Here is a 53,516-nt window from a genome sequence, read left to right on the forward strand (position 1 = left end):
GCGGGCCAGTTCAGGCCCTGGCGCACCAGCAGCGCCCCCACGCCTTTGGGTCCATGAAACTTGTGGGCAGACAGGGATACCAGGTCTGCACCGGACTTGGCAAAGTCAAAGGGCAGCTTGCCGATCAGCTGGGTGGCATCCACGTGCAGCAGGGCGCCTTGTTCATGCGCGAGGCGGGCCAGCTCGCCAATGGGCATCAACACGCCCGTCTCGTTGTTGGCCGCCATCACCGATACCAGGGACACCTGGGGCGTGATGAGCTGGCGGGCTTGTTCGATGTCGAGCGTGCCGTCCGGCATGAGGCCGATCCAGTCGACCGCGACCTGCTGGCGTTGTTCCAGATGGCGGGCCAGCTTTTGCACGCCCGCATGCTCGCCTGCGCTCAAGACCAGGCGCTGGCGGCCATTGAAACCCACCGCACCGCGCAAGGCGATGTGGTTGGCCTCGGTGGCACCGCTGGTGAACACGACTTCGGCTGGCTTGCAGTTCAGGAAGCGGGCCACCTGTCCGCGTGCCATGGCCAATGCCTGCTTGGCTTCCTGGCCCATGGCGTGGGAAGACGAGGCATTGGCCCAGGTCTGGCTCAGTGCCAGTGCGATGGCCCCGACCACGCCGGTAGACGGTGCCGTGGTCGCGTTGTTGTCCAGGTAGATCCAGTCTGGGTTCATGATTCACTCGTGATGGACAGGGCTTGCAATCAAGGCCAGAACACCCGCATGGGGTCCACGCAGATTTCGTCGAGCAGGGGCTGCAGGTGCCGGGACTCGTCATGCAACACCCAGCGGTCGTGCACGTGGTCCTTGAAGTACAGGGCCCAAGCGTCTTCCACTGGCTCCACCCAGGCAATGTCGATCACGCCGCCATTGGGATCGATGTTGCGCGAGCAGCAGGGGCTGGTGATGACCCAGCCACCCCACTCGGATCGCTCGATCTGGGGCTGCACATAGCGGTAGCGCACACGGTGACGCAGGGCACGCTCGATGCGCACGCGGTCCATGTCGTGAATGCGGGCCGCTTGCCTGGCCTGGGGGATGGGCATGGTGTTCACGGCTGGGCCCTCCAACGTTGTGGCTCAGGCAGTGGCCGTGTCCGGGCTGCTGTCGCTCAGCAAGCTCAGCTGACCACTTGTTTGCCCCCGTGCATCGGCGAGCATCTGGTCCAGCTCCATGCACAGCAGGATCTCTTCTTCCAGGCAACCGATGACCAGGCCTCCTTCGAACTCGACCATGTAGACGGGCTGGTTGAGTTCATCGTGGCGGCCCACCTGCACGATTTCGCCTTCGCTGCCGGTCTCCACCAGCACCTCATCGGGCGCGCGATCGGGGTAGGTGCCGTCATTGACCAGGTCAACCAGGGCCACGACTTGCTGGCCCCACTGGTATTGGGGTTCACGGGGTTCGATCATCATGGTGGGTCCTTATCAAAGTTCTTTGAGCGCGCCGGCGCGTTCGCCCAGCTGTGCCAGGACGTCGTCGGGCAGGTTGTCCAGGGTCATCAGCTCCTTGGCCCGCATGCCCACGCGGTAGCCGTATTCGGTGAACTCGACCGCGTAGATGTAGAACTGCTGCAAGAAGGTGCCGATCGACACCACGTAGCCGATGTCGCCCTTCTTGACCAAGACATCGCCGATGTCCTTGCCGTTGAAGGTGCCGTCGTTGCGGATGGTGGTGCGGCTGACCACGCGTTCGCCAAACACGAAGCGCGGTGGCTCGGCCACCTCGATCACATCGTCATCTCGGTTGATGTCAGCCATGAGGGATTCCGGTGTCGTTGAGGCGTTGCAGCACGGCGGCGCGGACTTCGCTGTCCTCGTCGTGGCGCATGCGCTGGAGCAGGTCGGGCAGGGCACGCTGGACGGTTTCCCAACGCACGATGAGGTCGTCGTCAAAGGCCAGCCGCTCAAGCAGGCCGACGGGCAGGCGTTGTGCGACGATGCGGCGCACCTCCGGCGCGGGGTCGTCGATCAGGCGCATCAGGGCGGGCATCTCGATGCGCTGGGCCACTTCCTGGCGCACCACGGATTCGGGGTCGCTGGCCAGCACGGCCAGCAGCGCGGTGGGCAAGCGGCGCGCCACCCATTGGCGCACGCCATAGTCCTCGTCGTGAACCATGGCGGGCAGCTTGTCCGTGTCCAGGCGCTGGGCCACACGGATGCGCACTTCGCGGTGCGGGTCCTGGATCAGCTTTTGCAGCGCACGTTGCGGCAGGCGCAGGGCCAGTTGCAGGCGCACGGTTTCATCGGGGTCCGCCAGCATGCCGGGCAGGTGGAAAACATCGGCATAACGGGCCGAGATGGCACGCACCTCGAAGTAGGGGTGGTGCAACTGCTCTTTGGCCAGCTCGGGGTGCCAGCGGAAGAAACGGTCGATGCGGCGCGCGTAGCCGTCCTGCATGCAGGCGTGGCCGATCTCGCAGCCGCCCTGGGCCTTCAGCGCCTGATACGGGCAGGTGCTGCAATCGATGGGCTGGCCATGCCAGTCCATGGCGACGATGTCGCCGGCAGGGGCGCGTGTGGCGGCCATCATGCGCTCCCCCAGCCGCGGTGGGGCAGGCGGCCTTGCGAGCGGGCGCGGGCGTCGTAGTCCTCTTCGGCGTCATCACCAGGATCGTCGCCGTATTCAGATTGACCACGTTCGGCGCGGGCCAGCACCACGGCGAGCACGGCACCTCCCACGCGGTCTTGCGGATCGAGCTGGCGCAACTCTCCCAGTGCGGCACGGCCGACCTCGATGTCACCCAGGCGCAGGTTCAGGTAGGCAAAGCCTTTGAGCGTGAACAGGTAAAAGCGCACAGCGGCATCAAAGCGGGCCTGCTCGTCCGAGATGGGCGGCAGGTCCGCGGCGACCGGGTCCGGATGGCCTGCGGGCAGCAAGGCCGCACGGGCAATGCCCAGTGACTCGCGCGCCACCTCACGGGCCTCGCGCAGGCGGTGCCCGTAGAAGTGGAAGCGGTACAGCGCGATCAGGGTGGCCGGGTGCGTGGGGGCCAGCGCCCGGGCCTTGAGCAGCAGGGGCTCGGCCTGGGCGCGGTCCTGCCTGACCAGGCCGGCTGCGGCGATCAGGGCTTCAACCTCGGTGGGCAGGCCTCGGCCCAGCACCGCGCTGTCGAAGCCCTGCTCGTCCATGAGCGTGACGCCGGGGCCAGTGTCGGGGGCGGCGGTCGCGTTCATGTGGGCCTGCCGGTCTGGATCAAGCCAGTGGCCGTGTGGCCGGGCTCAGCTTGATCGAGCCAATGTCGATCTTGGACACCGAGGGCGGCGCCGAGCTGGCCGCGTCACCGCTGCTGCTGCACGCGCAAGGTGCCGCACCCGGGTTGACGAAGGTCAGGCCCGACTTGGTCGGGGTGTCGGCGAAGTCCACGATCACGCCATCCAGCAAGGTGCAGGTGTCTGCAGGCATGAAGACCTGGATCCCGTTCACTTCGGCGATGGTGTCCCCCGCAGCGGGCTGGGCCTCCACCGTGAACTCCGAGTTGTAGCCGGAGCATCCACCAGGCGTCACGGTGAGGCGAAAGCCTGCCGTTTCTGGCAGACCTGAAAACTTCACCATGCGCCGAATGAATTTTTCGGCAGCGGGAGACACGGTCCAATTCACCGATGTGATGGGTAGCATGATCGTGTCCTTCCTCAGACCTTGACGATGCAACCGTCAACCGGGCACACGGCCAGGCATTGGGGCGAATCGAACTGGCCTTCGCACTCCGTGCACTTGGCCGGGTCGATGATGAAGGTGCCGCCCTTTTCACGGATGGCAACGTTGGGGCACTCGGGTTCACAAGCGGAGCAGCCGGTGCAGGTGGAGGCGATGATCTTCAGGGACATGGTGGTTCTCCTTCAAGGGCTGTAGGGCAGGGGGCGACGCCGTGAGGCGTCTGGGGGATTCAAGCGGCTTCAGCGGTGTAGGCACCCTGGCGGATCGAGGCATCGCCGCGAGGCTGATGGGTGATCTCGCCGCGGGCGATGCGGCCGGTGTAGTCGGCAAACCAGCTCAGTGCGGCCTTCTCGATGAACTCGTGGGCAAAGGCGTCTACTGGTTCGATGCCGGCGGCCTTGAGCTCGTCACGCGGGCAGGCACCGATCTTGGCCACCAGCACGGCGTGGCAGTCGTTGATGGCCTTGACGATGGAGGGCAGTTGCTCGTCTTCGCCATAACCGCCCTGGCAGTACAGGTCCACACGGCGGTGGCCGACGAACAGGGCTTCGGCAGCCGAGACCTCGAAGATCTGGAACTCGGTGGCGTGCCCGAAGTGCAGGTTGACGCGACCGTGGCCTTCGGTGGCCACCGCCACGAGCACCTTCATGTCGGGGGCCACTTCACCCATCTGGGCCTTGGCGCTTTCCAGGGCTTCGATCTTGGCGGCGTGCTGCGACTGGCGCTCTTCTTCGACCTTGTCCTGGTAGCTCTTGCGCTTGTCCAGGTCGTAGACGATTTCCATCTCTTCGATCTTGTCGAGCGTGAACTCTTCAGAGCGGTCTTCACCCAGCAGGCCCACCGCGTCCGCGCGGCATTGCCTGCAATGGCGCATCAGATTCGCGCCGCCCATGCAGGCGTCCTGCACGGCCTTGAGCTCCTGCGCGGTCGGGCCACGCTGGCCGGTCAGGCCGAACACGGTGCCGTGCTCGGCTTCCGAGATCAGCGGCATGATGTTGTGCAGGAAGGCCCCGCGCTTCTTGACTTCGCGGTTCACCTCGATCAGGTGCTCGTCGTTGATGCCGGGGATCAGCACCGAGTTGATCTTGGTGAGCACGCCGCGTGCGGTCAGCATTTCCAGGCCAAGCATCTGGCGCTCGTGCAGGATCCGGGCGGCTTCGTAGCCCGTCACGCGCTTGTGGTCCCAGAAGATCCAGGGGTAGATCTTCTCGCCCACGGCCGGGTCCACCATGTTGATGGTGATGGTGACGTGGTCGATGTTGTACTTGCAGATCTCGTCGACCAGGTCGGGCAGGGCCAGGCCATTGGTGGAGATGCACAGCTTGATGTCCGGGGCCGATTCCTGCAGCATGCGGAAGGTGTCGAAGGTCTTCTTGGGGTTGGCCAGGGAGTCGCCAGGGCCTGCCACGCCCAACACCGTCATCTGCGGGATCTCGCTGGCCACGGCCAGCACCTTCTTGACGGCCTGCTCGGGCGTGAGCTTTTGCGAGACCACACCGGGGCGCGACTCGTTGGAGCAGTCGTACTTGCGGTTGCAGTAGTTGCACTGGATGTTGCAGGCCGGGGCCACGGCCACGTGCATGCGGGCATAGTGGTGGTGGGCCTCTTCGGAGTAGCAGGGATGGTTCTTGACCTTGTCCCAGATCTCTTGTGGCATGTCATCGGGCCCGCCCGACGAGCCGCAACTGGCCTTGCCTTCGCCGCCGGTGGTGCCGCAGCCTCCTCCGGATGAAACTGGTTCGACTGGTGCGCCCAGGGGGCGGATTTGACCGATGCCGATGAAGGCCGTTGAGGCCAGTGATGACGATGCGTCCATTTGGTTTCCCCGTCAATGGGCCGAGGGCCCGGAATGAAGGGCCTTTTGCCATTTCCGTGCCACCTTTCTCAGCACGGAAAATCAAGCACTTAGCGGGCTTTTGACGTCAATGGATGGGATGCGTGAATGCTTTGGTACATGCCTTGTCGCAAGGCGCTGTCATGCTTCTGACAAAGCTGACATGGCTGGCATGACGCTTTGTTGTGCATCGGGCTCGGCACGTGTCTTGCACGTTCTTCAGGTGTCTTACAGCCGCACGCACGGCCGGGAGTTGCACATGGGCGCGATCAGCATTCCACTCAGTCAGTTAGAACCCCGCTTGACGCTGCCCGCACAGGCGCGGGAGCCGCTTTCACAGCCGGTCTTGAGCTGGCAAGCCGATGCAGGCGGCCAGCACGACGATGAAATCGAAGACCTGGTGGCGCTGCTGATGGAGCACGCCACGTACCCGGGTGTGTTGTCGCGCCATCTGGCGCGGGCCCTGGCCGAGGCGAGCATGGGCTCCAATCACCTGTGGGAAGACCTGGGCCTGGTCAACCGCGTGCAGCTCAATGAGCTGATGCAGGAGCACTTCACTTCCCTGAGGGTGCTAAACGTGAACAACATGCGCTGGAAAAAGTTCTTCTACCGCATGCTATGCGAGCGCGCGGACATCCTGATCTGCAAGTCACCACACTGTGAGCAGTGCGAGGACCAGCCACAGTGTTTTGAGTGAGTCCTTGAATGAACTACTGGGTGATGATTGGGTGATCAATTGGGTTTGCGCAAGGCCGCGTCCAGCTGGTCTACGACCTCGGCCCAGTCGGCATCCTCAAGCAGTTCTTCCCTCAGGAGGGCAGCCTGTGAAGGCGACCAAAAGGGGGCATCGGCCAGCGTCACAGTGGGCGCCAGCCGCGCGTGCGTGTTCAGAAAGCGCGCGATGCCGAGCTCGTCGTTGGGCAGGCCCAGTTGGGCAAACAGCTCTGAAAGTCGGTGAAACGAAGGGGTCATGGCAACACCTCTTTTCTCTCGTGGATGGGCGAGCGGCGGGCCGCATGGGCCCAGATCCCCATCATCATTGAAACGGGCGGGCTTGTCAGCCTTTGTGGGGCTTCACCCTCCTGACGTCGAAGCAGGGCGCACGGCAAGGCGGGCCAGGCGCATTGAATGCACAATGACCTGCTTCGACACAGGAGAGTCTCAACATGGATGCACGCCTGACCTTGAGCGGCCACGTCAGCGACCTGGGTGGCGGTTTTGTGGTGCGACGCCTTTTGCCTGCTGCGCGGCGTCAGGCGGTGGGCCCCTTCATCTTCTTTGATCATTTTGGGCCGCTGGTTCAGCAGCCTGACGCGCAAACAGACGTTCGGCCGCACCCGCACATCGGCCTGGCCACCGTGACCTACCTGTTCGAGGGCGCCATGATGCACCGCGACAGCCTGGGCTCGGTGCAGCGCATCGAACCCGGCGCCATCAACTGGATGACGGCGGGCAGCGGCATCGTGCATTCCGAGCGCACACCCGATGATCTGCGCCACGTGACGCGTGCCATGCATGGCCTGCAGCTGTGGGTGGCCCTGCCTCAGGCGCTGGAGGAGGTCTCACCCAGCTTCGCGCATACACCGGCCGACGCGATTCCCGAGGTCACGCTGGCTGGCTGCCGCATTCGCTTGCTGGTGGGCCAGGGCTGGCAGGTGAGCTCGCCGGTCAAGGCCGCATCCCCCACCTTGTACCTGGACGTGCAACTGGAGGCCGGTTGCAGCCTGGATCTGCCGGCACTGGCCCCGGAGATGGCGGTCTATACCGTGGCACAGCCCCTGACGCTGGACGGCGAGGCTCTGCCGGCGCAAACCATGGCGATGCTGACAGGTGCCACCCGCATCACCAATGACAGCGATGCCCCGGCGCGCTTTGTGGTGATTGGCGGTGAGCCGCTCGACGGCCCGCGCTTCATCTGGTGGAACTTCGTGTCCAGCGACAAGGCGCGCATCACCCGGGCCGCGCAAGACTGGGCCGACGGGCGCTTTGCCAATGTGCCGGGCGAAACCGAGCGCATCGAGTTGCCGGCTAAGCGGCCTTGGTGAACAGCTGGTCGAGGTCGGCCCGCACCGTTTGCAGCATACCGGCCCAGTCACCGGGCTTGCCTTGCCGGTAGAGCTTGAGGCTGGGGTACCAGGGGTTGTCCTGGCGGTCTTGCAGCCAGCGCCAGTCGGCGCTGTGGGCCAGCAGCATCCAGGTCGGTTTGCCCATGGTGGCGGCCAGGTGCGCCAGGCTGGTGTCCACGGCGATGATCAGGTCCAGCAATTCGCAGATGGCGGCTGCGTCGGTGAACACCTTTTGGTCGGCACCAAAATGCCGGATGGCCGGGTGTGAGGCCAGCACAGCCTGGTCGGACGCCCGCACGTCCTTGTGCAGGCTGATCCATTCGATGTCATCGCCCAGGATCTGCGCAAAGTCCTGCAAGGGGATGCTGCGCTTGTAGTCGTCCACGTGCGAGGGATTGCCGCTCCAGACCAGGCCGACGCGGGGCTTGCGTTTCTCGCCCAGCAGGGCCTGCCAGGTGGCTCGTTGGGTGGGCTCGACACGGATCACGTCGGGCGGCGGGGGCATGTTGCTCAGATCGGTCTTGACCAACATGGGCAGGCTCATCAGCGGGCAGTGGAAGTCGTGTGCGGGTGGCTCGCTGCCTTGGGCGATCAGCTCGACCGAGGGCAGGTGCTGGAGCAGGTCCATCAGCGCAGGCTGGACTTCAAACACCACGCGCGCGCCCATGTCGGCCAGCAAGGGGGCGTAGCGGCAGAACTGGATGGTGTCGCCCAGGCCTTGCTCGCTGCACACCAGCACGGTCTTGCCCGTCAGCGGCTCGGCGCCGGTCCACATGGGAGCCGCATAGCTGTCCTTCAGGCCCAGGGCCTGGGGGCGCTTGAGCCGCCATTCGCTTTCCAGCCAGCCTTGTTCGAATTCACCCAGACGCAGCAGCAGCATGCCCAAGTTCCAGTGCGCGTCCACCGATTCGGGGTTGAGCTCGATGGCGCGGTTCAGGCTGGCACGGGCTTCTTCATAGCGCAGCAGGTCACTCAGCACGGTGGCGCGGTTGTTGTAGGCCGCGAAGTAGACCGGGTCCAACTCGATGGCCTTGTCGAAGTCCTGCAGGGCTTCGTCCAGGCGGTTGAGCTTGCCCAGCGTGTTGCCCCGGTTGTTGTAAGACTTGGGGGCCTTCGGGTCCAGTGAAATCGCCTTGTTGTAGTTCAGCAAGGCCAGGTCGTACTGGCGCAGCTCCATGTAGGCGGCGCCGCGGTTGTTGAGCGCACTGACGCTGTCGCGGTCGATCTTGAGGGCCCGGGTGATCAGGTCAACGGCCTTGTCGGCATGGCCCAGTTGCAAGGAGATCACGCCGGCCAGGTGCAGGGCGTCGAAGTGCTTGGGTTGGGCCTGGATGACCTGCTCGTACAGCTGCAAGGCCTGCGCAAGCTGGCCACCCTGATGCAGCGCCCAGGCTTGCTGGAAACGCGCTTGCGCCTGCACGGCGGCTGGTTGCGCGAACATGCCGGATGGCTTCAGGGAAAAGGGCTGGTTGGCTTTCATCGTGGGCCTACTTTAACCGAGGCCCACCCCACGCCCTCCCAGCAAATCCCCCGGTCTGCGGGTCAGAACTTGCGCACTTCGATGTCGTATTTTTGCAGGGCATAACCCATCTGGCGGGGGGTGATGTTGAGCAGGCGGGCTGCCTTGGCCTGCACCCAGCCACACTTCTCCATGGCCCAGATCAGGCGGTCGCGCTCGCCTTCTGGCTTGTCGTCGGAGGCGACGGCCACACCACCATCCTGAGGCTGCCCGTACTCCGACGCGCCGTAGGCCGAAGCGGGATCGCGGGGCGGGGCTTCGGTGATCGGGATGGAGATCGGGCGCCCAGGCTTGACCGCATCCTCGCGGTCGATGTAGTGCAGCACCTGGGTCAGGCAGCGGTTGTCGTGGCAGGGGAAGCTCAGGTCCGTCAGGTCCTCGTTCAATGCCATGGTGGCCGTGCGTTCGACGCAGTTTTCCAGCTCGCGCACATTGCCGGGCCAGTAGCAACTGGTCAGCACCTTCAGCGCACGCGGCGTGACCTTGACCTTGCGGCTGTTCTCGCGATTGAAGCGCGACAGGAAGTGCTCCACCATCAGCGGGATGTCTTCACGGCGCTCGCGCAGTGGCGGCAGGAAGATGCTGACCACGTTGATGCGGTAATACAGATCAGCCCGGAATTCGCCCGCGGCCACCATTTTTTCCAGATTGCGGTTGGTGGCCATCACCAGGCGCACGTCCACCTTGATGGGGTTGCTGCCGCCCACGCGTTCGAATTCCTTCTCCTGCAAGACACGCAGCAACTTGGCCTGGAAGGAGGGCGAGATGTCGCCGATTTCGTCCAGGAAGAGGGTGCCGCCGTGGGCCATCTCGAAACGGCCCTTGCGCGAGCCGACCGCGCCGGTGAACGCGCCTTTTTCATGCCCGAACAATTCGGATTCCAGCAAGGATTCGGTCAGCGCGGCGCAGTTCACGCGCACGAACGCTTCGTCTTTGCGGGGCGAGAGGTTGTGCACCGCGCGCGCGATCACCTCCTTGCCGGTGCCACTTTCGCCACGCAGCAAGACGGTGGTCTTGGTGGGGGCCACCTGGTGCACTTCGGCAAACACTTCCTGCATGCGCGGCGAGCTGCCAATGGCCATGTCCAGCTGCAACACAGGCTTGAGGGCCTTGGACAGGCGGCGGGCCTCTTCGTACAGGCGGCCTTGTTCGGCACTCACACCACGGTGCAGCAGCAGGTTCTGGCCCATGAGGCTGGCCACCATGGACAGCAGGCGCAGATCTTCATCGAACACGCCGGAGCGGGTGGTGACGGTGCGGTCGATCGCCAGCACGCCAAGGGTGTGGCGGTTGGCCTTGATCGGGGTGGCGATGTAGGCGATGGTTTCCTCGGGTGACTGATCGGCCGCGCCCGTGCGATTGAGAAACATCGGCTCGGCCGAGATATCGGGCACCACCATGGGCACGCCCGAGCTGAACACCCGCCCGACGATGCCTTCACCCACCGAAAAAGTCAGCTTGGCGGATTCTTCGCGCGACAAGCCGACCGAGCACATGCCGCACAGCGGGCCTTCTTCTGTTTGCAGGATCACGGATGCCCGGCGCCAGCCCATCGTGGACACCAGCACATTGAGGGCTTCACGGAAGGTTTTGTGAACGTCGAGCGACGAGCCCAGGATCTTGCTGACCTGGTAGACCGTCAACAATTCGATACTTGCGCGTTCGTGGTGCATGCTGACCATGGTTGTTCTTCCTCGCAGTGTGGTGGTGCAGACCCGCTGACGCATTCACCGACTTGGGTCGACTTTTGATCGACAAACGGGAACACAACCCTGCATGGGGCCATACGCTGGCAGGATCTGCAAAAAGCAGGCCTGATAAAGTGGCTGGCATGCCTGCAGCACAGTTTCAACCCATGGTCTTTGTCGACCTGGAAACCACCGGATCCACGGGCACCGTAGACCGCATCACCGAAATCGGCATCGTCGAGCTCCATGAAGACGGCGAAGCCCGCGAGTGGTCCAGTCTGGTCAACCCCCAGACGACCATCCCCAGTTTCATCCAGTCCCTCACCGGCATCACCAACGAGATGGTGGCAGGTGCCCCCACGTTTGCCGAGCTGGCCGACGAGGTGCTCTCACGCCTGCATGGGCGGCTGTTCGTGGCCCATAACGCACGGTTTGACTATGGCTTTCTGAAAAGCGAGTTCAAGCGCCTGGGCCTGGACTTCAAGGCGCCGGTGCTGTGCACGGTCAAGCTGTCACGCAAGCTGTTTCCGCAATACAGCAAACACAATCTGGATGCCCTGGTTGACCGGCATGGCCTGCACATGCCGGCACGCCACCGCGCGCTGGCCGACGCCGACGTGCTGCGCCAGTTCTGGCAGGTGTTGCAGACGCAGATGCCCGCCGAGGCCTTGCAAGAAGCCGTTGACGGCCTGACCGGCCGCAGCAGCTGGCCCACGCACTTGGACCCAGCCTTGTTGGACGCGTTGCCTGAGCGCCATGGCGTCTACCTGTTTTATGGCGACAACGACTTGCCGCTGTACATTGGCAAAGCCAACAACCTGCGCCAGCGGGTGCTGTCGCATTTCAGCGCGGACCACCGCATCGCCAAGGAAATGAGCCTGTCACAACAGGTGCGGCGTGTGGACTGGATCGAGACCACCGGCGAGATGGGCGCCTTGCTGAAAGAAGCGCAGCTCATCAAGCAATGGCAGCCTACGCACAACCGGCGCTTGCGCCGCACCAACGAGTTGTGCACCTGGAAGCTGGCGCCCTTGTCTGAAGCCGAAGAAGATGGGCCCGTGAAACCTGAGCTGGCCTGGGCGCGCGATCTGGACTGGGGCCAACAAGATCAGGTCTACGGCCTGTTTGGCAGCCACAAGGACGCGCTCAAGACCCTGCGCGAGATCGCCGAATCAGCCCAGCTGTGCCTGGTAACGCTGGGGCTGGAGAAGGTGCCGGCTGGCCGCCCTTGCTTTGGTTACCAACTGCACCAGTGCAGCGGCGTGTGCATTGGCCAAGAGAGCCTGGCTGATCACAGCAAGCGGCTGCGCAATGTGATGGCTGACTGGCGGGTGCAGACCTGGCCCTATGGCGGGCCGGTCGCGGTGCAGGAAGGGCAGGGCTGGCATGTGCTGGACGCGTGGTGCTACCTGGGCACGGCCACCAGCGAGGCTGAGGTGAAGACACTACTGAGCCAGGGGCGCCCGACCTTTGACAAGGACACCTACAAGATCCTGGTCAGCTGGTTGCCCAGGTTGCGGGTCGAGCCCCTCAGTGGCACACGGCGTGATCCGTCGTGAGGAAGGCAGTCTGATTGCCATCGCGCGCCTGCGCCGAGGCGCAGCGGATGTTGCGCCCTTCGATGACGTTCTGGTCGTTCATGCGACAAGCGTCTGTCTGCAGGCACTGGCGGTTGGTCTGGGTGTCGTACCAGTCATTGCGCCAGCTCAGGCGCAGGGATTCGACCGGGCGGCGCGCGCCGCCGGTGTCACTGCAGCGGCCGTCCGTGATCCAGGTCTCGGTGCGCGAATCGCTGTATGCCACGTAAAACTCGTTGCTGTAGCGCAGGTGCAGGCAAAAAGGCTTGCCCGTCACGCCCTGGGCCAGGTCTGGCGCAAGGGTGACACTGTCGATCATCAGCTCTTCGCTGCTGGCGGGCGGCCGCAAGGTGCACGCGGTGAAAGACAGCAAGGCCGGGATGGCCAGTGCACACATCACAAGGGCAGGACGGAGCTTCATGCGCGACATGCTGCCATGTTGCCGCCTTGAGCGATAGGTTTTGATGCGCCTGCGACCAGCCCTTGTTTGCGGGATCATGGGGGGCCGGCCGCACGGGGCCAGCCCTGCTTTCAATCGGGCAGCAAAAACGCACGCACGTGCTGCGCGGCCATGTCCGGCTGCTCTTGCATGAAACAGTGGCCGCCAGGCACCTGCAAGGCTTGCACCGCATCGTTCATGGCCTGCCACCGCGCGACTGACTCGGTGACGAAAGGGAAGGTTTTTTCAGCGTACAACACCATCGTGGGCGTGCGCACCTTGCCCAGCAAGCCCCACAGCCTGTCTGGTGCCGAGCTGAAAATGTCGGCTTCGCGGCTGGGGCGGCATTTGAGTTCCACCCCGCCGTCTGCCGAATCCTTGAGTGCGTGCGTCACGAAGGCCTGCAAGGCATCGTCCGCCCAACCTTTGTAGACCCCTCTGCTGTGCAGCAGCGTGAAGGCCTCTTCACGGCTGGACCAGTGCTTGCGGCGGGCGCGGGCTTGTCGGGCCAGGGGCGTGTGCCTGGTGACCCCGGTCAATTCACCGACCGACATGCCCATGATCATGGCGGGCGTGAAGATCACAGGGTCCAGCAGCACGGCCCGCATGAAACGCTGGCGTTGCTCGCCCAGGATCAGGGCCGTCAGCACGCCACCAAAGCTGTGGCCGGCCGCGTAGTGCGGCACGCCGGCAAACGCAGCCCCCTGGGCATCCAGGGCCTCCATGGCCAGTGCGGCATTGCGGTTCCAACCCAGAAAGCGACCGCCGTGGTCACTGTCGCCATGGCCTTGCACGTCGCACAGCCACAGGTCGAAGTCATTGCTCAGCTGGCGCAGCATGGGCTCGTACATGCGTCCGCAAAACCCATTGCCATGGAGAAAGTGCAGCAGGGGTTTGCCGCTGGGCGGCGTGTGCCAGCCTCGGAGGGTGAAGCCTTCGCGCGTGGCGTGGCACCAGGGTAACAACTGCATGAGAGAAGGGGCGCTTGAGCGCGCATCTGTTGACATTAGGGGGTGTGCCGTCAAAAGCCATTGTGCCAACATCAATTCATCAGATGTCAAGGTCACGGAGGAGGCCTGTATGCCAAGAAGCAAGAACCCCATTGTCATTGTCCATGGTTGGTCAGATACGTCCGACTCCTTCAAGCCTTTGGCCCAGTGGCTGAAGGGGCAGGGGTTCAAGACCGTCAACCTGTTTCTGGGGGACTATCGTTCGATGGACGACGACGTCACCATCGATGATGCCGCCAGGGCCATGGAGGCCGCGGTGAGGGCGCAGATCAAGGCCGGCAAGCTCACCCTGCCGTTTGACTTGATCGTGCATTCAACGGGCGGGCTGGTTTGCCGGACATGGTTGTCTGCCTATTACACCGGTGTCCAGCCCGCTGGCATGCCGGTTCAGCGCCTGGTGATGCTGGCGCCGGCCAACTTCGGCTCGGTGCTGGCCACAGCGGGCCAGACCGTCTTGGGTCGCGTGGTCAAAGGCTGGGGGCATGGCTTTCACACCGGCAAGCAGATGCTGAATGGCCTGGAGCTGGGCTCGCCATTTCAGTGGGACCTGGCCTTGCGCGACCTGTTCCAGCTTGAGCACGCAGGCACGGGCACGATCTACGGGCAGGATCTGGTGTGGCCATTCGTGCTGGTGGGCTCCATGCCGTATCAGCATGGCCTGCGGCAAATGGTCAACGAGCACGGCAGCGATGGCACGGTGCGCGTAGCGGCGGCCAACCTGAACGCGTATGGCGCCACGCTGAACTTCACCAACCCCGCTTCGCCCACTGTGCTGGGCATGACGCTGGCCAACAACCAGGCTGCGGTGCACACAGGTGCGTTCACGCCATGGCTGCGCCGGTATGACGAGGCCATGGCCTTCCCGCTGGGCGTGATGAACCGACGTGACCACGCCAGCATCACCGACCCCTCCGTCAAAGGCGATGAAGAGTCAGATGCCGAGCAAAAGCTTTTTCAGGACTATCTGCTGCAAGCGCTGAGCTGCCCCAGCTACGCCGACTACCAGGCCATGGAGCAGGCCTGGCGCGCACACTCCGATGAGGTCCAGGAGCATGCAGCGGCCGACGACGACCATCACATGCACCTGCAACTCAACGTCTTCGTGGTGGACGAGTACCAGAAGCCGGTGACGGACTACCTCATCGAGTTCCTGGCACCCAATTACAAGCAGACGACCGACCTCACGGGCATCTTTCATGACAAGGTGATCCAGGACGTTCACCCCTGCACGCAAAACGCCGCCTTGAAGACCATCTTCATCAACCGGCAGCACCTGTTTGACCTGTTTTATGAGCGGATTCCCGATGGGCAACCCAAGGAGTTGCGTCTGAGCATCAGTGCCTCGGCTCCCGGTGACAACGTGCATTACTTCAGTGAGGCCTATGGGGCTGAAGGCGAGTTCGTCGTGCACTCGGTGGACGAGGCCTCGCGTTGGTTGCGGCGTAATGCAACCCATTTTCTGAAGATCGTCATTCCTCGTCAGCCGGCGAGCAAAGTGTTCACACTCAAACCCGCCTGAGGTGTAAAAACCGCCCCCTCCCTGAAAGTGGTGCCCGGCTTCTGGTAGAAACCGGGCAGTGCTTTTAATGCACCTGGTTGATACACACAGACAGGAGGGGCGTCATGCCCGCAAGGATCGTTCGTCAAGGTCGCTGGCTCGCGCTGGCGGTGGTTGCGCTGGCAAGCGCAGGCTGGCTGCATTCCCGGGCTGATGGTGGCAAAGGCAAGCCTGTCATGGTGGCGGCGGCAGAGCCTGTGTCCTCCGCGGCCAAGGCGGCCTTGAGTGTCCAGATCGTGCGCCCGCAGACCGGGCAATGGCCCATGGCGCTGACGGCCAATGGCGCGATCGCCCCCTGGCAGGAGGCGGTCATTGGCGCCGAGTTGTCCGGGCTGCGCCTGTCGACCGTGGCGGCCAATGTGGGCGACAAGGTGTCGCGCGGGCAAGTGCTGGCCACCCTGCAGGCCGATTCCGTTTCAGCGGATGCGAACAACGCACGTGCCGCCTTGCAGGAGGCCGAGGCCTTGATGACCGAGGCGCGCGCCAATGCCGATCGTGCCCGCACCCTGCATGGCAGTGGCGCATTGAGCCTGCAGGATTCGCAGCGCGCCCTGACCGCCGAGCAGACGGGCAAGGCCCGTGTGGACGCCGCCAAGGCCATGCTGGCCACCCAGGCGTTGCGCCTGCGCCAGACCCGCATCGTGGCGTCTGATGACGGGGTGATTTCGGCCAGGCTGGCCACGGTGGGCGCTGTGGTGCAACCGGGGCAGGAACTGTTTCGCCTGATCCGCCAGAGCCGTCTGGAATGGCGCGCAGAAGTGCCTTCGGCTGACCTGCAGCGCATCAAGCCCGGCATGGTGGCCGTGGCCACGCCGCCCGGTGGCGCCGCCGTGCAAGGCCGCGTGCGCATGGTCGCCCCGACGGTGGACGCCACCACGCGCAATGGCCTGGTCTATGTGGACCTGCCCGCCTCGGCCTTGGGCGCCGGTGTGCGCGCCGGCATGTTCGCGTCAGGCCGCATCGAGCTGGGTCAGTCGCAAGGCCTGACCTTGCCCCAGACCGCCGTGTTGTTGCGCGATGGCTTCAGCTACGTCTTCAAGGTCAGCCCGCAAGGCGTGGTCTCGCAGGTCAAGGTGAGCGTGGGCCGCCGCGTGGGTGACCGCGTCGAGATCCTGCAGGGGCTGGACGCCCAGGCCGATGTCGTGGCTTCTGGCGTGGGCTTCCTCACCGATGGCGACAGCGTGCGCATCGTGAAGGGCCAGTCATGAACGTCTCGGCCTGGTCGATCAAGAACCCGATCCCTGCCGTCCTGCTGTTCATCATGCTCACGCTGTGGGGCCTGATGGGCTTTGGCGGGATGAAGATCCAGAACTTCCCGGACATCGATCTGCCCACGGTGACGGTCACGGCCAGCCTGCCAGGGGCATCGCCCGCGCAGCTGGAGACCGAGGTCGCGCGCAAGCTGGAGAACTCGATCGCCACCTTGCAGGGCATCAAGCACATCTACACCAAGGTGCAGGATGGCAGCGTGCTCGTGTCGGTGGAGTTCCGCCTGGAAAAGCCGACACAAGAGGCCGTGGACGATGTGCGCGATGCCGTATCCCGCGTGCGGGCCGATCTGCCCGGGGACCTGCGTGATCCGGTCATCTCCAAGATGAACCTGTCCGGGGCGCCCATCCTCACGTACACGGTGGCGTCCAAACGCATGGACGACGAGGCCTTGTCCTGGTTCGTGGACAATGCCGTCACCAAGACCATGCTGGCCGTCAAGGGCGTGGGGGCGGTGGCGCGTGTCGGCGGGGTGAGCCGCGAGGTGCGCATCGAGCTGGACCCGGCGCGCCTGCTGGCGCTCAATGCGTCCGCCGCCGATGTGTCGCGCCAGCTGCGCAGCCTGCAGCAAGAGGCTTCGGGCGGGCGCATGGACCTGGGCGGTGGTGAGCAGTCGGTGCGCACGGTGGCCACGGTCAAGTCGGCCGAGGAGCTGGCGGCCATGGACGTGACCTTGTCGGATGGCCGCCATGTGCGGCTGGACCAGATCGCGCATGTGAGCGACACGGTGGCCGAGCGCCGCAGCGCGGCCTTGCTCAATGGCCAGCCGGTGGTGGGCTTCGAGATCACGCGCTCGCGTGGGGCCGGTGAGGTCGAAGTGGCCCAGGGCGTGCGCGCCAAGCTGGCAGAACTCAAGGCGAAGCACCCGGACATCGAGATCACCGAGGCCTTCAATTTCGTGGACCCGGTGGAGGAGAACTACCACGGCTCCATGTACCTGCTGTATGAAGGTGCCATCCTCGCGGTGATCGTGGTGTTCTTCTTCCTGCGCGACTGGCGTGCCACGCTGGTGTCGGCGGCGGCCCTGCCTTTGTCGGTGATCCCGGCCTTCGGCTTCATGCACCTGCTGGGCTTTTCAGTCAATGTGGTGACGCTGCTGTCCCTGTCCCTCGTGGTGGGCATCCTGGTGGACGACGCCATCGTGGAGATCGAGAACATCATGCGCCACCTGGCCATGGGCAAGACGCCCATGCAGGCGGCCATGGAGGCCGCCGACGAGATCGGGCTGGCCGTGATCGCCACCACCTTCACGCTGATTGCGGTGTTCCTGCCCACGGCCTTCATGGGCGGGGTGCCGGGCAAGTTCTTCGTGCAGTTCGGCTGGACGGCGGCCATTGCCGTGTTCTTCTCGCTGGTCGTGGCCCGCATGTTGACGCCCATGATGGCGGCCTACATCCTCAAGCCACCCAAGGGCGAGCATGGCGAGCCGGGCTGGATGCGGGTCTACCTGGGCTGGGCGCGCTGGTGTCTCAAGCACCGGGTCTGGACTTTGCTCATCGTGCTGCTGTTTCTGATCGGCTCCTTTTTCCTGTTGTTCCGGTTGCCCACGGGCTTCATTCCACCCGATGACCTGTCGCAGACACAGGTGTCCCTGTCCTTGCCGCCTGGCAGCACCTTGCAGCAGACCTACAAGATCGCCGAGCAGGCGCGCGAGCTGGTGCAGCGCAACCCGCATGTGAAGCTGGTCTACACGGCCATTGGCGGTGGTGCAGCGGGCAGCGACCCGTTCATGCCGCAAGGCTCGGCGGAGGTCCGCAAGGCCACGCTGACCATCAACATGACGCATCGCAATGACCGCCCTGGCATCAGCAAGCAGGCCATCGAAGGCCAGTTGCGCCAGGCCCTGGAGGTGCTGCCCGGTGTGCGCGTGAACGTGGGCTTTGGCGGTTCTGCCGAGAAGTACATCCTGGTGCTCTCCAGTGAAGACGGTCAGGCCTTGTCGGCCCATGCCGAGGTGGTGGCGCGCGAGTTGCGCAGCATCCCCGGTATTGGCAATGTCGTGTCCACATCCAGCCTGGTGCGGCCCGAGTTGATCATCCGCCCTGACACGGCCCGTGCGGCCGACCTGGGGGTCAACACGGCCACCATTGCCGACACGCTGCGCATTGCCACCGTGGGTGACTACGAGCAAGGCCTGCCCAAGCTGAACCTGTCGCAACGCCAGGTGCCGGTGGTGGTGCGCCTGCCCGATGCGGCGCGCACGGACCTGGATCTGCTGGCACGCTTGCCCGTGCCCGGCGCCCGTGGATCGGTGCCGCTGGGCAACGTGGCCTCACTCTCGCTGGACAGCGGCCCGGCGCAGATCGACCGTTACGACCGCCAGCGCAACATCAACTTCGAGATCGAGTTGAACCAGCAACCGCTGGGTGAAGTGCAGAAGCAGGCCCTGGCGCTGCCCAGCCTGCGCAACCTGCCTCCGGGCATTGCGCAGTCGACGGTGGGTGATGCCGAGGCCATGGGCGAGCTGTTTGCCAGTTTTGGCCTGGCCATGCTGACGGGTGTGCTGTGCATCTACATCGTGCTGGTGCTGCTGTTCAAGGGCTTTGTGCAGCCGATGACGATCCTGGTGGCCCTGGTGTTGTCCATCCCGGGGGCGTTCGTGGCCTTGTATGTGACGCAGACGGCCTTGTCCATGCCGTCGATGATCGGCCTGATCATGCTGATGGGCATTGCCACCAAGAACTCGATCCTGCTGGTGGACTATGTGCTGATCGCGCGCAACGAGCATGGCTTGCCGCGCTGGGAGGCCGTGGTGGACGGTTGCCGCAAGCGGGCGAGGCCCATCATCATGACGACGATTGCGATGGGGGCGGGCATGATGCCGATTGCCCTGGGCATTGGCGTGGACCCGAGTTTCCGGGCACCGATGGCGATCGTGGTGATCGGTGGGTTGATCACGTCGACCTTCCTGAGCTTGCTGGTGATCCCGGTGGTGTTCACGTTTGTGGATGACCTGATCCAGTGGACGGGGCGCTTGGTGAGGCGCCAGCCTCCTGTGGTGGTGGATGAGGGGCTGGAGGCTTGATGCTTGAGGCGCGCCTTGTCGGTGCACCGCAGGGCGGGGCTGAGTCGGTAACCGGTTGGGCTCATATGTTGGCGGTCCCGCTGTGCGGGACTGCACTGCGGTACTCGCGGCAAGCTTGCGCTGGAAAACTCCCTGCGCGGCCTGCAGCCGCTACGGTCAAACAGTTCCAGCGGGTCAGTTAAGGAAGCGTGCTGCGCACGCCAAGCTTGCCGCTGCGTTCCTCGTCGCCAACAAAATCGCCCAGCCGGCCACCGAGTCAGCCTTGTCCCACCCTGCTCGATGCATGCCATCGCCGAGTCCTGGTGTGCCTCGGGCTTTGCGCATTGGGCGGTAGGTAAGGTCGCGCTATCGTGAGTGCCAGTGCCAGTGCCAGTGCCAGTGCCAATCGAAAGCGATCCTCCCTGTGCACGGCAGCGCGATGCCGTCGAAGTACGGCGAGCGGGGCGGATAAGGGATGTGGCGGTGGCGGCTGGGCGATTTTGGTGGCGTCGCAGGCGCGCAGGGAGGCTCAGGTTTGCCCCTTGTCGCAGACAAGGGGATGGCGAGGATGTTTGAGCTGCCGAAGGCAGCGAGTTCCGCAGCCACCTGAGCCGGACGAGCACCGTAGAGCAGTCCCGCGTAGCGGGACCGTTACCATATGAGCCCAGCGGCCGCCGCCACGTCCCCCGCCTCGCGGTGTACCGGGAAAGCGCTCACATCATCAAACGCCAAGTACAGCCCATGAAAAAAGGGCCCCATCACTGGAGCCCCTTCGTCATCACCGGCCCAAGCCGGCTGTGCTGAAGATCAAGCGATCAAACGCGCTCGATGACCATGGCAATACCCTGACCGCCACCAATACACATCGTGATCAGGGCATAACGGCCACCCGTGCGTTGCAGCTCATAGATGGCCTTGGTCACCAGGATGGCGCCCGTGCCGCCCACAGGGTGGCCCAGCGAAATACCCGAACCATTGGGGTTGACCTTCTCGTTGTCCAGCCCCAGCTCCTTGGCCACGGCGCAGGCTTGTGCCGCAAACGCTTCGTTGGCTTCGATCAGGTCCATGTCGGCCACCGTCAGGCCAGCCTTGGCCAGCGCATTGCGCGAAGCAGGCACAGGGCCGATGCCCATGTACTCGGGCTCCACGCCAGCATGGCCGTAAGACACCAGGCGGGCCAGCGGCTTCAGGCCCAGGGCCTTGGCCTTTTCAGCCGAGGCCATCACCACGGCACCGGCGCCGTCGTTCAGGGTCGAGGCATTGCCAGCGGTGACCGTGCCCTCTTCCTTCTTGAAAGCCGGCTTCATCTTGGACAGGGCGTCGACCGTGGTGTCAGCCTTCACGCCTTCGTCGGTGTCAAACAGCACCACGCCCTTGCGCGTCTTGATCTCCACAGGGACGATCTGGTCCTTGAAGATGCCGGCGGCGATGGCCTTGGCAGCGCGCTGTTGCGACTGCACGGCGTAAGCATCTTGCTGGGCGCGGGTGATGTCGTAGCGGTTGGCCACGTTCTCGGCCGTGATGCCCATGTGGATGTTCAGGCGCGGGTCGTGCAGGGCACCCAGCATGAAGTCCAGCATCTTGACGTCACCCATGCGGGCACCCCAGCGGTTGCTGGTGACCAGGTAAGCACCACGGCTCATGGACTCGGCACCGGCACCCACGGCGACTTCGCAGTCTCCCAGCAGGATGGACTGGGCAGCCGACACGATGGCCTGCAGGCCCGAACCGCACAGGCGGTTCACGTTGAAGGCGGGGGTTTCTTGCGGCACGCCGGCGTTCAGGGCAGCCACGCGGCTGATGTAGGCGTCTTGCGGCACGGAGGGGATCACGTTACCCAGCACCACATGGCCCACTTCCTTGGGCGCGACACCAGCGCGCTCCAGGGCGGTTTTGATCACAAGTGCGCCCAGATCGGCAGGGGGAATGTCCTTGAGCGAGCCACCGAAGCTGCCGATGGCGGTACGGGCGGCGCCCACGAAGACGACTTCACGAGTCATGTTGTGTTCCTTCCAGGGGGGATGGGGGTAAACGAATCTGATAGGTCCGAATCTGACGGGTTCAATTGTCAGATTATGCGCCAACGGCGCCAATCCGAGGTCAATCCATCATGATGCGCTCATTTTGGCCGATCAGCCGTCACCCGGCTGTCGCTCATCTGTCGTTCAGCCATTGCCCAGGGCCAGCAGGCGGTCAACCCGCTCGCGGCTGACACCCAGCACGGCCGGCCCGATGCTGCGCCATTGTTCGTAGGCTGGCTGCTGACCCAGGCGGGCGAAGTCCTGCACAAAGCTTTGCGCCCACTGCCCATCTACCGGTGCCTGATTCTGGTTCAACGTGTCGCTGATGGTGGTCAGTGCCCGGGCCACGCTGCTTTGCGACTGTTTGACGACTTGCTGGGCCTGCACCACGTTTTGCAGCGTCTGGCGCAGCTCGTTGCTGTCTCCGACGCGCCATGAATCGGGGCGCAAGGCGGCCTGTTCGGGCTCCAGTTTCACGCGGTGGAACTGGCTGGCGGGGAAGCGGATGCCGCCACCGCGAACGCCGAAGCCACTTTCGGTCGATGACCAGTTGGCCTCCGGGACGGACAAGGTCGGCTCGCCCTGGGCATCCAGGCTGACACGGATGCCGGCCACGCCCAGGGTCTGGTCGAGCTTGTGGATGCGGGCCTGGAGCGGCTGGTCGGCTTCCAGCACGGCGGTCACGATGCGCCGGTCGGGCTGGTCGGCGCCGGTGGTGAAGGACAGGGTCTCTTTTTCATGGCGCTGCAGCGTGGCGGCGTCCAGGCCCCTGACTTTGAAGGTCTGTCGGCTTTGTCCGTCGGCCTGGAAGCGCAACTGGCTGTCGAGGCTGCCGCTGCTGGCCTGCGGGCGCTGTTGCCACAGGCGGTTGAAGTCGGCGAGCTTGTTGTTGAGCTGGCTGAGCTGTTGGGCGGCGGGGGCCTCAGGCGCAGCTTGGCTCAAGGTGGCGCTGAGCTCGCGCTTGAGGGACTCCAACTGGGTCTGAAGCTGGCCGAGGTAACTCAGCGCCTGCTGGCTTCGGCCGACTTGCTGGTTGAGCTGGGGGGCGAGCGCGCGCAGGCCTGACTGCGTGCTACCGGGCAGGGCGCGCAGTGGCGCGGTGGCATTGGGCCCCGAGGGCGTGGCGGTGTCCAGCCCCCTCACGCCCTGGCCAGGCGCGAGCGGCTCCGGGCGGCCTTGGGTGCCGTCCATCTGGCCGAGGCTGCCAAGACTGCTATTGCTGCCCATACTGCCCAGAGGCAGCGTCGTGATCTGCATGTTCGGGTGTCAGCCTGTGGTCACAACACGTTGAAGAGCGACAATGCACTCACCTTGCTGTAGGCCTTTTGCGTGGCCTGTACCGCGGTGGTGTAGCCGTTGAGCTTGACCGCCGCGTCACCGTAGTCGAGCTGGCCCAGCGACAGGTAAGCCTGCTTGTTGGACAGGCTGACATTGGCATGGTTGGTGTCGAGCGTGTCCAGGATGTTCTGGGCGCCGCCCAGTCGGGCGACCTTGCTGCTGATGGCGCCCATGGTCGTGTCGATCATGGTCAGCGTGGTGGCCAGCTGGGTGTGCACCGCCGGCGCGCTCACATTCACACCGGGTGTCTGCAAGGTGGCAATGGTGCTGTCGAGCTGGTTGAGCATGCCCGCCATTTCCTGCAAGGTGACGTTGGCCACCTGGGTGACGCCGTTGCCCACCACGACCTTCTGGTCTGCAAGGTTGCCGTTGAAGCTGTAGCGCGAGCCGGGCACCGCAGCGGCGTTGAAACCGACGGTGGCAGTGGACGTGAGCGTGCCAGAGAACAAATAGCGGCCTTCCTGGTCCTGGCTGTTGGCGGCGAAGTAGAGGCTGTCGCGCAGGGCTTCCAGCGAGCTGGCCATGGCGGCCACGTCGGCCGAGTTGTTGCCCCCGTCGGCGGCCCAGACCATGAGGTCGCGTGCCTGCTGCATGTCGCCATTCATGCTGGTCAGCAGGGATTCGTTTTGCTGCAGCCGGCTCTTGAGCGCGCCGATGTTGTCGCGGAACTGGCTCAAGGCGGCGTCCTCACGGGTCAGGCGGGACAGGCGCACGCTGGTGATCGGGTCGTCCGAGGGTTTGAGCAGCTTTTGCCCGGAGGCAATCTGCTGCATCACGTCTTCCAGCTTGGACGATGCGTTCTGCATCGCCGTGTTCATGGTCGAGTGGTACTGGGTGCTGGCAATGCGCATGGCTTAGCCTCCGCTCATCATGGACAGGGTGCTGTTGAACAGGTCATTGGCGACCGAGATCACCTTCATATTGGCCTGGTACATCTGCTGGTACTGCATGATGTTCATGGCCTCTTCGTCGGTGTTCACGCCGCTGGTGGACTTCCAGCTGGCCTCGGACTGGTCCCGCACCGTCTGGGCCGTGCTCAGGGCCGCCTGGTTTTGCTGGCTTTGCATGGCCAGGCCGCTGGTCAGCTGGGTGTAGACATCGCCCATCAGCACATTGCCCAACGAGGTCACGGTCACCGGCTGCTTTTTGAGGTCGATCAGGGCGAGCAGGTTGTCGTTGTTGCCGGGCAGGGTGGGGTCTGATGAGAAGGCCAGGTCCTGCGAGACGACGCCGGGGCGCACCGCCAACATATTGGTCGAGCTGGTGGCGTCGAACACGAACAAGGGCGTGCCGGGGGTGCCATCCAGGGCGTAGCCGCTGCCCAGCTGGTTGTTGACCTTGGTGGCAATCGCGTTGGCCGTGTCGGTGATGGATTGCATCAAGGGGCTCAGGACGCGGTGCTCGAAGTCATCAAGGCCACCGAGCTGCCCCCCCAGGTTCTGGCTGATCAGCGCAAACGATTCCTTGGCGAAGTTCAGCTTGAGCGTCTGCGAGCCATCGGGGTTGCTCTGGATGCTCATGTTCGAGGCCACGCCGCCCACCACCAATGGCTGGCCGCTGCGCAAGGAGACGCTGCGCGTGCCATCGGCCTGGTCCACCACGCCCACGCCCACCAGGCCGGCCAGGGTGTCGATCTTCTGGTCGCGCTCGTCGATCAGGCCGGAAGCGTTGATGCCGGTGGCCTGTGTGGCCGCGATCTTCTGGTTGAGCGTGGCAATGCTGCCGGCCAGGCCATTGATCTGGGAGACGGCCGCTGTGCGTTGCTGGTAGACGGCCTGACGCTGGTTGGACAGCACGGTGTTGAGGCTGTTGAAGCGCTGGGACAAGGCCTCTGCCGAAGTCAGCACCTGCTGGCGAAGGGGGCTGGAGGTGGGCTCCACGCTGGCGGCATTGAGCGCGCCGAAGAAGGCGTCCAGGCCGTTGTTGATGCTGGAGGCGTCGTCCCCCATCACCTGTTCGAGCTGGGTGAGGTAGGGCTGGGCGGTGCTGCGCTGCCCCAGGGTGGAGGCCGACTGCCACATCTGCAGGCTCTTGTAGCTGTCGCTGAAGCGGATCAGGGCGGGGACCGTGACCCCGGCACCGGCCGACAGGCTGCCACTTTGTTGCGGTTGCACCGTGGCGATCACCACGCCCTGGCGGGTGTAGCCGGGTGTCATCACGTTGGCGATGTTCTGGCTGGCCGTGCTCAAGGCGGCCTGGGCGGCCAGGGCACCGGACAAGGCATTCTGGATGACGGTCATGGCGGTGTGGATCCTGGCGGTGGTGTTGTTGTTGGTTCAAGGCGACCGTTTCAGCATGAACATGAAATGCCATGCCGCCGCTGGTGTGAAGGATTCAACGCTTTTCGATCGCCTTGGTGCCTGATGCCGCATCGGGCAGCAGCTGTTTGAGGATGGCATCGGCCACGCCAAAGGCGCGTTGCCCGGCCAGGGCGTCGGCCACGGCCGTGTCGGCGATGTCCAGCATGTCGCTGTTGACCTTGTTCTTGAAGACGCTGTCTTCGTCGGCCAGCTCGTTGGTGGTGCGCCGCATCTGCTTGAGCACCTCGCCAATGAACATGCTTTCGAACTTCACGGCGGCCTTTTCGACCTTGCTGCGGTCGGCGGCGCTCATGGCGGGTGCGACAGGGGCGTCCTGGTCAGCCTTGTCGGGTGTGAGGGCGGGCAGGCGAGGGTCGAGGGTGGTCATGGTGGCGTCCTCAGATCACGATCAGTTCGCCGTCGATGGCGCCAGCCTGGTCCAGCGCCTGCAGGATGGACATGATGTCGTCCGGCGTGGCGCCCGTGCTGTTGATGGTGTCGATGATGGTCTGCAAGTCGACCCCACCCGGCCACTTGAACATGTGAGCGGCACCCTGGTCGACCGACACGCTGGACTGCGGCGTGGCCATGGTCTGGCCGCGGCTGAAGGGGGCAGGCTGGCTGACGTTCTGGCTTTCCGAGATCACCACCTTGAGTGAGCCGTGCGTGATGGCCGCAGGCCGCACGGTCACGCCTTGGGCGATCACCACGGTGCCGGTGCGCGAGTTGAAGATGACCTTGGGGATCTCTTCACCCACGTTGATGCGCAGGGCTTCGAGTTGCGCCACGAAGGCCACGCGCTGGGTGCGGTTCTCGGGGGCGACCACCTCGACGCTGGTGGCGTCATCCGTGGTGGCGATGGGGCCGAAGCGGCGGTTCACGGCCTCCACGATGTTGGTGGCCGTCTGGAAGTTGGGGCGCTTGAGGCTCAGGCGCACGGTGGGGCGCGTGCTGAAATCGGTCTCGATTTCGCGCTCGATGGTGGCGCCATTGGGGATGCGGCCGGATGTGGGTGTGTTGACCGTCACGCTGGAGCCGCTGTTGCCTTGCGCGGCCAGGCCGCCGACCACCAGGTTGCCCTGGGCCAGCGCGTAGATTTCCCCGTCAGCGGCCTTCAGGGGGGTGAGCAACAGCGTGCCGCCGCGCAGGCTCTTGGCATCGCCCAGCGAGGACACGGTGATGTCGATGGTCTGGCCCTTGCGGTAGCCGGGCGGGAAGCTGGCGCTGATCATGACGGCGGCCACGTTCTTCATCTTGGCCTCGTTGCGCTCGGGCAACTTGACGCCAAATTCCTTGAGCAGGTTGGTGACCGACTGGCCCGAGTACTTGGCCTGGCTGCTGTCACCCGTGCCTTGCAGGCCCACGATGAGGCCGTAGCCGATCAACTGGTTCTCGCGCACGCCTTCGATGCTCACCAGTTGCTTGAGGCTGTGCGCGCCGCCGCTGCCGGGCATGGCCATGGCGGTGCGCGCACCAGCGGCTGCAGCGGGTGCGGCTTGCGCGCTGAGGCCGTGCAGGGCGAGGCTGCAACCCAGGGTCAGGGCCGCCAAACGTGTCGATACAGAGAAGGTGATCATGATCAGGCCAAGCTCCCGTCAGAAGGGCATCCAGGGGCTGTTGAAAAAGCGCGTGAGCCAGCCCGCGGTGTTGGCGTCGGCCAGCGAGCCCTTGCCGGTGTAGGCGATGCGGGCGTTGGCGATGCGCTGCGAGGACAGGCGGTTGTCGGTGTCCACGTCGGCAGCGCGCACATAGCCACTGAGCCGGATGATTTCTTCACCCTGGTTCAGCGTCAGGCTCTTGTCACCGCGGATCTGCAGCAGGCCGTTGGGCAGCACATCCTGCACGACCACGGTGATGGCGCCTTGCAGCGCGTTCTGCTGTGTGCTGGTGGCGCTGCCGTTGAAGTCGCGCTGTGCAGACACGCCCACATTGGTCTTGAAGGTGTTGTTGCCGATGGTGGTGGGGGCGATGTCCGCGCTGCTGCTCTTGCCGAACTTGGTGTCGGCCTTCTTGCTGGCCTGCGTGGTCTCTTCCAGCAGGATGGTCAGCACATCACCAGGGCGGAAGGGGCGGTGGTCGGCGGTGAGCGAGCCGGCCATCTCCGGCACGAACACGCCGCCGGACTTGCCTTTGCGCATCGGGGCCGTGTTCGTGGGTGGAGGCTCGTCGGGTGTGGGCTCGGGGGGCAGGGGCATGCTGCCGCAACCCACCAGCAGCGACAGCAACACAGCCCCGAGGGCAGCCAGCAGCGGGTGTGTCATCGTGAGGCTTGCGACAGGTATTGCAGCATGTTGTCCGCGGCGGACAGCACCTTGGTGTTCATCTCGTAGGTGCGCTGCGCGGCGATCATGTCCACCATCTCTTCAACCACCTGCACATTGGAGCCTTCCAGCGCGCCTTGCTTGAGCTTGCCCAGGGCATCGGTGCCGGGGTCGCCTTCAGTGGGGGCGCCGCTGGCAGCGGTCTCTTGATAGAGGTTGTCGCCCATGGCGCGCAGGCCGGCTGGGTTGAGAAAGCCCGCCAGCTTGATCTGACCCAGCTCCTGTGGAGCGCTGGCACCGGCCACCGTGGCCGACACGACGCCGTTGTCACCGATGGTCACGGCGGTGGCGTTGGCTGGCACGGTGATCTCGGGCTTGATGGCCAGGCCCTGGGCGTTGACCAGCTTGCCGTCCGCATTGAGCTGCAGCTGGCCGGCGCGGGTGTAGGCCACGTCACCGCTGGGCATGCTCACCTGCAGGAAGCCGTTGCCGACGATGGCCAGGTCCAGCGACTGGCCGGTGCTTTGCAGGCTGCCGGTGGTGAACACCTTCTGCGTGCCCAGCAGGCGGGTGCCGTTGCCCAACTGGATGCCGGAGGGGGCAACGGTGTTGTCGTCGCGCTGGGTGCCGGGCTGCTGTTCGATCTGGTAGAACAGGTCGCTGAAGACGGCACGGTCACGCTTGAAGCCGACGGTGTTGACGTTGGCCAGGTTGTTGGCGATGGCTTGCAGCTTGGCGTCTTGGGCTTGCACGCCGGTCTTGCTGATCCACATGGCTGGGTTCATGAGCTGCTCCTGGTGAGAGGTCTGGGTATGTTCGGTGAAGTACGGCTTGAACGTGAACGAACTTATTCACGGATCAGGCGATTGCCTGTGTCGGCCATGGAGTCCGCGGCCTTGTAGAGCTTCATTTGCAGCTCGAAGTCACGGTTGAGCGTCATGGTGGCGACCATCTCGTCAATGGCCGACACGTTGCTGCCTTCCAGGTGGCCGCTTTGCACGCGCACGGACTCGTTGCTGGGCAGCGGGTCACCACTGCGCGAGACGATGAGGCCCGCTTCGTTCTTGGTCAGCGAGCCCGGCGGGGCGGTGACGAGCTTGAGCTTGTCTACCGGCTGCATGGTCTCCTGGCCGGGGGGCTGGATGGAGATGGTGCCGTCTTGCGAGATGGCCACGCGGGTGAAAGGAGGCAGGGTGATGGGGCCGCCATCGCCCATGACCGGGTGGCCATTGGCCAGCAGGCCACCTTCGGCATCCAGCGAGAACGCACCGGCGCGGGTGTAGGCCTCGCCTTGCTGCCATTGCACGGCAAAGAAGCCGGGGCCGGTGATGGCCACGTCCAGTTCACGGCCGGTTTCGCGGTTGGCGCCTTCGCGCGAGGTCACGGCGTTGGTCTGCATGCCGCTCACATGGCGGGCATCGAAGCCATAGCCGGGCACGGCCTGGCTGCTGGCCAGCTCCAGGTCGGCGCGAAAGCCGCCGGTTTCCAGGTTGGCCAGGTTGTTGGCGTGCACCTGCTGGGCCCGCATGGCGCGCTCGGCGCCACTCATCACGGTGTAGATCAGTGCGTCCATGGGCGGGTCCTTACACGGCTTGCATCAGTGCCTTGACCAGGTCGTTCTCGGTAGAGATGACTTTGGTGTTGGCCTGGTAGTTGCGTTGGGCAGACATGAGGTTGACCAGCTGGGCGGTCATGTCCACATTGGATTGCTCCAACGCGCCGGTGGTGAGCTTGCCGGCCATGCCGCTGCCGGGCGTGAAGTACAGCGGCGCGCCGGAGTCCACCGAGGTGGTCCAGCTCGTGTCGCTCACCGAGACCAGGGCGTTCTCGTTGGGGAAGGTGGCCAGGGCGATCTTGCCCACGCTTTGCTTCTGGCCGTTGCTGTACTGGGCCATGACGGAGCCGTCTTCCGACAACTGCACGCCGATCATGGTGCCGGAGGCATAGCCATCGGTGGCGTTGACCGAGGTGGTGGCTTCGCCAGCGAACTGCGTGGTGCCGGTGTAGTTCAGGTCGATGGACAGGGCCGCTGCGCCTGCCGGGGTGCCCAGTGCGATGGTGGCCGGGCCCGTGGGCGAGGTCAGCTGCCCGTTGGTGCCGAAGTCCAGCACGGTGGTGCTGGGCAGGTCGGTGCCGTCGAAGGTGTAGTGCGTGGTGACCTGGTTGCTGGCGGTCTTGACGAAGTACTGCGTGACGCTGTGCTGCGAGCCCAGCGAGTCATACACCACCGAGACCATGGAGCCATTGAAGCTCAGCGGGTCGGCCTTGTTGAAGGGGGTGACGCTGGGCGTGGTCCAGTCGGCCGAGAGGTTGCCCACGTATTGCAGCTTGGTGCTGGCTTGCGCGGCCACCTGGCCGGTGGGCACCGTCAGGTCGTTCATGCCGCCCAGCGCGGTGCTGCCGGGGATGGTGGGGTAGCCCTGCACCTTGCGGCCAAAGCTGTCGATGATGTTGCCACTCTTGTCGCTGGAGAAGATGCCCACGCGGCTGTAGAGCATGGCCCCCGACGTGTCCTTGGTGACGAAGAAGCCGCGCCCCTGGATGGAGGCGTCCATGCCCCGGCCGGTGGTGAGCACGCCACCACCGATGTCGATGCTCTGCGTCATCGAGCCGACCTCGGCGCCCGTGGGCTGCGTGCCGGCATACATGGAGGCGAAGTTGGCACGGGTGGACTTGAAGCCGTAGGTGCTGGAGTTGGCGATGTTGTTGCTGATCTGGTTCAGCTCGGCGTTGATGGCGTTGATGCCGGAGAGGGCGATTTCAAAGCTCATGGTGGCTCCTATTGAAGGGTCAGGTGGCCGAGCGGCCGTTGAAACGGGTGATGGCAGCGGGTGCCACTTCACCGATGTGGGACACGTCCAGCACGACGCCGCCGGAGGCCGACAGCTTCACGCTTTGCAGGGTGCCGGCCACTTCGATGGCGGCAGATTCGCCCGAGGCGCTGTCAACCGCCAGGGTGTAGCGGCCTTGCGGCAGGCCCAGCTTGACGGGGTCGATGGCAAAGGTGGTTTCGCCAGCCGGGCGTGCGCCCAGGTTGACGCGGTAGTTGGCGCCCGAGGCATCGGTGAGCACGACGGCGGTGTTAGCGGAGGGGCTGCTCAAGTTGAAGGCGCCGTTGACCACGTCCTGGCCCAACTGCACTTCGCTGGCCTTGACCATGACCTGCGAGCCGACCTGCGCACCCATGCCCAAGGCCTGCAGGCTCTCCAGCATGGCGACATTGGTGCTGCTCTGGCTGGACAGGTTCTGCAGCGACTCCATCTGGCTCAGTTGTGTGAGCTGGTTGACGAAGGCGCTGGGGTCGGTGGGCTCCAGCGGGTTCTGGTTCTTGATCTGGGCCACCAGCAAGGTGGTGAACAGGTCCTTGGGTGAGCCACCGCCCGTTGCTGCCGTGATGGCAGAGCTGTTGCTCTTGGCCGCCTGGCCATCGGTGAAAAAGCTGGTCTGCATGATCAGGCATCTCCCAGTTTCAGCAGCGACTGCTGCATGGATTTAACCCGCCCCAGCACCTCGACATTGGTCTCGAAGGCGCGGGAGGCGGACATCATGTCGGTCATCTCGGCCACCGAGTTGACGTTGGGGTAGAAAACCTCGCCCTGTTCGTTGGCCAGGGGGTTGTCTGGCTCGTAGACCTTGCGCAGAGGCTCGGTGCTCTGCACCACGTCCAGCACGCGAACCTGCGCGCCGTGGCCGTCGCCAGCCCGAAAGCCGCCCTGGTCCATGACAGAGGCAAACACCGGCTTGCGTGCGTGGTAGGTGCCGTCTTCCGTGCTGGAGGCGGACTGCGCGTTGGCCAGGTTGCTGGCCACGGTGTTGAGCCGCACGGTCTGTGCGGTCATGGCCGAGCCGGCGATGGCGGCGATGTCTCGAAATGACATGGTTCGGTGCTCCTTGCTGGCGCTGCTTACTGACCGGCGATGGCTTTGGCCAGGCCTTTGAGCTTCATGTTAAGGAAGGTGAGGCTGGTCTGGAAATCAGATGCGTTCTGCGAGAACGTGGCCTGCTCGACACCCAGCTCCACCGTGTTGCCGTCCTGGCTGGGGTGGTTGGGGACGCGGTACTTGGCGTCCACATCGTCGGTGCTCAGGTGCAGGCCGCCGCCCGAATCAGACAGGGACGATTGCAGACTTGCGCTAAAGTCAATGTCGCGCGCCTGGTAGCCGGGCGTGTTTTCATTGGCGATGTTGGACGCCAGAATCTTCGTGCGCTCGGCACGCAATTTGAGGGCCTCCGGATGCACGTCCATGGCCTTGTCGAAGTGGATACCCATGAGACTCCTTTGGTCGTTGACGGTGATCGTGGTGAGTGGCGTGGCCTGCCTGCCTGCGATGGCGGGGCCAGCCTCCAGGGAAGTGACAGCCCAGGTGGAGGCCGCAGCGGGCGCATACCTGGACGATGTGGCTGCCAAAGCGAACTGGCTGGAGCCACAGTGGACCTTGTCCGTGCTGGACAGCACGCCCATGCGGCGAGGTGAAGCGCCAGCCAGTTGCAGCAAGCCCCTGGCCGTGGAAGCCGTGGACACGCGGCATGTGTCGCGCATGCGCTTTGCCGTGCGCTGCCCGGCCGATGAGGGCTGGAAGCGCGATGTGGTGGTGCGGGCCCAGGTGTCGGCCAAGGTGGTGGTCATGGCCGGTGACGTGGCAGCCGGGCAGGCCATCAAGGACGACGACCTGACGCTGGAGCGGCGCGATGTGACGCTGGTGCCCGATGCCATCTCCGACACGCAGGTGGCGGTGGGCTTCACCGGCAGCCGGTCGCTGCGGGCCGGGCAGGTGTTATCCAAACGTGCCTTGCTGACACCCTTGCTGGTCTTGCGGGGGCACAGCGTCAGCATCGTGGCGCGCAACCAGGGCATTGCCGTGACGGTGGCCGGCGAGGCGATGGATTCCGGGCGAGAGGGCGAGGTCGTGCGGGTGCGCAACATCGCCTCCGGCAAGGTCATCCGTGCCCGGGTGATCGAAGCTGGCAAGGTGGAGCCTGAGGCCATACCGGTGTCTGCTCCTGCTCAGTCGCGTGAGTGAAGGGCGGCGCGCGCCTTCACGGTGGCGGCCACGCTGGTGAGCTTGTCCGCATAGTGGGGGTCGGTGGCGTAACCGCCGCGGGCCAGGCCCTGGGCAAAGGCCTGGGCATCACTGCCCACATGGAGTGCCCCCTGGTAACGCGGGCTGTTGCTCAAGAGGCGCGTGTAGTCGCGAAAGGCCGATGCGTCATCGGCATAAGCGCGGAATGTCTCGACGCGCTGCACGGCAGCGCCCTGTTCGTACTCGGTGGTCAGGGCCGAGGTGATCTGGCCGGACCAACCCGCTTGCGCCTTGATGCCAAACAGGTTGCCGCTGTCTTGCCCATTGGCCAGACGCAGGGGCTTTTGCCCCCAACCTGATTCGAGCGCGGCGTGCGCGGCCACCAGATGAGGGTCCACGCCCAATGCGGCACCTGAGGCTTGCGCCCAGGGCGCGATGCGGGCCAGGAAGGCCTGCTGTGTGGTGGGTGAGGCCTGGTCCGGCTCCATGGCGGACAGCGCTGTCTTGCCTTGCACGCGCTGCTGTTGCAACCAGCCTTCAGGGCTGACCGACAGCGCGGGGCTGGGCGCATCTGCCGAGCCGCGGGCGATGAAGTCCGTGACCTCGTCGTTCAACTGGTGGTACAGCGCGTTGAAGGACGAGCCCTGGCCGGCCTCTGCCTGGGGCGCAACGCGTGCGATGTCTTGTGCGAGCGCCTTCGGGCTCAGCGGCGCGAAGTCGACATCAGGCATCTGCATAGAGGCCTCCATCGCCATGCAGCACCTGCTGCATGATGGTGTTCTGCTCGACGATGAGCTCGCAGTTGCGCGTGTTGCGCTGCTTGCAGTCGTGCACCTTGGACTCCAGCTCCTGCCATTTCACGCTCAGGGAGGCGCGTGCCATCGGGTTCAATTGCGCCAGCACGCCATCGATGTTGCGGGGGGCTTGGTCGCCGGTCAGCGCGTGGATCAAGGTCAGGCGTTCTTCGCGGCGCTGGTCCATGATGTCCACCAGTTCGACGATGTCGTCTGCCAGCAGGCACAGTTGGTCCGTGTCGTGGCGCAGTGCGGCGTGAAACTGTTCTTCCAGCATGCCCGCGAGCGTGTCGTAGCCCTGGATGTCGGCCAGCACGTCGAGGATCAGCTTGGCGATGGCGTCCTGGCGGGTCATCAGCGGCCTCCGTGGTAGCGGGCGATCAGGCCGGCCAGCTTCTTGGCATCAAAGTTGATCTCGCCTTTGGCCAGGGCGTCGCGCACGGCTTCGACCTTGGCCTGATCGATCTCGGGCATGCCTTGCAGCGCCGTCATCGCGGGCTCCAGTGTGGCCGATTGCAGGGGGCTCGATGAGGTGGTCGGCGCATGAGGCGAGGCCGCGGCCGGGCCTTCCACGCGAGGCGTTTCCTGGACAGGGGCGCTTGCGCCAATCGTGGGCAGACTGGTGTTGTTGATCTTCATACGGCGGCCTCTCAGTCGGGTGTCCATGGCTCAAATGGGTCTGTGCTCAAGGTCTGAATTCACTGCGGGGTGGTCTTGATGTCGCTTCGGTGGCGAATCAGCCTGGCACGCAGTGCGCTCAGATCGGCGCGATCGGGGATTTCGGTGTCCACGCCACCGTTGCTTGACAGGCCATTGCCTGGCATGCCGAACATGGCGGCGATGTTGTCGGCCTGGCCTGCCGTCAGCACCAGCAGTTCGATGCGGCGGTTCACGCCAGCGGTGGGGTCCTTGAGGTCCAGCGGGGCGCGGTCGGCCATGCCAACCACTTGCAGCACGCTGCTGGACGCCATGCCGCCACCCAGGAGCTGGGCGCGTGCGGCCATGGCGCGGTTGCTCGACAGCGCCCAGTTGGAGAAGGCCGCGCGCTCCTGGCCGGCATACTGAACCGAGTCCGTGTGGCCCACGACCAGCATCTGGTTTTCGATGCGGGCAAACAGCGGGCCCATCTGGCGCAGCAGCTTGCGAAAGCGCTCATTGGGGATGGCACTGCCGCGCTCGAACATGCCTTGCTTGTCGGTGTCGTGCAGCATCACGCGCAGGCCGTAGGGGGTGACCACGCTTTGCAGGTTGCTGGCCAGGCCGGCGTCTTCGCTCATCTCGGCCAGCACCTTGGCCAGCGAGGCCAGATCGGCCGCGGACTCATAGCGCACCTTGTGCTGGGGCTTGTTGTCGTCGCTGTTGTCGGTCTGCTTGTGCTGTGCCTCGGGGTCGCGGGGCAGGGGCTCGCGCGAGATCAGGCTGCCGCGCGGGCCGCCCATGCTCTCGGGCATGATGCCGCGGCCTTCGTCCATGGTGTGACCGCCAACAGCACGCATGATTTCTTCGGCGCGCTCCTGGTTGCGCGCAGCCAGCACCCACATCACCAGGAACAGGCACATCAGCGCCAGGCAGAAGTCGGCGAACGCGACTTTCCAGGCACCGCCGTGGCCTTCGTCATCATGGCGGCGCGAGACCCGCTTGATGACCGCGGCCTCGTGTTTGTCGGCTTTGCTGTGCTGCACGATGACCTCAGGCCTGACGTTGCAGGTTGCTCACGCCAGCCGGGCGGTCGGTCGCACGGCGGCGAGGGCTGTTGTCGGTGTTGTCCGGCGCGGCGTTCTGGTCGTTCATGCCGTTGATCCAGGCTTCCAGTTGCGCAAAGCTGGGCTTGATGTTGAGTTGCACAAGGCGGCGACCGGCGTCGATCGCCAGCAAGGGAGGTTTACCAGAAAGGTGCGTGCACAGCACAACCTTGACGCACTCCAGTGTGGACAATTCCTTGTTAACCAGCTGCTTCATCATGTTGCTCAGCGGGTCGAAGATGCCGTAGCAAAGGAAGATGCCGATGAAGGTGCCCACCATGGCCGCGGCCACCTGCGTGGCGATGTCACCGGCCGTGGCGCCTTCACCCACGGTGTTCATGGCCATCACGATGCCCAGCACCGCGGCCAGGATGCCGAAACCCGGCATGGCCTCGCCGATCTTGGCCAGTGATTTGGACGGTTGCAGCAGCTCGTCGTGGATGGCTTCGAGCTCTTGCTCCAGCACGCCTTCCAGCTCGTGGCCACTGATCTTGCCCATGGCCATCAGGCGGAAGTTGTCGACGATGAAGTGCAGCAGTTTGGGCTCTTCCAGGATCATCGGGTAGCGCTGAAAGATCGCGCTTTCAGCAGGGGATTCGACGTGTTCGTCCAGTGCCTTGAGGCCGCGTGCGGCGGTCTGCAGCAGCTCGTACATCAACAGCAGCAACTGGCGCTGGAACTCCTGGCCTTGCTGGCGGCGGCTCACCGTCTTGCGCAGCTGGATCAGCATTTCATTGAGCACATGGCGAGGGTTGCCCAGCACGATGGCGCCCATGCCGGCGCCCGCGATGATCAGCAATTCAACCGGGTGCCAGATGGCATGGAAGGTGCCCCCGTTGAGCATGAAGCCCCCGAAGACGCAGGCCACGACGATGGCGATACCGAGTAGTTGTTGCATGGCGTGTCGCTTTCGTTGGTGGGCTCAATCGGGCTGGAGAACGTCGCGCATCTTTTGCAGCGCGCCCTTGTTGATCTGGCAGATTCGCGCGTCGGTCAAGCCGAGCACGGCCGCGATTTCCTTGAAGCTCAACTCGTATTCGTAATACAGCTGGATCACGCGCTGTTCACGTTCGTCCAGGGCCATCAGCGCCTGCTCCAGGCTGCGGCGGCGGATGAACTGGGCTTCGGGCGACGGCGCACCGCTGGCCTGGTTGCTCAGCTCGGTGATCAACTCGTCGAAACTGGCCAGGCTCTCGGCGTTTTCATTGATGCGGTGGGCCTGGTAGTCGGCATCGCTGATGCCGGTGGCGGCGATGATCTCGGCGTCACTGGGCTCGCGGCCCAGGCGGCGGGTGAGGGCGCGCACTGCATCACGCAGCTTGTGGCTTTCCTGGCGGACGGTGCGCGGGCGCCAGTCCTGGCGGCGCAGCTCATCAAGGATGGCCCCTCGCACGCGCAGCGAGGCATAGGAGCCGAACTTGTCGTCGGGCACGCCATAGCGGCGCAGCGCATCGAGCAGGCCCATCAAGCCGATCTGCTCCATGTCCTCGCGGTCCATCGCACCACCCACTTGCGAGGTGAGCTGCCGCGTGATGCGCTTGACCAGCGGTGCATAGGCCAGCAGATGGCGCTGCTCCTGAGCGGTATCGCTCTGGGCAGCGGTCGCGCAGACCTCTTGATAGCCGGTGTGGAGGTCCATGCTCATTCGATGATGAGTTTGCTGATCATGGCTTCGGCGAAGGGCTTCTCGCGCTGTTCGCGCTTGTAGCTCTCGTTGAAGGCCTTGTTGATGTCGGCGGTGAACTGGTCGATGGACATCAACCCCGCTTTGTCCAGCGTGTAGTTGGACAGCGAGCGCACGGCCACGCTGCGCAACAGGGGCAGGTGGTCCTTGACGGCCCGCTCCTGCTCTTCACGTGTCTTGATGACCAGGTCCATGGCCAGGTAGTGAGAGGCCGGCTCACCAGCCTTGCCCCGCAGCATCACGATCACCTTGTCCAGGTTGATGTACTTGTAGCTGTTGGAGTCGGGCTTGGGCTGCTCGACGGCGGCGGCCTTGTGCGGGACTGCGGGTTGGGCGCGTTGCTGACGCAGCATGAACACGCCGCCTGCGATCAGGGCCGCGACGGCCATGGCCAGGAAAGCGCTCAGCAACAGGACGGTGTGTTTGCTTTTCATCTTGAATCAGCCCTGATCTGCTTGCATGGAAAAACCCGACTTGGTGCCAGCCTGGTCGTCCGGGCCATTCAAGGCGCGGCCCGGCTCGCGCGCAGGTGCATCCTGCTGGCTCTGCCGCTGGCCCTGGCCCTTGTAGCCTTGGGTGGACTGGTCAGACACCTGGACCTGGACATCGGCGGCCTGGCGCAGGGACAACTCCTGGCGCAGGCCATCACTGATGCTTTGCAGTTGTTGTGCGACCTCTCGGTGCGTGGCGCTCAGGTGAACCTGCATCTGGCCGGCTTCCTGGCGGATGACGATGTCGATCTGGCCCAGATGATGCGGCTCCAGGCGGATGAGGGCCTGTTCGCTGCCGCGCTGGATCTGCCATTGCACACGCTCGCCCAGGGTGTTGAGCAGAGGCTCTTTCCAGTGCTCGGGGCTGGGCGAGGGCAGGGCCAAGGCAGCACCAGCCTGGCCTGAGGCGCCGGCAGGGCGTTCGTTCAGGTTGGTCATGACGGCAGCCCAGTTGGCGGGGGCACCCGATGCCGGTGCACTGGATGGGGTGTCGGCCCGGTTGGCGTCACCCGAGTGCGATGCATCGTTGAAAGAAGACAAGGCGCTCTGCAATGAGGCAGTGGGCTGTGCTGAAGAGAGCTTGCCCTGCTCGGTGTTGAAGGCGGTGGACAAGCCTGCCATCGATGGACCGGGCTGGTTGGCGGGCACGGCTTGCTGGCCTTTGTCCAGCGCGCGTGCGGCGGGCGACAGGCCGGCCAGCAGGCCCGATGAGGCCATGCGCAGGGTCTGGACTGGAGACAGGGCTGCGTTCATGCCGCTCAGCGCATTGGCCCCGTCGAGTGTCGTGCTGGCCCCATTTGCATCGGCGTCGGCGTGGGCATCGGCGAGCGTGGTGCCCGCTTGCTGCATGCCCAGTGGCATGGCGGGCATGTTGGCCGCGGTGTTGGAAGGCTGGGCCAGGAACTGGGCCAGCAAGGCCGCCACAGTGGGGTCGCCAGCAGGTGCACTGTCGATGGGTTGGTCGGCATCCGTGCCTGGCGCGGCTTTGCGGGCGTCCGGCCTGGCTGTTGGCGCAGGCGCGTCGGCCTGCCGGGCATCGTTCATGGCGTGGTTGAACGAGCCATCCGGCGCGTTGCTCGCCGGAGCGGCTTCGCGCGTTGCGGGTGCGTCCGTCAAGGGTGTGCTCAGTGTGGCCAGACGCATGCTCATGCTTGACTCCCATTCCAGTCGCTGTTGGCCGCATAGGCCATCCAGCCTTCCTTGTTGCTCAAGGTCGTCGTCAGGTGCGTGGCCATCTCTTCGGAGGCCATGGCGCACTGGAGCATGGCTTCAAGGTGCGCGCTGCGCAGCGCCGTCATGGCCTGGTGCAGCTCCGGGCTCCAGCGTTGGTCTGCGCGGACGGCGGTCAACAAGGCGGCCAGCTCACAGTCAATCACGTGCATGCCCTGCCAGTCCCGAACACGGGTGGCTTGGGCCAGGCGCGAGGTCATGTCCATCACCTGGGCGATCTGCAAGGGTTGGGGCGGGGCGGGTGCGCGCATCACTCAGTTCCCTTGGGCCTGCACGCTTTGCCAGCCGCCGCGCAGTGTGGTGATCAGCTTGCTGACCTCGTCGACCAGGGCCGCATCGAGCCGCACGCCGGCCTGGTAGAGCTGCTGCGCGCAGTAGTCATACAGCTGGCCCAGGTTGTTGACCACCTCGTTGGGTGTGTCCGCGTTGAGCGCACTGGACAAGCCATTGAGGATGTTGATGCACTTGTCCAGGCTGTTGGCCTTGAGCTCGTAGCGCTTGGCTTCGATATGGGCTCTGGCGCGGGCCAGCTCTTCGAGCAGGCCGTCCATCAGGACGATGACCAACTGCACCGGCGAAGCCTGGGCCGTCTGGGCGCTCAGGTTGATGGCGTGGTAGCTGCGGTAGGCGTCTTGGTCCAAGGTGAGGCCTCTTTGAGTGGGTTGATCTCCAGCCGCATCAGGCCGAAGGGAACAGGTTGCTCATGAGCCCGGAGGTCTGGCTCATCTGAGACTGCAGCGTCTGCAGCTGGCTGAACTGCTGGAGATAACGTTGGTAGAAGTTGTTGTACTGAGCGTCCAGTCGGGTCTGGCGGTCGGTCAGGCTTTTTTGCGTTTGCTGGACACTGGTCTGCCTGTTCTTGATCTGGCCGGTGGCGCTGTTGAGCCAGACGTCCATGTACTTGTCCAGGCTGCCCATCACGCCGCTGCTGGTGGTCAGGCTGGCTTTGCCAAATACCTGGTCCAGCCCACCCGGGTGGGCGGCCATGGCGTTGTTGAGCTTGGTGGTGTCCAGCGAGAGCACACCATAGCGGTCGGCGCTCACGCCGAAGTCCATCAGGCGCAGGCCGCCGAAGCTCTGGCGGATCGTGCTGCTGAGGCGGTCGCGCAGGGCACGCACACCCGAGTCCGACGCAAACACGGCGGCGTCGGTGCCGGTCTTGGCATCGCCCGCCTTGGTCAGGTCGTCCAGGGCCTTCTCCAGCGTGTTGTAGGCATCGACAAAGGTCTTGACGTTGGCGGCCGTGCCGCTGCTATCGCTGGCAACCGTGAGGGTGAGGGGCGTGTCACCCGTGTTCATCTTCTGGGTGAAGGTCATGCTCACCCCCGGGATGGAGGTGAAGGTGTTCGACCCCTGCTGAACCTTGATGCCCGTGTTCTGCGCACCCAGCCAGATCACCGCGTCTTGCGCCGCCACGAGCTGCGTCGGGGTGCTCAGCGAGGTCTTGAGCGTGCTGGCGGGCAAGCCGCTGGCATCCAGGGTGATGGCCCCGTTCTGGCCGCTCTGGCCCGAGGACATGACCAGCTGGCTGCTGCCCCCAACGGTCACGATCATCGCCGTGACCTTGCCGCCATTGCCCGCTGCCTGGTTGATGGAGCGGGCGATTTCAGCTTGTGACAAGGTGCCGTCGCCATCCTGGTCGGCGGCACTGAGGTTGACGCTGAAGCTGGAGCCATCGGCCAGGTTCACGTTGATCGGGCCACCGGTTGCGACGGGCACGGCGGGCAGGTCCGCATAGGCGACCTGGTTGCTTGTGGCCAGTTGCTCGACGAAGACCGAATAGTTGCCAGGCTGGGCCGTGCTGGACGCCGTGGCCGTGCCGTAGGCGGTCGAGCTGAAGCTGGCGGCGTACTGCTGCAGGCTGCTCTTGCCCGACAAACCGGTCAGTGACGATTCAAACGCACGCAAGGCCGATTGCAGCTTGGTCAGCGCGGTGCTGCTGGTCTGCGCCGTCTTGGTTTGCGTGGTGATGAGCGACTGCGCACTCTGGGTGTATGCGGTGGCCAATTGGGTGGCCATCGAGGTGGGGTTGATGTCAGCCATGCCAGACTCCTTGTCGATGCGGTAGCGAGAACGTGCCCGTTGACGAGCTGTCCTGAGGTAAGGCGACCGTGTTCTGGCAAAACTGAAATGGCTGGCGTGAATTTGTCATGTTTGCCTCCGCAACCAGACTTGCGTGGCCATGTCGTCCTGGCGTTTTTGCTCCTGGCCTGACTTGGCCTTGAGCAAGTCCAACTGCTGGCGTGACAGCACCTGCTCCAGCACCTCCTTGCTCAGCGCTGCCTTTTGCAGCGCCTGCTGCGACACCGCCATATCGGCTTCGTGCAGGGCCAGGTCCTGGCGGTGCAGATCGGCCATGTGCATGACCGAGGCCTTGAAGTGCCCGTTGTTGAGCGCCTGTACCGGCGAGGTGCAGCCCTGGGCTGCGGGGCTGGCGCACAAGCTGGCCATGCGCTCCAGGTTGCGCTGGAAGCGATCGCGCACGGCCTGCTTGGCGGCCATGTCGGCCATCCGGCTGTCAACCTCGCGGTCGCGCATGGCCACCAGGGTGTTCAGGCTCTTGACGGTGCGCGCTTGCTTCATGCCATCAACGCCTCAAGTTGGGTCACACAATCCGACAGCGGGGCGGCCTCGTTGGTGCCCTGGTTCAGGAAGGCCTCGATGCGGGGGTACAGCGAGACAGCCTTGTCAGTCTGGGGATCGGCGCCCGGGACATAGGCACCCAGCGGCAGCAGGTCACGCACCTGGGCGTGGCGTGCGGTCATGGTCTTGAGATCGCGGGCTGCATGCAGGTGGGGCTTGCTGACCACCAGGGCCATGCAGCGGCTGATGGATTGCGAGATGTCGATGGCGGGGTAGTGGCCACGTTCGGCCAGCTCGCGCGTCAGCACGATGTGGCCGTCCAGGATGGCGCGGGCGGTGTCCACGACAGGGTCCTGCTGGTCGTCGCCTTCGGCCAGCACGGTGTAGATGGCGCTCATGCTGCCTTGTTCGTTCTCGCCGTTGCCCGCGCTTTCAACCAGCTGGGGCAACACGCTGAACACCGAAGGCGGGTAGCCGCGGGTGGCGGGGGGCTCGCCCAGCGCCAGCGCGAGCTCGCGGCGGGCCATGGCGTAGCGGGTGAGGGAGTCCACCAGCAGCAGCACGTCCTGGCCCTGGTCGCGGAAGTGCGCGGCAATGGCATGGCACAGCTCGGTGGCCATCAGGCGCATCAGCGGGGATTCGTCGGCAGGGGCCACCACCACGATGGCGCGGCGCAAGCCCTCTTCACCCAGCGACAGCTCGATGAACTCGCGCACTTCGCGGCCGCGTTCGCCAATCAGGCCCACCACCACCACATCGGCCACGGTCTGGCGTGTGATCAGGCCCAGCAGCACGCTCTTGCCCACGCCGCTGCCGGCCATCAGGCCCACGCGCTGGCCCTTGCCCAGCGTGAGCATGGCGTTGATGGCACGCACGCCCACGTCCAGCGGTTCGCGCACGGGCTTCTTTTTCAAGGGATGGACGCGGGGTGGGTGCGGGTCGATTTCATGTTCGCCACTCAGGCGCCCCAGGTCATCAATGGGCTCGCCCAGGCCATTGACGATGCGGCCCAGCCAGGAGGGGCCGATCATCAGCTTGTTGCTGTCCGCACCTGGCAGCACGCGGGCACCCGTGGTCAGGCCCATGGTCTGCTTGAAGGGCATCAGGTAGGAGACCTTGTCGCGAAAGCCCACGACCTGCGCGTCCAGCCATTCGCCAGAGGCGGTCTCGATCAGGCAGCGCTGGCCGGTGTGCAGGGCGCAGCCCACGCTTTCCAGCAGCAGCCCGGAGGCACCCGCCAGACGGCCCGTGGGCGTGGCCACGGGTACATCACCGAGTTCAAGCTTGCGCAGTGCGGCACCGATCATGTGGCGCTGTCCTCTGTCTGCTTGGCCTTGGCCGGGGTGGCGCGGCGCTTGGTGGCCTTGGGCTTGGCGGGGGGCTCTGCCACGGCGGTTGCCTCTGGTGCCGCGGCCGGCGCAGCGTCAGAAGGTGCCGCCTGGGCCACAGGGGCAGCGATGGCCTCAGGCTCGGCGACGGGCGCCACCTCGGCATCCAGCAACTGCGAGCGCACCTGGTCCATGCAGGCGTTCAGGCGCTGGTTGCAGCCGGCATCGGCCTCGCGCTCACCGACCTTGACGCGGCATTCACCCAGTGCCAGCCGGGCATCGGGGATCAGCGTCCAGGACTGGGTGCGCACCGGGGCCAGTTCGCGGATGCGCTGGCACTCTTCGGGGTTGAGGTAGATCTCGATGCCATCGGGGGCAGGAGGCATGGCCGCCAGCGTTTCGTCGATCAGGGCCAGCAACTGGGTGGGCTGCAGCGTCAGCTCGCAGCGGATCACCTGGCGGGCCACCTTGGCCACGATGTCCACCACTTCCTTGCGCAGCACCGATTGGTAGTCGGCCTGCAGGCGGGTCAGCTCGGCCAGGGCCTTGTCCAGCGGTTGGGCCAGGCCTTCAAAGCGCGCCTGGGCTTCCTGTCTGGCTTCCTGCCAGCCGCGTTGATGGCCTTCTTCGTAACCCGCACTCAAGCCCGCCTGGTGACCACGTTCCTGCCCTGCGTCATAGCCTTCCTGATAGCCCTTGTCCATGCCTTGCTGGAAGCCTTCTGCGGCAGAGGCGTGCAGGGCCGCGCCTTCCATGCCTTCGCCGCCGGCCGCGGTTTTCGCGGCCAGTTGCGTCAGCGTCGGGAAGCGGTGAGGGCGGAACATCTTCATTCGACGACCTCTTCGGCAAACAGGCGCACGTCGATCTCGCCCTGCTCGGCCAGTGCCTTGACCTGGCCCATGATGTCCTGGCGAACCTGCTCGATGCGGCTCATGGGCACGGGGCCGGTGCGGCGCATCATCTCTTCAAAGCTCTGGGCCTGGCGGCGCGGCATGGTCTGCAAGATGGCGTTGCGGATCGCAGGCTCGGCGCCCTTGAGCGCGATGGCCCATTGATCCGGAGCGACCACCTCGATGATGCGCATCAGCGTCTCTTCGGTCTGGCGCGACAGGATGAAGAAGTCGTACATGCTGACTTCCAGTGCCGAGACCACTTCGGGGTCGTGTGCGCGCAGCAACTCGACCATCTGCTGCTTGTTGCCGGGCAGGCGGTTGAGGATCTCGGCAGCCTGCTTGATGCCTTCGATGCTGGCGCTTTGCGAGCCCAGGCTGTCCAGGCAACGGCTGACGACCTCGTCCAGCTCGTTGAGCAGCTCGCGGTCGATCTCCTTGAGGCGGGCCACGTTGAGCAGCAGCATGTCGCGGCTGTCGGCGGGCAGGGCGTCGATCACCGAGCTGGCCAGGGTGGGCGGCAGGAAGGCCACGAACACGGCCTGCATGCGCACATGCTCATGGGCGATGCGCTCGGCCAGCCACTTGGGCGAGGCCCATTGCAGGCGGGCCATCTTGGGGCGGATGGCGTCACCGTAGATGCTGTTGAGCACGCTGCCAGCGATCTCCTTGCCCAGGGCCAGGTCCAGCGAGCGCTTGAGGAAGGCACGCGAGGCACCGTGCACGCCGCTTTGCTCGCGGTAGTCGTCAAAGAAGTGCTGCAAGGCGTTCTTGACCGACTCCACCTTGATGCCGCTCAGGCGCGACATCACCTGGGTGATCTCCAGCAGCTCCTCACGCGACAGGCAGCGCAGCACGGCGGCCGCGGGTTCTTCACCCATGCTCAGCAGCACGATGGCGGCTTGCTCGACCGGCGAGGGCGCGGCCTTGGGCGTCAGCGGATCCATGCCCAGCTCGCCTACCTCGGCGAGGTTATTGCGTTCGTTCATGCTTTTGCACCCATTGTTTGACGACTTCAGCCACGCGTTCCGGCTCCTTGCCAGCGAGCACCTTCAGGTGATCGACCATCACGTCCACCGGCGAGCCGGGCGGTGGCAGGTCGTAGTTCTCCATCAAGGGCACCACGGGGGCCTGCGCTGCAGCGGGTGCAGGTGGCAGCGCCAGGGTGGACTCCGTGTTGCCCAGAGAGGCCGCGCTCATGCCCGCGTCGAGATGCACCTGCTGGTGCCGGCCCGTGGCCAGCTCGGTCAGGGCGGTGGTGCCCAGCTCCTGCTTGGCAACCGCGCTGGTGGCCAGCCTGTGCTTGAGCATCTGCATGGTCGGGCGCACGACGAACACGAAACCCAGCACGGTGCCCAGCAGGTAGACCACGTTGCTGCCCAGGTCGATCACCGTATTGCGCTCTTGCCACCAGGGCTGTGCGATGGGCTTGGCCGGGAAGGGCAGGGCCGACACCACCAACTGGTCGCCACGCGTGGCATCGATGCCCAGGCCATTGCGCAGCAGCTTGTCGATCTGCGCGATCTCGGTGGGCGTCCAGGCTGCGGCGCGCCCGGTGCTGTTCAGGGCCACGGCCACGCTGAGCTTGTTGAGGCGGCCGCGGCTGCGCTTGATCTGCGTGATGTGGCGGTCATAGGCGTACTGGCGCGTGGTGGCGTTCTTGTGTGCGGTGCCGGCGGCAGCGGGGCCCGAGGCGGCCACGGCCACCGGGCGGTTGCTGAGCGAGCCGGGCACACCCAGTGCCATGGTGTCGCGGTCCTGCTCTTCGCGGGTGGCCTCGGTGGTCACCTTGGGTGTCTCGCCGTATTGCTCGCGGGTCTCTTCGACGCGGTCGTTGTCGACATCGGCTGTGACACTGGTCTTGAAGTTGTCTTCACCCAGCACGGGTGCCAGCAGCTCGCGCACATTGCGCTGCGTCTCTTCCTGGTAGCGGCGTGCGGCTTCGTTGCCCTGGCCGGTGGCAGCATCAAAGCCTTCGCTGAGGTCCACGTGCGCTGACAGCAGGTTGCCGGCCTGGTCCACCAGGCTCACGCGCTTGGGGTCCAGGCTGGCCACGCTGCCGGCCACGAGGTTGACGATGGCGGCGATCTGCTCGGTGCCCAGCTTGCGGCCGGGCTTCAAGGTCAGCACGACCGAGGCCGAACTCTTTTCGCCATCGTTGACGATGAAGGACGAGGACTTGGCGATCGACAGGTGCACGCGCGCCACCTCGATGGCGTCCAGGCTCTGGATGCTCTGCGACAGCTCGCCTTCCAGGCCCCGGCGGAAGCGCACGTCCTGCACGAACTGGCTCACGCCCAACGGGTCATTGCGGTCCATCAGCTCCAGGCCGGCGGGCAGCTTGGCGGTCACGCCCTTGGCCGCCAGCAGCATGCGCACCTTGCCCAGTTGCGCATCGGGCACCAGCACCTGCCCGCTGTCGGGGTGCACGCGGTAGGGGATCTTCTCGGCGTCCAGCACGCTCATCATGTCGGCGGCGGCCACCTTCTCGCGGGCACCGAACACAGGCTTGTATTCGGACTGGTCTCGCCAGACGAACATCATCACCAGCGCCGTGATGGCCAGGGCCAGCAGCGCCAGCGGCATCAGGCTCTTGAAGAAGGCCGAAGGCATGGCAGGCAGCGTCTCCTGGCGTTTGCGCCAGAGTGCCAGACCGGATTTGAGGGCGGATGCGACCACGTGTGTTGCCTCTGGTGTGGGTGCTTAAACCGGCAACTTGATGAGCTCGTCCATGGCGCCCATCACCTTGTTGCGCACCTGCATGAGCATGGAGAACGAGAGGCTGGCTTCCTGGCTGGCGAGCATGGCGCCCACCAGGTCGTCGCTGCGGCCACTGTCCACATCGGCCATCTTTTGGGTGGCCAGTTGTTCCTGCTGGTCCACGCCTTGAACCGCTGCTTTCAGGCTGTCGGCGAAATGCATGCCGCTGCCACCAGCGTCGTTGGCAGCCAATATGGGCGCGGGCGCGCCGTCAAGAGATTTGGCGTCTTGCTGAATCTGGCTTCGGTCAGCCAGAACAAGGGCATGCAGATCAAGTGCCATATTGGTTTCCTTGAAAATTTTGGCAAACAAATGGCCCTCATCCAATATCGCTGGATGATTGAAGTTGAATAAGCTGAAAAAATGAAACTGATTCAGTTTCAGGTAAACGGATGCATATTCTTGTCTGAATATTTTCTGATGGCCTGGCTCTTATTTATGATCGCAACTTCATGGCGGGGGCATTGGCATTTCAAACTCGCACCGTATATCGGATGGGGTGAGTATGTGCTGAAGTTGATTTGTGTATAAGACGTGTATCCAGTAGGGGTTTGCGGCCCACGAAAACGGACAGAAGGCGCGCGTAGACCAACGCTTCCCAGAGGGGCATGGCGGGTCGCTTCTGTTACAACTTGAGCCACCATGCGGTGTTGCCTGCGGCCTGCCAAGGTGTCTTGAACAGGCGCGCCGACCCGGTCCAGGGCCACCAGGCCGAGGCGCAGATCCTTGTCGTCAAAGCCGGTCAAATCGGACATGTTCACCTTCCAGATCAAGCAGTCGCCGCACTCAGGGCGGAGCGTTGAAAGGAAGGCCGCCCCACACGTCTCGCTGGGAGAAGTGTGGTGACGCAGACTGTGCGCGCTGGCGTTTGGGCGCAATGACCCACGGTACGCATTGGCGTGAACCGGACAGCGGCTCAGTCTGGCAACCCCGCTATCTTGATCCAGAACAGGCTGGATGGTAGACCGGAGGCTTTGCGACCCCGCCTTTCGTGCGGGTGTGCCCTGAGGTGATTGGATGCTAAGTTTTGTTGCGAGTTGTTGCAACGTGTCTTAAGTGCCCAGTTGGCAAACCTGTGTATCAGTACACAGGAATCTCGACTTCCCGATACTCCGCCTTGTGCACCTTCGTCATTAATGATCGATGGTGGCGTTGGGGCTGTTATATAGCATTGCATGGATCATTGCTGATGTATGGTGCGTGAGGTGATGCGGTATTTGAGGTGACTTTGTTCTTTCCTTGTGAACTAGTCCCGTTGCGGCCCCTTAACAATATGGGGTGATGTGCCGTTTAAATGGCGCCTGCATAGAATGCGACGTCCGGGTTTGTTGTTGGGATTGAATATTTTTCAATTTGATCAATTCGCAACCATATTCGGTTTGTTCATTTTTTCGTTTTTGAATCACCTTGAGTTTGTTCAGGGTTTCTTTCACACCGTACGCCATGAACTTGCCACACCCATCCAAGCGCGCGCCCGTGCACCAGGTGCTGGATCCCCGATTGCTGGGGCGTCCGGTGCACCTCTTGCAGCACTTCGCCGATCGGCTCAAGGCAGACCTGACCGAGGTCTTCATTGGCAGCCTGAACCGCCGCTACCGGGCCACCTTCCAGATCGGCGAGGTGTCCATGGCCCGCACCGAGCCTGATGCGTCCCAGTTCGAGGACATCCGCTGGCTCACGCTGTCGGCCAACGCCGGGCGCATCGGCTTCAGCATGGACCGCAATGTGCTCATGACCGTGCTGCACTACCGCTATGGCCTGCAGGACGTGCGCGCCAAGGGTGATGCGGCGGTGGACAACAACAGCCTGCCTGCCACGGCCACCGAAGAGCGCCTGGCCACCACGCTGGGGCTGCAGCTGGTCAACATCCTGGCGCTGCGCATCGACACGCCCGACACGGGCTTCGAGCCTGAGATCAACCTGCCTCATGACTTTGCGCCCGTGCCCTCGGTGGTGCCCAAGGCCGGCAGCTGGACGCTCAGCGTGGTCATCCGTGAACTCACCAATGAAGTCGAAGGCGTGGTGCGGTTTCGGCTGGACGAAGCCTGGATGGACCGCCTGCTGCGCAAGCTGGCGCCTCAGCGGGACAAAGGCGCGAGCGTGAGCAGCAGCGCCGGCATGCAGCCCCTGGGTGGCCAGCTGCCATTGACGATCGTGGCGCGCCTGCTGGAGCAGGACATGCCCCTGGGCGCGCTGATGGACTTGCGTGTGGGCGATGTGATCCCGGTTCGACTGGGCAGCGCCGATGTGCTGGTGGAAGACGCACGCCTGTTCGAGGCGACTGTGGCGGAGCATCAAGGCAAGTTGTGCCTGAGCTCCTTTGAAGACATTGAATGAGGGCCCCTGACATGAGCGACAAACTGGACCTTGACAACCTGTTGGCCGATTTTTCTCAGGCCGATGCCCAAGCCGATGCCGCCAGCCAGCGCGCCGCGGCCCGCCCCAGCCGGGACTTCGCGCAGATGATGCGCAAGATCCCCGTCACCCTGACGCTGGAAGTTGGCTCGGCCCGCATTTCCTTGCAGGACCTGGCCGCGATCAAGCCCGACAGCGTGGTCGAGCTCGATACCCTGGCCGGTGCGCCGCTCATCATCAAGGTCAATGGCACGGCCATCGGGCGCGCCGAGGTCGTGGTCTCGGGTGAGAACCATGGCCTCAAGGTGGTCGAGCTGGCCAACCTCGATCTGGACGCGCTGACGAACTGATCCATGCGTATCCTGTCTTCGATGCCCGGGCGGCGTCTGGCCTGGGCCGGCACGCTGTTGATGGCGTGCCTGGCGCTGATGCTGGCCTGCGGTGTGACACCGGCCCATGCGGCCTCGGTGCCACTGGCCGTGTCCACCACCCATGGCGGCAGCACCGATTTCACGGTCAAGACCCAGGTCCTGATCATCATGACCTTGCTCGGGATGCTGCCCGTCATGGTCCTGATGATGACCAGCTTCACCCGCTACGTGATCGTGCTGTCGCTGCTGCGCCAGGCGCTCGGCCTGCAGCAGGGCCTGCCAAACCGCATCATCACCGGCGTGGCGCTCATCCTCACCATCCTGGTGATGCGGCCCGTGGGTGAGCAGATCTGGGAGAAGGCCTTCGTGCCTTACGACCAGGACCAGATCGGCCTGCAGGATGCACTCAAGATCGCCGAGGTGCCGCTGTCGCGCTTCATGCTGGCGCAAACCAGCAAGAGTGCACTGGCGCAAATCTCCAAGCTGGCGGGCGAGAAAAACGTGGCCAAGCCTCAAGACCACGCTTTCACCGTCAAGCTCGCGGCCTTTGTGCTCAGCGAGCTCAAGACGGCCTTCCAGATCGGCTGCCTGTTGTTCATCCCCTTCCTGGTCATCGACCTGGTCGTGTCATCCGTGCTGATGGCCATGGGCATGATGATGCTGTCGCCGCTGGTGATCTCCTTGCCCTTCAAATTGCTGATGTTCGTGCTGGTGGACGGCTGGACATTGACCGTCAACACGCTGGTCACCAGCATCCAGGGAAGCTGAAGGGATGCACCGATGCTGACACCCGACATCGCCGCCGACCTCATCAGCGAAAGCCTGCACCTGGTCATGGTGCTGGTCTCGGTGCTGGTGCTGCCGGGCCTGGCCGTGGGCCTGCTGGTGAGCCTGTTCCAGGCGGCCACCCAGATCAACGAGCAGACGCTGAGCTTTCTGCCGCGCCTGCTGGTGACCCTGCTGGTGATGAGCCTCATGGGCAACTGGCTGTTCACCGCCTTGATGGATTTTTGCGTGTCCGTGTTCCAGCGCGCGGCCACCCTGGTGGGGTAGCACCCGGATGGAAGGCCTGTTCCCGACCATGCTCGCCACGCTGACGGCCCTGTGGTGGCCGTTTTGCCGCGTCATGGCCATGCTGTCCGCGGCACCGGTGATCGGCGAGGCCAGCGTGCCCGTCACGGTCAAGGTGCTGCTGTCGCTGGTGCTGGCCGTCATCCTCATGCCCACGGTGCACCCCGTTACCGCTATCGACCCCATGTCGGCGCACGGCATCGTGGTGGCCGTCGAGCAAGCCATCATCGGCGGTGTGCTGGGCCTGGCCTTTCACCTGAGCATGTCGGCCATCCTGGTGCTGGGCTTTCTGGTGTCTTCGCAGATCGGCCTGTCGATGGCGGTGATGAACGACCCGCTCAATGGTTCCTCGTCCGATGTCATCTCCAGCCTTCTGTCCATCCTGAGCATCCTGGCCTTCTTCTCGATGGATGGCCACCTGGTGCTGACCGGCGTGGTGGGGGCGAGCTTTCAAGCCTGGCCGGTGGGCGGGGGGCTGAACTACCTGGCCTTGCAGACCCTGGTCTACAACGTGGCCTGGGTGTTCTCGGCGGCCCTGCTGCTGGCCATTCCGGTGGCCTTTGCCACCTTGGTGGTGCAGGTGGGCTTTGGCTTTCTGACGCGGGTGGCGCCCTCGCTCAACCTGTTCTCGCTGGGTTTTTCCGTCATCACCTTGTTCGGCGTGTTCATGCTGTCGCAGGTGGTGACCTTCGTGCCGGCCCACTACCTGCGCATGACCAACCGGATCCTGGAGATGCTGCAGGGCATGATGGTGGGAGGCACGCATGGCTGAGCAGCAAAGCGGTGGCGATCAGACCGAAAAGCCCTCGGCACAGAAGCTGCGCAAGGCCAAAGAGCAGGGCCAGGTGCCTCGCTCCAAGGACCTGGCCACGGCCATCGGGCTGCTGGTGGCACTCAAGCTCACGGTGGCGCTGATGCCAGGCTACCTGGAAGACTTCCGCATCATCTTTGCCCAAAGCTTTGCCGATCTGGGCGGTGAAGGCACGCTGGACAACGTGGGGGCCACGGTCATGCAATCGGCCTTGTGGCTCCTGCTCAAGATGCTGCTGCCGCTGGCGGTGGTGCCCATGGCCGTGATCGTGGCGTCGGTGGTGCCGGGTGGCTTTACCGTGAACGCCAGCCACTTCACGCCGCAGCTGGGGCGTTTGAGCCCGCTGTCCAACCTGGGTCGCCTGGTGTCCGGCAAACATTGGACCGATGTGGGCATCTCGGTGTTCAAGGCCGGTGTGCTGGGCACCTTGCTCTACCACCTGAGCCAGTCGAGCGTGGACGCCTATGTGCGGCTGCAAGGCCTGCCTTTGGGGCCGGCCTTGCTGGGCGGCACCGACTTGCTGCTGGATGGCGTGATGGCCATGTGCGCCGTGTTCATCCTGTTTGCGTTGATCGACGTGCCGGTGCAGCACTTCATCTTCATGCGGGGCCAGCGCATGAGCAAGCAAGAGCTCAAGGAAGAGTACAAGTCTCAGGAAGGGCGCCCCGAAGTGCGCCAGCGCATCCGCCAGTTGCAGCGGGCCTTGTCACGCCGCAGCATCCACAAGACGGTGCCCACCGCCGACGTGGTGATCGTCAACCCCGAGCATTACGCCGTGGCACTCAAGTACGACGACAAGCGCGCCGAAGCGCCCTTCGTCGTGGCCAAGGGCGTGGACGAAATGGCGCTCTACATCCGGCAGGTGGCCGCCGAGCACGCGATCGAAGTCGTGCCGCTGCCCCCGCTGGCCCGTGCGCTCTACAACACCAGCCAGGTCAACCAGCAGATCCCGGCCACGCTGTACAAGGCCGTGGCACTGGTGCTGACCTATGTCCTTCAACTCGATGCCTTCCGCAGCGGGCGCCGGCCTCATCAGCCGGCCTTGCCGACGGACCTGGCCGTGCCGGCGCAACTCGCCGAGCGCATCTGATGCAGCCTGAGCGAACGAGAGCCGCAACATGAACCTCCTCCAACGACTGGGCGCCGAGATGCGCCGCCACCAGGTGGCCGCGCCGATCTTCCTGATGGCGCTGCTGGGCATGATCATCCTGCCGCTGCCGCCGGTGGTGCTGGACGTGCTGTTCACGTTCAACATCGTGCTGGCCATCATCGTCATCCTGGTGAGCGTGTCGATCCGCCGCCCGCTGGACTTCGCGGCCTTCCCGACCATCATCCTGGCCACGACCTTGTTGCGGCTGGCGTTGAACGTGGCCTCCACCCGCGTGGTGCTGCTGCACGGCCACGAAGGCACGCACGCGGCGGGCAAGGTCATCGAGTCCTTCGGCAATGTGGTGATCGGCGGCAACTTCGTGGTCGGCATGGTGGTGTTCATCATCCTGATGATCATCAACTTCGTGGTGGTCACCAAGGGTGCCGAGCGCATCTCCGAGGTGTCGGCGCGCTTCACGCTGGACGCCTTGCCCGGCAAGCAGATGGCCATCGATGCCGACCTCAATGCCGGCCTGATCAACCAGGAAAAAGCCCAGCAGCGCCGCCGTGAAGTGGCCTCCGAGGCGGACTTCCACGGCTCCATGGACGGCGCGTCCAAGTTCGTGCGCGGTGATGCCATCGCCGGCATCCTGATCCTGCTGATCAACATGATCGGCGGCGTGGCCATTGGCGCGCTGATGCACGATCTGGCCATGGGCGACGCCTTCCGCCAGTACGCCTTGCTGACCATCGGCGACGGCCTGGTCGCCCAGATCCCCTCGCTGTTGCTGTCTGCCGCGGCGGCCATCATCGTGACCCGCATGAGCGACGCGGGTGACTTCCAGGAGCAGATCGGCTCGCAACTGCTGGCCTCGCCCAGCGTGCTGTACAGCGCCGCCGCCTTGATGGGCGTGCTGGCCGTGATCCCCGGCATGCCCTGGCTGACCTTCATGGGCTTTGCCGCGGTGCTGGCCTTCGCGGGCTGGCGCATGGACCTGCGCCAAAAGGACAAGCCTGCAGAGAACGATGCCGACAAGTTCGGCGTGGCCTTGCTGACTTCTGAAGTCGAGCCCGAACTGAGCTGGCGCAGCCTGCCGGTGGTCGAACCCATCTCGGTGTCGCTGGGCTACAAGCTGGTGGGCTTGATCGATCAGGCGCAGGGTGCACCGCTGGTCAAGCGCATCAAGGGGGTACGCCAGAGCCTGAGCGAGTCCCTGGGCGTGTTGCTGCCGGCCATCGGCGTGCGCGACGACCTGGGCATCAAGCCTTCGCAATACGCGGTGCTGGTGGGCGGTGTGGCGGTGGCCCAGGCCGAGGTGTATGCCGACCGGCTGATGGCCGTGCCTTCGCCCCAGGTCTATGGTGAGCTGGATGGCGTGCCCGGTATCGAGCCCGCCTATGGCTTGCCGGTGACCTGGATCGAGCCCGACCAGAAGGCCCATGCCCTGGGCATGGGCTACCAGGTGGTGGACCTGCCCAGCGTGATCGCCACGCATGTCTCCAAGCTGGTGCGCGACCACCTGCCCGAGCTGTTCCAGCACGAGGATGTGAGTGCCTTGCTGGAGCGCCTGGGCGCCTTGTCACCCAAGCTGGGTGGGGCGCTGGAAAAAGCCATGCCGCCCACGCTGCTGCTCAAGGTGTTTCGTGCGCTGCTGACCGAGAACGTGTCGCTCAAGGACATCGTGCCCATTGCCACCACCTTGCTGGAAAACGCCGAGGCCGTGAAAGACCCGATCCTGCTGGCGGCCGAAGTGCGTTGCAC

The 53,516-nt window shown here is 64.6% G+C and carries 61 protein-coding genes and 1 riboswitch (2 of these 62 cut by a window edge); of the genes, 16 read left to right on the forward strand and 45 right to left on the reverse strand.

Annotated features, from left to right (window positions below):
* The 9 genes in view from HY019_RS06740 to nifB are tightly spaced (at most 59 nt apart) and all read right to left on the reverse strand, a layout consistent with a single transcriptional unit that may run on beyond the window.
* A protein-coding gene (locus tag HY019_RS06740) for a cysteine desulfurase family protein (protein WP_290689461.1) crosses the window boundary here: on the reverse strand, positions 1-668 show its 5' portion. It extends 544 nt beyond the left edge of the window; only the first 668 of its 1,212 coding nucleotides appear in the window; it begins with the start codon at positions 666-668; its stop codon lies beyond the left edge, outside the window.
* 29 nt (positions 669-697) lie between these two features.
* Positions 698-1,039: a DUF3024 domain-containing protein gene (locus tag HY019_RS06745; RefSeq protein ID WP_290689575.1), complete on the reverse strand. Its 342-nt coding sequence runs from the start codon at positions 1,037-1,039 to the stop codon at positions 698-700.
* A 33-nt stretch (positions 1,040-1,072) separates the two neighbouring features.
* On the reverse strand, positions 1,073-1,408 hold the full coding sequence (locus HY019_RS06750; protein WP_363302438.1) for a nitrogen fixation protein NifZ: 336 nt from the start codon (positions 1,406-1,408) through the stop codon (positions 1,073-1,075).
* Between the two features lie 12 nt (positions 1,409-1,420).
* On the reverse strand, positions 1,421-1,753 hold the full coding sequence (locus HY019_RS06755) for a nitrogen fixation protein NifZ (protein ID WP_290689463.1): 333 nt from the start codon (positions 1,751-1,753) through the stop codon (positions 1,421-1,423).
* The gene (locus tag HY019_RS06760) at positions 1,746-2,522 is read right to left on the reverse strand and encodes a 4Fe4S-binding leucine-rich repeat protein (protein WP_290689465.1); all 777 of its coding nucleotides are present in this window, start codon (positions 2,520-2,522) and stop codon (positions 1,746-1,748) included. The genes HY019_RS06755 and HY019_RS06760 overlap by 8 nt, the downstream gene beginning before the upstream one ends.
* Entirely contained in the window at positions 2,522-3,169 is a 648-nt protein-coding gene (locus HY019_RS06765; protein WP_290689466.1) for a hypothetical protein, read from the reverse strand. Before HY019_RS06765 ends, HY019_RS06760 begins: the two co-directional genes overlap by 1 nt.
* Positions 3,170-3,188: 19 nt before the next feature.
* Entirely contained in the window at positions 3,189-3,611 is a 423-nt protein-coding gene (locus tag HY019_RS06770) for an iron-sulfur cluster assembly accessory protein (protein ID WP_290689468.1), read from the reverse strand.
* Between the two features lie 14 nt (positions 3,612-3,625).
* Positions 3,626-3,820, reverse strand: coding sequence for a 4Fe-4S binding protein (locus tag HY019_RS06775; protein ID WP_290689470.1), 195 nt, complete (start codon positions 3,818-3,820; stop codon positions 3,626-3,628).
* A gap of 59 nt (positions 3,821-3,879) precedes the next feature.
* Positions 3,880-5,466 carry a nitrogenase cofactor biosynthesis protein NifB gene (gene nifB / locus HY019_RS06780; protein WP_290689471.1) on the reverse strand — a complete coding sequence of 529 codons (1,587 nt, stop codon included), beginning with the start codon at positions 5,464-5,466 and terminating at the stop codon, positions 3,880-3,882.
* 319 nt (positions 5,467-5,785) lie between these two features.
* On the opposite strand from nifB, the gene HY019_RS06785 reads away from it, so the two are divergent.
* Positions 5,786-6,181 (forward strand): nitrogen fixation protein NifQ, encoded by a 396-nt coding sequence (locus HY019_RS06785; protein WP_290689473.1) that lies wholly within the window; start codon positions 5,786-5,788, stop codon positions 6,179-6,181.
* Between the two features lie 35 nt (positions 6,182-6,216).
* Here the strand turns inward: HY019_RS06785 and HY019_RS06790 are convergent, their stop codons facing one another.
* The gene (locus HY019_RS06790; RefSeq protein ID WP_290689475.1) at positions 6,217-6,456 is read right to left on the reverse strand and encodes a DUF2789 domain-containing protein; all 240 of its coding nucleotides are present in this window, start codon (positions 6,454-6,456) and stop codon (positions 6,217-6,219) included.
* Positions 6,457-6,650: 194 nt separating this feature from the next.
* Between HY019_RS06790 and HY019_RS06795 the strand changes: the two genes are divergently transcribed.
* Positions 6,651-7,529, forward strand: coding sequence for a pirin family protein (locus tag HY019_RS06795; protein ID WP_290689476.1), 879 nt, complete (start codon positions 6,651-6,653; stop codon positions 7,527-7,529).
* Here the strand turns inward: HY019_RS06795 and HY019_RS06800 are convergent.
* Together HY019_RS06800 and nifA are read right to left on the reverse strand one after the other, a co-directional pair.
* Complete coding sequence (locus HY019_RS06800; protein WP_290689478.1) at positions 7,513-8,991, reverse strand: tetratricopeptide repeat-containing glycosyltransferase family protein; 1,479 nt, start codon at positions 8,989-8,991, stop codon at positions 7,513-7,515. The genes HY019_RS06795 and HY019_RS06800 overlap by 17 nt on opposite strands.
* Positions 8,992-9,092: 101 nt before the next feature.
* Entirely contained in the window at positions 9,093-10,751 is a 1,659-nt protein-coding gene (gene nifA, locus HY019_RS06805) for a nif-specific transcriptional activator NifA (RefSeq protein WP_290689480.1), read from the reverse strand.
* A 149-nt stretch (positions 10,752-10,900) separates the two neighbouring features.
* On the opposite strand from nifA, the gene HY019_RS06810 reads away from it, so the two are divergent.
* Positions 10,901-12,316, forward strand: coding sequence for a 3'-5' exonuclease family protein (locus HY019_RS06810; RefSeq protein ID WP_290689482.1), 1,416 nt, complete (start codon positions 10,901-10,903; stop codon positions 12,314-12,316).
* On the opposite strand, the gene HY019_RS06815 is transcribed toward HY019_RS06810, so the two are convergent.
* Both HY019_RS06815 and HY019_RS06820 read right to left on the reverse strand, forming a co-directional pair.
* Positions 12,288-12,755: a hypothetical protein gene (locus HY019_RS06815; RefSeq protein WP_290689484.1), complete on the reverse strand. Its 468-nt coding sequence runs from the start codon at positions 12,753-12,755 to the stop codon at positions 12,288-12,290. The two genes, HY019_RS06810 and HY019_RS06815, sit on opposite strands and share 29 nt — an antisense overlap.
* Before the next feature lie 110 nt (positions 12,756-12,865).
* Complete coding sequence (locus HY019_RS06820) at positions 12,866-13,744, reverse strand: alpha/beta hydrolase (protein WP_290689486.1); 879 nt, start codon at positions 13,742-13,744, stop codon at positions 12,866-12,868.
* Between the two features lie 109 nt (positions 13,745-13,853).
* On the opposite strand from HY019_RS06820, the gene HY019_RS06825 reads away from it, so the two are divergent.
* The 3 genes from HY019_RS06825 to HY019_RS06835 all read left to right on the forward strand — a co-directional run bounded on the left by HY019_RS06825 (position 13,854) and on the right by HY019_RS06835 (position 19,635).
* Positions 13,854-15,302, forward strand: coding sequence for a hypothetical protein (locus HY019_RS06825; RefSeq protein WP_290689487.1), 1,449 nt, complete (start codon positions 13,854-13,856; stop codon positions 15,300-15,302).
* 104 nt (positions 15,303-15,406) lie between these two features.
* Positions 15,407-16,549, forward strand: a complete 1,143-nt coding sequence (locus HY019_RS06830; protein ID WP_290689489.1) for an efflux RND transporter periplasmic adaptor subunit — start codon at positions 15,407-15,409, stop codon at positions 16,547-16,549.
* Entirely contained in the window at positions 16,546-19,635 is a 3,090-nt protein-coding gene (locus HY019_RS06835; protein ID WP_290689491.1) for an efflux RND transporter permease subunit, read from the forward strand. The genes HY019_RS06830 and HY019_RS06835 overlap by 4 nt, the downstream gene beginning before the upstream one ends.
* 794 nt (positions 19,636-20,429) lie before the next feature.
* On the opposite strand, the gene HY019_RS06840 is transcribed toward HY019_RS06835, so the two are convergent.
* The 4 genes from HY019_RS06840 to flgK all read right to left on the reverse strand — a co-directional run bounded on the left by HY019_RS06840 (position 20,430) and on the right by flgK (position 25,213).
* Positions 20,430-21,614, reverse strand: a complete 1,185-nt coding sequence (locus tag HY019_RS06840) for an acetyl-CoA C-acyltransferase family protein (protein ID WP_290689492.1) — start codon at positions 21,612-21,614, stop codon at positions 20,430-20,432.
* Positions 21,615-21,779: 165 nt separating this feature from the next.
* Positions 21,780-22,892: a hypothetical protein gene (locus HY019_RS06845; protein WP_290689493.1), complete on the reverse strand. Its 1,113-nt coding sequence runs from the start codon at positions 22,890-22,892 to the stop codon at positions 21,780-21,782.
* A 20-nt stretch (positions 22,893-22,912) separates the two neighbouring features.
* Positions 22,913-23,824 carry a flagellar hook-associated protein FlgL gene (flgL, locus tag HY019_RS06850; RefSeq protein ID WP_290689495.1) on the reverse strand — a complete coding sequence of 304 codons (912 nt, stop codon included), beginning with the start codon at positions 23,822-23,824 and terminating at the stop codon, positions 22,913-22,915.
* Positions 23,825-23,827: 3 nt separating this feature from the next.
* The gene (flgK, locus tag HY019_RS06855; protein WP_290689496.1) at positions 23,828-25,213 is read right to left on the reverse strand and encodes a flagellar hook-associated protein FlgK; all 1,386 of its coding nucleotides are present in this window, start codon (positions 25,211-25,213) and stop codon (positions 23,828-23,830) included.
* Between flgK and HY019_RS06860 the strand changes: the two genes are divergently transcribed.
* The gene (locus tag HY019_RS06860) at positions 25,212-25,337 is read left to right on the forward strand and encodes a hypothetical protein (RefSeq protein WP_290689498.1); all 126 of its coding nucleotides are present in this window, start codon (positions 25,212-25,214) and stop codon (positions 25,335-25,337) included. The genes flgK and HY019_RS06860 overlap by 2 nt on opposite strands.
* On the opposite strand, the gene HY019_RS06865 is transcribed toward HY019_RS06860, so the two are convergent.
* The 9 genes from HY019_RS06865 to flgB all read right to left on the reverse strand — a co-directional run bounded on the left by HY019_RS06865 (position 25,308) and on the right by flgB (position 31,804).
* The gene (locus tag HY019_RS06865) at positions 25,308-25,661 is read right to left on the reverse strand and encodes a rod-binding protein (RefSeq protein ID WP_290689500.1); all 354 of its coding nucleotides are present in this window, start codon (positions 25,659-25,661) and stop codon (positions 25,308-25,310) included. The two genes, HY019_RS06860 and HY019_RS06865, sit on opposite strands and share 30 nt — an antisense overlap.
* A 10-nt stretch (positions 25,662-25,671) precedes the next feature.
* Positions 25,672-26,733 (reverse strand): flagellar basal body P-ring protein FlgI, encoded by a 1,062-nt coding sequence (locus HY019_RS06870; protein WP_290689579.1) that lies wholly within the window; start codon positions 26,731-26,733, stop codon positions 25,672-25,674.
* Positions 26,734-26,868: 135 nt separating this feature from the next.
* On the reverse strand, positions 26,869-27,534 hold the full coding sequence (flgH, locus tag HY019_RS06875; RefSeq protein WP_290689501.1) for a flagellar basal body L-ring protein FlgH: 666 nt from the start codon (positions 27,532-27,534) through the stop codon (positions 26,869-26,871).
* Positions 27,531-28,319, reverse strand: a complete 789-nt coding sequence (gene flgG / locus HY019_RS06880) for a flagellar basal-body rod protein FlgG (protein ID WP_290689503.1) — start codon at positions 28,317-28,319, stop codon at positions 27,531-27,533. Before flgG ends, flgH begins: the two co-directional genes overlap by 4 nt.
* A gap of 62 nt (positions 28,320-28,381) precedes the next feature.
* Entirely contained in the window at positions 28,382-29,107 is a 726-nt protein-coding gene (locus HY019_RS06885; protein WP_290689505.1) for a flagellar basal body rod protein FlgF, read from the reverse strand.
* A gap of 10 nt (positions 29,108-29,117) precedes the next feature.
* The gene (locus HY019_RS06890; protein WP_290689507.1) at positions 29,118-30,305 is read right to left on the reverse strand and encodes a flagellar hook-basal body complex protein; all 1,188 of its coding nucleotides are present in this window, start codon (positions 30,303-30,305) and stop codon (positions 29,118-29,120) included.
* Between the two features lie 19 nt (positions 30,306-30,324).
* Positions 30,325-30,984, reverse strand: a complete 660-nt coding sequence (locus tag HY019_RS06895; protein ID WP_290689509.1) for a flagellar hook capping FlgD N-terminal domain-containing protein — start codon at positions 30,982-30,984, stop codon at positions 30,325-30,327.
* Positions 30,985-30,986: 2 nt separating this feature from the next.
* Complete coding sequence (flgC, locus tag HY019_RS06900) at positions 30,987-31,412, reverse strand: flagellar basal body rod protein FlgC (protein WP_290689511.1); 426 nt, start codon at positions 31,410-31,412, stop codon at positions 30,987-30,989.
* 26 nt (positions 31,413-31,438) lie between these two features.
* Positions 31,439-31,804 carry a flagellar basal body rod protein FlgB gene (gene flgB, locus HY019_RS06905; protein WP_290689513.1) on the reverse strand — a complete coding sequence of 122 codons (366 nt, stop codon included), beginning with the start codon at positions 31,802-31,804 and terminating at the stop codon, positions 31,439-31,441.
* Between flgB and flgA the strand changes: the two genes are divergently transcribed.
* Positions 31,803-32,555, forward strand: coding sequence for a flagellar basal body P-ring formation chaperone FlgA (flgA, locus tag HY019_RS06910; RefSeq protein ID WP_290689515.1), 753 nt, complete (start codon positions 31,803-31,805; stop codon positions 32,553-32,555). The two genes, flgB and flgA, sit on opposite strands and share 2 nt — an antisense overlap.
* Here flgA and HY019_RS06915 read toward each other — a convergent pair.
* The 17 genes from HY019_RS06915 to HY019_RS06995 all read right to left on the reverse strand — a co-directional run bounded on the left by HY019_RS06915 (position 32,540) and on the right by HY019_RS06995 (position 46,294).
* A complete protein-coding gene (locus HY019_RS06915) occupies positions 32,540-33,292 on the reverse strand; it encodes a glucosaminidase domain-containing protein (protein ID WP_290689517.1) in 753 nt (250 codons plus the stop codon). The genes flgA and HY019_RS06915 overlap by 16 nt on opposite strands.
* Positions 33,279-33,704 carry a flagellar export chaperone FlgN gene (flgN, locus tag HY019_RS06920; protein WP_290689518.1) on the reverse strand — a complete coding sequence of 142 codons (426 nt, stop codon included), beginning with the start codon at positions 33,702-33,704 and terminating at the stop codon, positions 33,279-33,281. Before flgN ends, HY019_RS06915 begins: the two co-directional genes overlap by 14 nt.
* Positions 33,704-33,988 carry a flagellar biosynthesis anti-sigma factor FlgM gene (gene flgM / locus HY019_RS06925; protein WP_290689520.1) on the reverse strand — a complete coding sequence of 95 codons (285 nt, stop codon included), beginning with the start codon at positions 33,986-33,988 and terminating at the stop codon, positions 33,704-33,706. The genes flgN and flgM overlap by 1 nt, the downstream gene beginning before the upstream one ends.
* A 59-nt stretch (positions 33,989-34,047) precedes the next feature.
* Complete coding sequence (locus tag HY019_RS06930) at positions 34,048-35,031, reverse strand: flagellar motor protein MotB (RefSeq protein ID WP_290689521.1); 984 nt, start codon at positions 35,029-35,031, stop codon at positions 34,048-34,050.
* A 7-nt stretch (positions 35,032-35,038) separates the two neighbouring features.
* A complete protein-coding gene (gene motA / locus HY019_RS06935) occupies positions 35,039-35,989 on the reverse strand; it encodes a flagellar motor stator protein MotA (RefSeq protein WP_290689522.1) in 951 nt (316 codons plus the stop codon).
* Between the two features lie 24 nt (positions 35,990-36,013).
* Positions 36,014-36,730, reverse strand: coding sequence for a FliA/WhiG family RNA polymerase sigma factor (locus tag HY019_RS06940; protein WP_290689523.1), 717 nt, complete (start codon positions 36,728-36,730; stop codon positions 36,014-36,016).
* Positions 36,731-36,732: 2 nt separating this feature from the next.
* Positions 36,733-37,209, reverse strand: coding sequence for a flagellar basal body-associated FliL family protein (locus HY019_RS06945; RefSeq protein WP_290689524.1), 477 nt, complete (start codon positions 37,207-37,209; stop codon positions 36,733-36,735).
* Between the two features lie 6 nt (positions 37,210-37,215).
* The gene (locus HY019_RS06950) at positions 37,216-38,415 is read right to left on the reverse strand and encodes a flagellar hook-length control protein FliK (RefSeq protein ID WP_290689526.1); all 1,200 of its coding nucleotides are present in this window, start codon (positions 38,413-38,415) and stop codon (positions 37,216-37,218) included.
* Positions 38,412-38,747, reverse strand: a complete 336-nt coding sequence (locus HY019_RS06955; RefSeq protein WP_290689528.1) for a hypothetical protein — start codon at positions 38,745-38,747, stop codon at positions 38,412-38,414. The genes HY019_RS06950 and HY019_RS06955 overlap by 4 nt, the downstream gene beginning before the upstream one ends.
* A gap of 3 nt (positions 38,748-38,750) precedes the next feature.
* Complete coding sequence (gene fliS / locus HY019_RS06960; RefSeq protein WP_290689529.1) at positions 38,751-39,137, reverse strand: flagellar export chaperone FliS; 387 nt, start codon at positions 39,135-39,137, stop codon at positions 38,751-38,753.
* A gap of 37 nt (positions 39,138-39,174) precedes the next feature.
* A complete protein-coding gene (fliD, locus tag HY019_RS06965; protein ID WP_290689531.1) occupies positions 39,175-40,539 on the reverse strand; it encodes a flagellar filament capping protein FliD in 1,365 nt (454 codons plus the stop codon).
* Positions 40,540-40,644: 105 nt separating this feature from the next.
* Positions 40,645-41,079, reverse strand: coding sequence for a flagellar FliJ family protein (locus HY019_RS06970; RefSeq protein WP_290689533.1), 435 nt, complete (start codon positions 41,077-41,079; stop codon positions 40,645-40,647).
* Positions 41,076-42,386, reverse strand: a complete 1,311-nt coding sequence (gene fliI / locus HY019_RS06975) for a flagellar protein export ATPase FliI (RefSeq protein WP_290689534.1) — start codon at positions 42,384-42,386, stop codon at positions 41,076-41,078. Before fliI ends, HY019_RS06970 begins: the two co-directional genes overlap by 4 nt.
* Positions 42,383-43,237 (reverse strand): flagellar assembly protein FliH, encoded by an 855-nt coding sequence (gene fliH, locus HY019_RS06980; RefSeq protein WP_363302454.1) that lies wholly within the window; start codon positions 43,235-43,237, stop codon positions 42,383-42,385. The genes fliI and fliH overlap by 4 nt, the downstream gene beginning before the upstream one ends.
* Positions 43,234-44,244 carry a flagellar motor switch protein FliG gene (locus HY019_RS06985; RefSeq protein WP_290689581.1) on the reverse strand — a complete coding sequence of 337 codons (1,011 nt, stop codon included), beginning with the start codon at positions 44,242-44,244 and terminating at the stop codon, positions 43,234-43,236. The genes fliH and HY019_RS06985 overlap by 4 nt, the downstream gene beginning before the upstream one ends.
* Before the next feature lie 25 nt (positions 44,245-44,269).
* A complete protein-coding gene (gene fliF, locus HY019_RS06990; RefSeq protein WP_290689583.1) occupies positions 44,270-45,910 on the reverse strand; it encodes a flagellar basal-body MS-ring/collar protein FliF in 1,641 nt (546 codons plus the stop codon).
* A gap of 90 nt (positions 45,911-46,000) precedes the next feature.
* Entirely contained in the window at positions 46,001-46,294 is a 294-nt protein-coding gene (locus HY019_RS06995) for a flagellar hook-basal body complex protein FliE (protein WP_290689585.1), read from the reverse strand.
* Here HY019_RS06995 and HY019_RS07000 point away from each other — a divergent pair.
* Positions 46,214-46,411: a hypothetical protein gene (locus HY019_RS07000; RefSeq protein WP_290689586.1), complete on the forward strand. Its 198-nt coding sequence runs from the start codon at positions 46,214-46,216 to the stop codon at positions 46,409-46,411. The two genes, HY019_RS06995 and HY019_RS07000, sit on opposite strands and share 81 nt — an antisense overlap.
* Positions 46,412-46,437: 26 nt before the next feature.
* Here HY019_RS07000 and HY019_RS07005 read toward each other — a convergent pair whose 3' ends face one another.
* Positions 46,438-46,812, reverse strand: a complete 375-nt coding sequence (locus HY019_RS07005; protein ID WP_290689536.1) for a hypothetical protein — start codon at positions 46,810-46,812, stop codon at positions 46,438-46,440.
* Positions 46,813-46,977: 165 nt separating this feature from the next.
* A riboswitch (cyclic di-GMP riboswitch) is annotated at positions 46,978-47,071 on the reverse strand.
* A 429-nt stretch (positions 47,072-47,500) separates the two neighbouring features.
* Here HY019_RS07005 and HY019_RS07010 point away from each other — a divergent pair.
* The 7 genes in view from HY019_RS07010 to HY019_RS07040 are tightly spaced (at most 28 nt apart) and all read left to right on the forward strand, a layout consistent with a single transcriptional unit that may run on beyond the window.
* Positions 47,501-48,394 carry a flagellar motor switch protein FliM gene (locus tag HY019_RS07010; protein ID WP_290689537.1) on the forward strand — a complete coding sequence of 298 codons (894 nt, stop codon included), beginning with the start codon at positions 47,501-47,503 and terminating at the stop codon, positions 48,392-48,394.
* A gap of 11 nt (positions 48,395-48,405) precedes the next feature.
* Entirely contained in the window at positions 48,406-48,762 is a 357-nt protein-coding gene (locus HY019_RS07015; protein ID WP_290689539.1) for a FliM/FliN family flagellar motor switch protein, read from the forward strand.
* Positions 48,763-48,765: 3 nt separating this feature from the next.
* Complete coding sequence (gene fliP / locus HY019_RS07020; RefSeq protein WP_290689541.1) at positions 48,766-49,551, forward strand: flagellar type III secretion system pore protein FliP; 786 nt, start codon at positions 48,766-48,768, stop codon at positions 49,549-49,551.
* A gap of 12 nt (positions 49,552-49,563) precedes the next feature.
* Positions 49,564-49,836 carry a flagellar biosynthesis protein FliQ gene (fliQ, locus tag HY019_RS07025; RefSeq protein WP_290689544.1) on the forward strand — a complete coding sequence of 91 codons (273 nt, stop codon included), beginning with the start codon at positions 49,564-49,566 and terminating at the stop codon, positions 49,834-49,836.
* A gap of 7 nt (positions 49,837-49,843) precedes the next feature.
* Positions 49,844-50,626, forward strand: coding sequence for a flagellar biosynthetic protein FliR (locus HY019_RS07030; RefSeq protein WP_290689548.1), 783 nt, complete (start codon positions 49,844-49,846; stop codon positions 50,624-50,626).
* The gene (locus tag HY019_RS07035) at positions 50,619-51,755 is read left to right on the forward strand and encodes a flagellar type III secretion system protein FlhB (protein WP_290689552.1); all 1,137 of its coding nucleotides are present in this window, start codon (positions 50,619-50,621) and stop codon (positions 51,753-51,755) included. Before HY019_RS07030 ends, HY019_RS07035 begins: the two co-directional genes overlap by 8 nt.
* A gap of 28 nt (positions 51,756-51,783) precedes the next feature.
* On the forward strand, positions 51,784-53,516 hold the 5' portion of the coding sequence (locus tag HY019_RS07040; RefSeq protein ID WP_290689555.1) for a flagellar biosynthesis protein FlhA. 361 nt of this gene lie beyond the right edge of the window; only the first 1,733 of its 2,094 coding nucleotides appear in the window; the start codon lies at positions 51,784-51,786; the stop codon falls past the right edge of the window.

The organism is Aquabacterium sp., assembly GCF_016195855.1.
Lineage (GTDB): Bacteria > Pseudomonadota > Gammaproteobacteria > Burkholderiales > Burkholderiaceae_C > Aquabacterium.

Excerpts from the sequence above, each read along its gene's own strand:
- nifB (WP_290689471.1), bottom strand. The coding sequence starts at position 5,466 with ATGGACGCATCGTCATCACTGGCCTCAACGGCCTTCATCGGCATCGGT.
- fliD (WP_290689531.1), bottom strand. The coding sequence starts at position 40,539 with ATGGCTGACATCAACCCCACCTCGATGGCCACCCAATTGGCCACCGCA.
- flgC (WP_290689511.1), bottom strand. The coding sequence starts at position 31,412 with ATGTCATTTCGAGACATCGCCGCCATCGCCGGCTCGGCCATGACCGCA.
- flgM (WP_290689520.1), bottom strand. The coding sequence starts at position 33,988 with ATGAAGATCAACAACACCAGTCTGCCCACGATTGGCGCAAGCGCCCCT.
- fliQ (WP_290689544.1), top strand. The coding sequence starts at position 49,564 with ATGCTGACACCCGACATCGCCGCCGACCTCATCAGCGAAAGCCTGCAC.
- HY019_RS06755 (WP_290689463.1), bottom strand. The coding sequence starts at position 1,753 with ATGGCTGACATCAACCGAGATGACGATGTGATCGAGGTGGCCGAGCCA.
- flgH (WP_290689501.1), bottom strand. The coding sequence starts at position 27,534 with ATGACACACCCGCTGCTGGCTGCCCTCGGGGCTGTGTTGCTGTCGCTG.
- HY019_RS06800 (WP_290689478.1), bottom strand. The coding sequence starts at position 8,991 with ATGTTCGCGCAACCAGCCGCCGTGCAGGCGCAAGCGCGTTTCCAGCAA.
- HY019_RS06835 (WP_290689491.1), top strand. The coding sequence starts at position 16,546 with ATGAACGTCTCGGCCTGGTCGATCAAGAACCCGATCCCTGCCGTCCTG.
- flgK (WP_290689496.1), bottom strand. The coding sequence starts at position 25,213 with ATGACCGTCATCCAGAATGCCTTGTCCGGTGCCCTGGCCGCCCAGGCC.
- HY019_RS06915 (WP_290689517.1), bottom strand. The coding sequence starts at position 33,292 with ATGCAGATGCCTGATGTCGACTTCGCGCCGCTGAGCCCGAAGGCGCTC.
- HY019_RS06825 (WP_290689487.1), top strand. The coding sequence starts at position 13,854 with ATGCCAAGAAGCAAGAACCCCATTGTCATTGTCCATGGTTGGTCAGAT.
- HY019_RS07030 (WP_290689548.1), top strand. The coding sequence starts at position 49,844 with ATGGAAGGCCTGTTCCCGACCATGCTCGCCACGCTGACGGCCCTGTGG.
- HY019_RS06840 (WP_290689492.1), bottom strand. The coding sequence starts at position 21,614 with ATGACTCGTGAAGTCGTCTTCGTGGGCGCCGCCCGTACCGCCATCGGC.
- fliP (WP_290689541.1), top strand. The coding sequence starts at position 48,766 with ATGCGTATCCTGTCTTCGATGCCCGGGCGGCGTCTGGCCTGGGCCGGC.
- nifA (WP_290689480.1), bottom strand. The coding sequence starts at position 10,751 with ATGGTCAGCATGCACCACGAACGCGCAAGTATCGAATTGTTGACGGTC.
- fliH (WP_363302454.1), bottom strand. The coding sequence starts at position 43,237 with ATGAAGATGTTCCGCCCTCACCGCTTCCCGACGCTGACGCAACTGGCC.
- flgA (WP_290689515.1), top strand. The coding sequence starts at position 31,803 with ATGAGACTCCTTTGGTCGTTGACGGTGATCGTGGTGAGTGGCGTGGCC.
- HY019_RS06945 (WP_290689524.1), bottom strand. The coding sequence starts at position 37,209 with ATGAAAAGCAAACACACCGTCCTGTTGCTGAGCGCTTTCCTGGCCATG.
- motA (WP_290689522.1), bottom strand. The coding sequence starts at position 35,989 with ATGCAACAACTACTCGGTATCGCCATCGTCGTGGCCTGCGTCTTCGGG.
- flgG (WP_290689503.1), bottom strand. The coding sequence starts at position 28,319 with ATGAACCCAGCCATGTGGATCAGCAAGACCGGCGTGCAAGCCCAAGAC.
- HY019_RS07000 (WP_290689586.1), top strand. The coding sequence starts at position 46,214 with ATGCATGCCGCTGCCACCAGCGTCGTTGGCAGCCAATATGGGCGCGGG.
- fliF (WP_290689583.1), bottom strand. The coding sequence starts at position 45,910 with ATGCCTTCGGCCTTCTTCAAGAGCCTGATGCCGCTGGCGCTGCTGGCC.
- HY019_RS06895 (WP_290689509.1), bottom strand. The coding sequence starts at position 30,984 with ATGCAGACCAGCTTTTTCACCGATGGCCAGGCGGCCAAGAGCAACAGC.
- HY019_RS07015 (WP_290689539.1), top strand. The coding sequence starts at position 48,406 with ATGAGCGACAAACTGGACCTTGACAACCTGTTGGCCGATTTTTCTCAG.
- HY019_RS06940 (WP_290689523.1), bottom strand. The coding sequence starts at position 36,730 with ATGGACCTCCACACCGGCTATCAAGAGGTCTGCGCGACCGCTGCCCAG.
- HY019_RS06860 (WP_290689498.1), top strand. The coding sequence starts at position 25,212 with ATGGCGGTGTGGATCCTGGCGGTGGTGTTGTTGTTGGTTCAAGGCGAC.
- HY019_RS06885 (WP_290689505.1), bottom strand. The coding sequence starts at position 29,107 with ATGGACGCACTGATCTACACCGTGATGAGTGGCGCCGAGCGCGCCATG.
- HY019_RS06820 (WP_290689486.1), bottom strand. The coding sequence starts at position 13,744 with ATGCAGTTGTTACCCTGGTGCCACGCCACGCGCGAAGGCTTCACCCTC.
- HY019_RS06815 (WP_290689484.1), bottom strand. The coding sequence starts at position 12,755 with ATGAAGCTCCGTCCTGCCCTTGTGATGTGTGCACTGGCCATCCCGGCC.
- HY019_RS06950 (WP_290689526.1), bottom strand. The coding sequence starts at position 38,415 with ATGAGCATGCGTCTGGCCACACTGAGCACACCCTTGACGGACGCACCC.
- HY019_RS06955 (WP_290689528.1), bottom strand. The coding sequence starts at position 38,747 with ATGCGCGCACCCGCCCCGCCCCAACCCTTGCAGATCGCCCAGGTGATG.
- HY019_RS06810 (WP_290689482.1), top strand. The coding sequence starts at position 10,901 with ATGCCTGCAGCACAGTTTCAACCCATGGTCTTTGTCGACCTGGAAACC.
- HY019_RS06790 (WP_290689475.1), bottom strand. The coding sequence starts at position 6,456 with ATGACCCCTTCGTTTCACCGACTTTCAGAGCTGTTTGCCCAACTGGGC.
- HY019_RS06845 (WP_290689493.1), bottom strand. The coding sequence starts at position 22,892 with ATGCAGATCACGACGCTGCCTCTGGGCAGTATGGGCAGCAATAGCAGT.
- HY019_RS06795 (WP_290689476.1), top strand. The coding sequence starts at position 6,651 with ATGGATGCACGCCTGACCTTGAGCGGCCACGTCAGCGACCTGGGTGGC.
- HY019_RS07010 (WP_290689537.1), top strand. The coding sequence starts at position 47,501 with ATGAACTTGCCACACCCATCCAAGCGCGCGCCCGTGCACCAGGTGCTG.
- HY019_RS07005 (WP_290689536.1), bottom strand. The coding sequence starts at position 46,812 with ATGTCCGATTTGACCGGCTTTGACGACAAGGATCTGCGCCTCGGCCTG.
- fliI (WP_290689534.1), bottom strand. The coding sequence starts at position 42,386 with ATGATCGGTGCCGCACTGCGCAAGCTTGAACTCGGTGATGTACCCGTG.
- HY019_RS06830 (WP_290689489.1), top strand. The coding sequence starts at position 15,407 with ATGCCCGCAAGGATCGTTCGTCAAGGTCGCTGGCTCGCGCTGGCGGTG.
- flgL (WP_290689495.1), bottom strand. The coding sequence starts at position 23,824 with ATGCGCATTGCCAGCACCCAGTACCACTCGACCATGAACACGGCGATG.
- HY019_RS06765 (WP_290689466.1), bottom strand. The coding sequence starts at position 3,169 with ATGAACGCGACCGCCGCCCCCGACACTGGCCCCGGCGTCACGCTCATG.
- HY019_RS06970 (WP_290689533.1), bottom strand. The coding sequence starts at position 41,079 with ATGAAGCAAGCGCGCACCGTCAAGAGCCTGAACACCCTGGTGGCCATG.
- HY019_RS06760 (WP_290689465.1), bottom strand. The coding sequence starts at position 2,522 with ATGGCCGCCACACGCGCCCCTGCCGGCGACATCGTCGCCATGGACTGG.
- HY019_RS06775 (WP_290689470.1), bottom strand. The coding sequence starts at position 3,820 with ATGTCCCTGAAGATCATCGCCTCCACCTGCACCGGCTGCTCCGCTTGT.
- flgB (WP_290689513.1), bottom strand. The coding sequence starts at position 31,804 with ATGGGTATCCACTTCGACAAGGCCATGGACGTGCATCCGGAGGCCCTC.
- flgN (WP_290689518.1), bottom strand. The coding sequence starts at position 33,704 with ATGACCCGCCAGGACGCCATCGCCAAGCTGATCCTCGACGTGCTGGCC.
- HY019_RS06870 (WP_290689579.1), bottom strand. The coding sequence starts at position 26,733 with ATGGCCATGCCCGGCAGCGGCGGCGCGCACAGCCTCAAGCAACTGGTG.
- HY019_RS06985 (WP_290689581.1), bottom strand. The coding sequence starts at position 44,244 with ATGGATCCGCTGACGCCCAAGGCCGCGCCCTCGCCGGTCGAGCAAGCC.
- HY019_RS06745 (WP_290689575.1), bottom strand. The coding sequence starts at position 1,039 with ATGCCCATCCCCCAGGCCAGGCAAGCGGCCCGCATTCACGACATGGAC.
- HY019_RS06890 (WP_290689507.1), bottom strand. The coding sequence starts at position 30,305 with ATGAGCTTTGAAATCGCCCTCTCCGGCATCAACGCCATCAACGCCGAG.
- HY019_RS06770 (WP_290689468.1), bottom strand. The coding sequence starts at position 3,611 with ATGCTACCCATCACATCGGTGAATTGGACCGTGTCTCCCGCTGCCGAA.
- HY019_RS06865 (WP_290689500.1), bottom strand. The coding sequence starts at position 25,661 with ATGACCACCCTCGACCCTCGCCTGCCCGCCCTCACACCCGACAAGGCT.
- HY019_RS07035 (WP_290689552.1), top strand. The coding sequence starts at position 50,619 with ATGGCTGAGCAGCAAAGCGGTGGCGATCAGACCGAAAAGCCCTCGGCA.
- HY019_RS06750 (WP_363302438.1), bottom strand. The coding sequence starts at position 1,408 with ATGATGATCGAACCCCGTGAACCCCAATACCAGTGGGGCCAGCAAGTC.